Below are 56,431 nucleotides of genomic sequence, written 5' to 3'. Positions count from 1 at the left end.
ACCCAGCCGCGCGACGCCTGGACCTTCGAGCTCGACCTGCGCCCCTACATGGAACGCTGGTAAGTCCCGCCCCACGAAAGACCCACCCATGAGAGAAGCCGTCATCGTCTCCACCGCGCGCACCGGCATCGGCCGCGCGTTCAAGGGCGCACTCAACCAGATCAAGTCCCCCACGCTCACCGGCCATGTGATCGCGCATGCCGTGGAGCGCGCGGGCATCGCCGGCGACCAGGTCGACGACGTCGTGATCGGCGCCGTGCTGACCGGCGGCACCGCCGGCATGAACCTCGCGCGCCTGGCCGCGCTCGCCGGCGGCCTGCCGGTCTCGGTGGCCGGCCAGACCATCGACCGCCAGTGCGCCTCGGGCCTGATGGCCATCGCCACCGCGGCCAAGCAGATCACCGGCGACGGCATGGACATCGTGGTGGCCGGCGGCCAGGAGAACATCTCCGCGGTGCAGAACGACTACACGCGCTGGGTGGCGGAGACCACCGACCCGGCGCTGATCGCACGCGTGCCGCATGCCTACATGCCGATGCTGCAGACCGCGGAACTCGTGGCCAGCCGCTACGGCATCTCGCGCGAGGACCAGGACGCGTTCGCGGCCCGGTCGCAGCGCCGCACCGCGCAGGCGCAGCGTGAGGGCCGCTTCGATGCCGAGATCGTGCCGATCACCACGCGCATGGCCGTGACCGACAAGCAGAGCGGCGCCGTCAGCCATGTCGAGGTGACGCTGGCGAAGGACGAGGGCAACCGGCCCGAGACCACCGAAGCCAGCCTGGCGGGCCTCAAGGCCGTGCTGCCCGACGGCGTGGTGACGGCCGGCAACGCGAGCCAGCTGTCCGATGGCGCCTCGGCCAGCGTGCTGATGGATGCGAAGCTCGCCGAGCGCCGCGGCCTCGCGCCGCTGGGCTTCTACCGCGGCATGTCGGTGGCCGGCTGCGCACCCGAGGAGATGGGCATCGGCCCGGTGCTGGCCGTGCCCAAGCTGCTGAAGCAGCACGGCCTCAAGGTCGAGGACATCGGCCTGTGGGAACTCAACGAGGCCTTCGCCAGCCAGGCCCTCTACTGCCAGCGGCAGCTCGACATCGACCCCGAGCGGCTCAACGTGAACGGCGGCGGCATCTCCATCGGCCATCCCTACGGCATGACGGGTGCGCGGCTGGTCGGCCATGCGCTGATCGAGGGCCGCCGGCGCGGCGTGCGCTACGTCGTCGTCACCATGTGCATCGGCGGCGGCATGGGCGCCGCGGCACTGTTCGAAGTCGCCTGAGGCGGCACCCGCTTTTCCACAACACCCGACAACGAGGACCTTTCATGAAGACACGCATCACCGAACTCTTCGGCATCCAGCACCCCATCATCCAGGGCGGCATGCACTACGTCGGCTTCGCCGAGCTGGCGGCCGCGGTGTCGAACGCCGGCGGGCTCGGGCTGATCACCGGCCTCACGCAGCGCACGCCCGAGCTGCTGGCCAAGGAGATCGCGCGCTGCCGCGAGATGACCGACAAGCCCTTCGGCGTGAACCTGACCTTCCTGCCGACCTTCTCGGCGCCGCCCTATGCCGAGTACATCGCCGCGATCGCCGAAGGCGGCGTGCGCATCGTCGAGACGGCCGGGCGCAGTCCCGAGGCCTACATGCCCGCGCTCAAGGCCGCGGGCATCAAGGTGATCCACAAGTGCACCTCGGTGCGCCATTCGCTCAAGGCCGAGCAGATCGGCTGCGACGCGGTCAGCGTCGACGGCTTCGAATGCGGCGGCCATCCGGGCGAGGACGACATGCCCAACATGATCCTGCTGCCGCGCGCGGCCGACGAGCTCAAGATCCCCTTCGTGGCCTCGGGCGGCATGGCCGATGCGCGCAGTCTGGTGGCCGCGCTCGCGATGGGCGCCGAAGGCATCAACATGGGCACGCGCTTCGTCGCGACCCAGGAGGCGCCGGTGCACCAGAACGTCAAGGACGCGATCGTGGCGGCGTCCGAACTCGACACCCGTCTGGTCATGCGCTCGCTGCGCAACACCGAACGCGTGCTGAAGAACGCCGGCGTCGACCGCCTGATGGAGATCGAGCGCGAGAAGGGCGACGCGATCAGGATCGAGGACGTCTACGAGCAGGTCGCGGGCGTCTATCCGCGGGTGATGGTCGACGGCGAGATGGACGCCGGCGCCTGGAGCTGCGGCATGGTGGTGGGCCTGATCCACGACATCCCGACCGTGAAGGAACTGATCGACCGCATCATGGCGGATGCCGAAGTGCTGATCCGCCAGCGGCTGCAGCGCATGCTGACGCTGAGCCTGGCGCAGCGCACGGCCGAGATGGCCTGAAGCGATGGGAAAGACGCCGCGGTGCTTGCCTGGCCTGCGTCAGGCCGGGCGCGCCGACCAGGCCAGCAGCAAGGCCATCGCGACGATCAGCAGGCCACCGAGCAGGTTGATGCGGCGCAAGCGCGCCGCATCGAACACCGCGCGCGTGCTGACCGAATGGGCCGCCATCACCCAAGCGACATCGATCAGGATGCCCAGGGCGATCGGCACCAGGGAATAGCCCAGCAAGGTCGGCGTGGAGAGCGTGGCGTCCTGGCCCAGGTAGCCCGGCACGATGGTGCCGAACATGATGAAGGCCTTGGGATTGGTGAGTCCCACGATCATTCCCGCGGTGAGTGATTTGGCGCCTTTCCCGGCGGACGGGTCGCGGCCTGGCGGGGCGGCCGAAGGCCTGGAAAAGATGTACTGCAGGCCGATCAGGAGCAAGGCCGCGGCACCGAGGAGCCGCATGACCGTGAGCAGGTTCGGCGAGCGCAGGACCAGCGCCCCCAGGCCCAGCGAACAGACGATGGCCACGCTGTACATCCCGAGGGCGTTGCCCACCACACCGTGCACGGCCCGCCGGCGGCCCGCGCTCAGCGTCTGCCCGATCAGGAACATGATCGTCGGGCCCGGGATGGCAATCAGGATGGTGCTGGTGATGAGCAGGCCCCACAGGCCTTGCAGCGATGCGACGCTCTGGTGCATGGTTCCCCCTCGATCTAAATCATGTCTTTTTCGGGTCCGGCTTTGAGAAGTCCAAGTGTCGGCTGAACTCTTAGAGCTTCGACGACTTCGTCCGGCGTCATGAGCGGGTAGCACTTGTCCAGATGTTCGTCGAGCACAGGCAGCATGCTGCGTCGCTCCGGCCACCCCAGTGCGGCGGCGCATGCATTGAACGCCGTGTTCCTGTACTGGTCGACATTGGTTTCGGGATCCACATAGTCGTCCATATCCCAGCGTCCGATGAGACTCTCTTGCATGTGGAACTGATGCGTTTCGATGCCGTCGCGGACAACGTGGAACACAGGGTGAATGTAGGCGCTCTTGGATGTGTCGAAGTGATCCGCTGGCAGCGTGAAGTAGTGTGTGGGGAGGGCGCCATCGCCATAGCGATGGAATCCATATTCGAACACCACTTCGAGCTGATTCGGCACGCTGCCCCAGCGTTCCTTGTTGTACTGTCGCGGGAATGGTGGCCAAACGCGCGCCAGCACTTCATGGTCACCCTCCATCTCGAAAGTGACCATGCTTGCGAAATATCCGAACAGTTCGAACAAGGGCATGGTGGTGCTCACCAGTTTCACCAGGAACGCCGACAACTCCTCAAGGGCATGCGAAGGGCTCAGGCGCGAGAACTGTCTTTCGAGCACAGGGCGGAGCGGCTGTGCGTGGTACTTCTCCGCAACAATCTGGCCAAGCGCTAGGATGTTGCAGCGGAATCCATGGACAAAGCCCGAGGCCGCATCGGGATCATTGGTCCGTGTCGGTGCTCCGATGAAGTAAAGACCTGGAACATTGACGGACTCCCATGTCGAATTGAGCAAGCAGTACTTGCCCTTCTCGTCACGCAGCGGCCGCACGGTGTCCATGTCGAAGATGTCGGCCATCGTGTAGTTGAATCCGCTGCAAACGATGATCTCATCGACCATCCCGGTTCGTCGCAGCCACCGCGGCGGTGTCCAGTGCGGGCAGGCCGTGTCATATCGGAGCAGCAGCCGGCCGGCATCCTTGCCGCTCGGAATCCTTGTCACTTCCACGATTCTGTCGCTGACGATGTTGTTGTTCGATTTGAGTTGCATCAGATCGAACACATCGGCCACCTGCGCACGGATGTCGTGAACGTTGTGGCTCTGGCGTGCGAACTTTGGCAGAGACTTGGTGAGAATGCGGGTCTCGGCCGTGATGCCGACAAGAAAATGAGCGATTTCGAAAGCCGAGTTTCCCCGGCCGATGACCGCGACGATCTTGTTCCTGTAGCGCTCGACGGCCAGCACCGGGTCGAAGTCTTCGTACATCGTGCAGGTATCCGAATTCAGCCCCTTCACGTCGGGCAGGAGGGCCTCGCTCTTGCCGGTTCCGCAGAAGATCCGATCGGCCGTCAAGCTCGACTCACCGTTGACCTCAATGACGAAAAGATCGTGGGGACGTGAGATCGCCGTGACGCGGGAATGGGTGCGGATGGAAGAGGCCAGTCCCATGTTCTTTGCCAGATACTGAAGGTACTTCTTATACGTCTTTGCGCATGGCCAGTGCTCTGAACTCCATTCCGTGAAACGTAGCTTGGGATCTTTGCGAGCGTCTTCTTCGCTGATTGAACTCAGCGTGTGCCAGTCATAGCGCATGCGGTACGTGTGGCTCTCGCCAGGGACGTACTTTTTGTTGAGGGAAATCAGCTGCCCACATACCGGCACGCGATCCCATTGACCGCCCACTGCTTCGCTGCCTTCGAGCAGAAGATAGTCGATGCCTGATTTGCTGAACTCCAGCGCCAGATTCAGCCCGGCCGGGCCACCTCCGACAATCAGGTTCGGGTAGTGGTTCTTCATGTCTGTTACTCCCTTAGAAAACGACGCACACGTGAAAGAAATGAGGTTGAGAAGCCTCAAGCGAGCGCTGACATCTGGCAGTCGACACCGGCCTGTACGTTGTCCACGACGGGCTGGCTTTCCGCCAGCGAACCAGATTGCACTGCCGAGGAGGACTTCGATGCCGCCGGAGCGCCTGCCCAGAGAGGAATCAAGGGACGTGGCAGTGCGACAAGAAGACTGGGGCACTTGGCAGGAGGCCGACCGGCCGCGCCTTCAAGAGGGTCGCCCAGGTGCCACGTCTCGACAATGGCGATGTCGGCCTGGTCGAGAAGATCAAAGGCCAAGCCCCTGCGCTGGACAGGTCCCTGTGCTCGCATGGTGGCGACGGCCTCGGGCTTAAGAGGCGCGCGCACTCCCGCAACGCCTGTCGCCAGCTCGTTTGACCTTTTTGCAAGGATCTCCACAAGCGCTTCCTCCCAGAAACTGGGAAGATTTCACCTCGCGAAGACTTGTAGCGCAATCACCAATTTGGTTTAAATCGCCAAGATCGAGGGACGGTCTCCACTGCGAGGGCAGCCTGCGCGTCGTCGGTATAGCAGCACCAGATCGCACGGGGTTACCGCATCACGAGCTGAGGCGCTAGGCGTACAACCCGTCGATCATCCCCGCGTACTTCGACTCGATCACGCGCCGGCGCAGGCGCAGCTGGGGCGTGAGTTCCTCGTCGTGCCCGCCCAGCAGCCGGGGCAGGATGGCGAAGCGATGGATGCGCCGGGCCGCGGGCAGGCCCGCGTTGAGCGCTTCCAACTGCTGCGCGATCAGCTGCTGGATCTCCGGCTGCGCGACCAGCTGCGCATAGTCGGTGTAGGGCACGTGGTGGTCCTGCGCGTACTTGAACACGCGCTCGGGTTCCAGCGCCAGCACGCAGGTGCAATGCGCGCGCCGGGCGCGCACCAGCATCGCATCCGACACATAGGCGTTGGCGCGCAGCAGGCGCTCGAGCTCGTCGGCCACCAGCGTGTCGCCGGGCGCGGCCTCGATGCGCTCGCTGCGCCGGCCGAGGATGCGCAGGCGGCCGTCGGCCTGCACGGTGACGAGGTCGCCGGTGGCGAACCAGCCCTCGGCCGTGGCCTCGCGCCGCTGCAGCGCGCCGGCCGACCAGTAGCCCGCCAGCACGGCCGGCCCCCGGAGCAGGATCTCGCCGTCGGCGGCCAGCCGCACCTCGGTGCGTGGCGCCGGGGGCACGCCCTCGGCCTGCAGCCAGACCATGCCGCAGGCTTCCGCGAGCCCGTAGACCTCGGCCAGCGGCAGGCCCAGCGCGGTGTACCACTGCAGCAGCGGCTCGGACAGCGAGGCGGCGCTCACCAGCGCGAGCCGCGCGCGCGCCAGGCCCAGCGAGGCGCGCACACGCCGCAGCGCGGTACGGCCGATCCAGCCGGGGCGCCGGGCCGCCACGCTGCGGCGGTAGAGCCGCTGGAAGGCGGGGCGGGTGTCGCCCGCGAGGATGTCGGTGCGCGCATGCAGCCGCTCCCAGAAGCGCGGCGGCCCCGAGACCCAGTGCGGTGCGGCTTCGCGCAGATCGTTGAACACCGTGCCCGGGCTTTCGGCGAAGTGCACCAGGCCGCCCGCCACCAGCGGGATGCCGGTGGCCAGCAGCCGCTCGTCGGCCTGCGCCAGCGGCGCGAAGGACAGCGAGTGGTCGCCGGCCTGCGCGCCCAGGCCGGCCTGCAGGGCCTGCACCTGGTGCAGCAGCGCCTGCTGCGTCACGGCCGCGAGCCGCGCGGGCGCGCTGGTGCCCGCGGTGCCGATCAGCGCCGCGACCTGCGCGCCGGTGCCGGCCGCGATGCGGGCCTCGAACAGTGCGGTGTCCGGGTGTCGACGGCCTTGCTGCACCAGCGCGGCATAGGTGCCCACGGCCGGGTCGGCCAGTCCCCGCAGGCCGCGGTCGTCGATCACGCAGATGCGGCGCAGCGCCGGGCAGCGGCCGCGCGCCTGCAGGGCCTTCATCAGCTGCTCGGCGTTCTCCACCAGCAGCACGCGCGTGCCGGCCTCGTGCAGCGCATGCGCGACCTCTTCGTCGGAACTCGAGGGGTAGAGGCCGTGGCTCACGAAACCCATGGCCTGCGCGGCCAGGTCCATGCAGAGCCACTCGGGGCGGTTGTGCGAGAGGATCGACACCACCTCGCCCCGCTGCAGCCCGGCGGCGTCGAGCGCCAGGCCGAGCGCGCGCGCCTCGTCGAAGTAGCAGCCCCAGTCCATGGTGGTCCAGATGCCCAGCCGCTTGTGGCGCAGCGCGGGCTGCGCGGCCCACTGCGTGCAGCGCTGGCGCCACCACTGCGGCAGCGTGGCGACGCCGTGGGGCAGTGCGTGGTCGGCCATGGCGCTCACGCGCTCTTCGCCGGATCGAGCACGCCCGAGCGGCCGATCCACTGGCCCTTGACCACCTGCTCGACCTGGATCCACTCGGGGTCGACGTGGCCGTTGCTGTAGTGCTGCGCATCGTAGGAGGACAGGCCGCGGTACTTCGAGGCCTGCAGCGCCTTCACCAGGCTGTCGGTGCTGAGCGCGCGGCCGGCCGCCTCCACGCCCTGGAAGAACCATGACGCGTAGTCGTAGAAGGCCAGCGAGATGTCCTGCGGCTCGAGCTTGAAGCGCTTGCGGTAGCTGTCGGCCCAGGTCTTCTCGGCGGCCGAGACCTGGTCCGCCGGCGTGATGCGCCAGGTGCCGATGCCGTAGAGCCCCTCGACCGAGGCCTTGCCCAGCGTGGCCGTGAGTTCGGCGCGGCCCGGGCTGGAGGTCAGCACGTTGACATCGGTCCAGCCCAGCTTCTTCACCTCGGCCGCCACCGCGATCGTCTCGCGCGTGGTGGTGGCGGCCACGATCAGGTCGGCGCCCGCAGCCTTCATGCGCGCCACCTGCGAGGAGAAGTCGATGTCGCCGACCTTGTAGCTGGCCTCGGCCACCAGCGTGAGCTTGCGGGCCTGCAGCGCGCTCTTCACGCCCTTGCCCACGAGGTCGCCGAAGGGGCCCTCCTGGTAGATGAAGCCGACCTTCTTGCTGCCCAGGTTCTCCACCGCCCAGCGGATGCCGGCGGCGGTGCTGGTGTCGTAGTGGATGTTGTTGGTGAACAGCAGCGGCGAGTTGCCCGCGGCCTGGCGCACCAGCGCCGAGGCGGCATAGGGCGCGAAGCAGACGATGCCCGCGTCGACCAGCTTCTTGGCCGTGGCCACGGTCGGGCCCGAGCCGAAGGGGCACAGCATCGCGAAGATCTCGTCGCGCCGGATCAGCTTGTCCACCGCGCGCACCGCCTGCGAAGCCTGGCTCGCGTTGTCCTCGATCACGAAGCGGATCTTGCGGCCGTGGATCCCGCCGGCTTCGTTGAGCTCGTCGACGCGCATCTGCAGGCCGTTGCGGATCGGCGGCGCAGCCACCGACACCGGCCCCGAGAGGTCCAGGTGCGTGCCGATCACGATCTCCTTGTCGGAGATGCCGCCGGCGCGCGCGGGCAGCGCGAGGAAGGCCGGTGCGAGCCCGGCCAGGCCCGAGCTCAGGAGGGTTCTGCGTCGAAGGGTCATGGGTGTCTCCAGTGGATGTTGAAAGTGATGCGTCGCGTGCTCGTCGTCAATGCCAGCTCAGGCTGCGCCGCGGCGGGCGCACGCCGCCCGCGGTGCCGTGCGCCACGTGCGCGACCGCGTGGCCGAGGTAGAAGCGCTGGACGTCGTCGCGCGCGCTCAGCTCGGCGCAACGGCCGGCCGCGACCACGCGGCCCAGCTCGACGATGTAGCCGTCGTCGGCCGAGGCCAGCGCGATGGCGGCGTTCTGTTCCACCACCAGCACGGCGGTCTGGGTCTCGGCGCTGATGCGGCGGACGATGCCGAAGATCTCCTTGGTGAACAGCGGCGACAGGCCCAGCGAGGGCTCGTCGAGCAGCAGCAGCCGGGGCTGGGCCATGAAGGCGCGGCCAATGGCCACCATCTGCTGCTCGCCGCCCGATAGCAGGCCGGCGCGCTGCCGGCGGCGCTCGCGCAGCCGCGGGAACCAGTCGTAGACGCGTTCGAGGTCGCGCGCGATGCCCTCGCGCGGACGCCGCGCGAACGCGCCCATGCGCAGGTTCTCCTCCACCGTGAGGAAAGGAAACAGCTGGCGGCCTTCGGGCACCAGCACCACGCCGGCGCGGCAGACCGCGTCGGCGTCGAGGCCATCGATGCGCCGGCCGTCGAAGTGCACGCTGCCGCGCGCCGGGTCGATCACGCCCGCGATGGTGTTGAGCAGCGTGGTCTTGCCCGCGCCGTTGGCGCCCAGCACCGCCACGATGCGGCCGGCCTGGACCTCGAGGCTCACGCCCCGGATGGCGTTGACCGGGCCGTACCAGGTCTCGATGTTGCGCACGGAAAGCAGCATGTCCATGGCTCAGGTCCCCAGGTAGGCCGCGATCACGCGCGGATCGGACTGCACTTCGGCCGGCGTGCCCGTCATCAGCACCTGGCCCTGTTCCATCACGAGCACGCGGTCGGCCACGGCCGAGACCAGCGACATGTCGTGCTCGACCATCACCACCGTGATGCCCAGTTCGTTCTGGATGTCCTCGATCCAGTAGGCGAGTTCGCGCGTTTCCTCCGGGTTGAGGCCGGAGGCCGGCTCGTCGAGCAGCAGCAGCGAAGGCTCGGCCGCGAGCGCGCGGCCGAGCTCGACGATCTTGCGGATGCCGTACGGCAGGCCCGCCACCGGGCTCATGCGGTAGGGCGTGAGCGCGAGGAAGTCGATCACCTGCTCGACGCGCTCGCGGCTCAGGAGTTCGGCGCGCTGCACCGAGGGCAGGTTGAGCATCTGCGAGAACACGTTGCCGTGCGGCGCGCGGTGCCGCCCCAGCAGCAGGTTCTCGAGCACGGTCGCGCCCTCGAACAGCTCGATGTTCTGGAAGGTGCGCGCCACGCCGCGCCGCACGATGTCGTGGCGCGCCACGCGCGTGATGTCCTGGCCGGCCACGCGGATGCGGCCGCTGCTGGCGTCGAACACGCGCGTGACCAGGTTGAAGACCGAGGTCTTGCCCGCGCCGTTGGGGCCGATGATGGCGAACACCTCGCCGCGCTGCACCGAGAAGTGCACGTCGCGCACCGCCTTCACGCCGCCGAAGGACAGGCTCAGGCCGTCGACCTCGAGCAGCGGCTCGGCCGCGGCATCGCGGATCGCGGCCGATTCGGGAATGCTCAGCGCTTTCATGCGCGCTCCGATCGCATGTAGGCCTTGGCGCGCTTGGCGCTGGCGGTGCGCAGGAAGGGGAAGTCGCGGGCCAGCGCGCGGATGCGCATCCAGCGGCCGTTGAGGCCCGTGGGCTCGAGCAGCACGAAGAAGGTCAGCACCGCGCCGTAGACGAAGAGCTCCAGCCCGAACTGGTCGGCGATGCGCGAAGGCAGCGCGCCCTTGAGCAGCGAGATCGCCGAAGGCAGCAGGCCGATCAGCAGCGCACCGAGGATCGCGCCGCGCAGGCTGCCCATGCCGCCGATGAACACCATCAGCACCAGCTGCAGCGACAGCGCCAGGCCGAAGCTCTCGGGCGTGATGAACTGGATCTGGTGCGCCATCAGCGCGCCGGCGATGCCGCTGATGCCGGCCGACAGCACGAAGGCCGTGACCTTGGTGCGCGCCACGTGGATGCCCAGGCCCTGGGCCGCGGCCTCGGAGTCGCGCACGCCCACGAAGGAGCGGCCGATGGACGAGCGCATCAGGTTGAGCAGCCCCAGCAGCACCACCACCAGCACGGCCAGACAGAGGAAGTAGAAGGCGCGCGGCCCGCCCAGGCTGAAGCCGAACAGCAGCGGCTCGGGCACCGCCAGGCCGCTGTGGCCGCCGGTCACGCCCTTCCAGCGGCCGATCACGTGCTCGGTCACGATGGCGAAGGCCAGCGTCACCACCGACAGGTGCAGCCCCGACACGCGGATGGCCGGCAGCCCGATCGCCAGCCCGGCCAGCGCCGCCACGCAGGCGGCGCCCAGCAGCGACAGCGGCAGCGACACGCCGGCCGTGAGCAGCAGCGCATGCACGTAGGCGCCCAGGCCGATGAAGGCCGATTGCCCCAGCGACACCTGGCCGGTGAAGCCGGTGAGCGTCATCAGGCCCAGGCTGGCGATGCAGAGGATGAAGACGAAGGCGACCTCGCCCACGTAGAAGGTCGGCAGCAGCAGCGGGGCCGCGAGCAGCACCGCGGCGAGCGCCAGGTAGGCCAGGCGGCCCGGCAGCGTGGGCAGCAGCCGGCGGCCTTGGCGGTAGTCGGTTTCGTAGCGCATGGCGCTCAGACCCTCCGGCCGTGGGCTTCGCCCAGCAGCCCCTTGGGGAAGAACACCAGCACCGCGATCAGCACCAGGTAGGGCATGACGTCCTTGAAGCCGTCGGGCAGGTAGACGCCCGAGAACTGCTCGATCAGCCCGATCAGCAGGCCGCCGACGATGGCGCCGGGCACGCTGCCGAAGCCGCCCAGCACCAGCGCCGAGAAGGCCTTGAGCATCACGAACCACAGGCTCAGGTCGACCAGCGAGATCGGCGCGAGCAGCAGCCCGCACAGCGCCGCGATGGCGCCCGAGATGGCCCACACCAGCGAGTTGAGCCGCTTCACGCGCACGCCGCTGAGGTAGGCCGCGAGCTGGTTCTGCGAGGCGGCCTGGATCGCCACGCCGAGCGAGGTGCGCGCCATGAAGACGAACAGCAGCGCGGTCACGGCCAGTGCGGCCGCGACGATCACCAGGTTGAGGTCGGCCACCACCGCGCCGCCGAAGCGCGTGGTCTGGCCGGTCCAGGGCGTGTCGTAGGTGCGCGAGTCGGGGCCGAAGACCATGCTCACGCCGCCGCGGATCATGAAGCCGATGCCGATGGTCAGCATCACGCCGGCGAACTGCGGCTGGCCGACGATCACGCGCATGACGCGGGCCTCGAGCAGGTAGGAGAACAGCGCGATGACCAGCACCACCAGCGGCAGCACGGCCCAGAAGGGCAGGCCCACGCCCTCGATCAGCCACCAGCCGAGGAAGGCCGACAGCATCAGGATGTCGCCGTGCGCGAAGTTCAGCACCTCGGTGGCCTTGTAGCCCAGCACCAGGCCGAGCGCGACGAGGCTGTAGATGGCGCCGGTCGACGCACCCTGCAGGCCCAGTTGAAACAACTGCGAAGTGTCCAAAGCGTGTGCACCCTTCTATGAAAAACGGTGGTTAACCAAACGATCGACCGACTATAGATTCGGCCGAAGCGCGCGGTCAACGGCGCGCGTCGCGTATTCGCTAGGGGTATGCCCTAGACGCGGAAGGTGGGGAGGCGGTGTTCCCGCGCGCGGTGTGCGCGCGGGTTTTCTTCGACGCTCCGGGCGATGGCCGGGCCTCGCCGGAAGGGGTCGGGCCCGGCCGGCGTGGGCCTAGAAGCGGTAGCCCAGCTTGACCCAGGCGCTGCGCGGCGTGCCTTCGGTGTAGCCGTTGTAGCCGCCCAGGCCGCTGTCGTAGCGCTTGTTGCCGAGGTTCTCGACGTTGACCGAGGCGCTGAGCTGCCGGCTGAACTCGTAGCGCGCCATCAGGCCGACCAGCGTCAGGCCGCCCTGCGTGGCCCGGCCGAGGCCGTAGTACTCGTCGTAGTAGATGCCGCTCTGGTAGCTCAGGCTGCCGCCCACGGTGAGCCGCTGCCAGTCGCCAGGCAGCCGGTAGCTGGTCGCGATGCGCAGCAGGCGGCGCGGCAAGGAGGTGTTGAGCAGCAGCGCGTCCGCGTCCCGCTTGGCGTGGTACGTGTAGCCGCCCATGAGCTGCCAGCCGCGCGCGAGCTCGCCCGACACGGTGGCCTCGAAGCCCTTGCTGCGCGCGCCCCGCACGGCCCGCGAGGGAATGGTGCCGTCGGGCAGCGGCGCGGCGCCATCGAGGGTCACCGCCAGGTTGTCCTCCTGCGTGCGGAAGACGGCGAAGCCGGTGTTGAGCTTGCCGTCCAGGTGCTCGCCCTTGACGCCCACTTCGACATTGCGGCCACGCCGCGGCGCGAGCACGCTGTTGTTCACGTCCTTGGCGGTGTTGGGCTGGAAGATGTCGGTATAGCTCGCGTAGACCGAGAAGGCCTTGCTCAGGTCGTAGACGACGCCGAAGTAGGGCGTGAACACGCCGTTGGCCCGGTCCTGCGGCGCGCGGGCGGTGCTGGCGACGCCGTCGGTCCATTCGGTCGAGAAGCCCGCATTGCGCCACCAGCTGAGCCGGCCGCCGACGATGACCGACAGGTCGTCGGTCGGCCGCAGGCGGGTCGATCCGTAGAGGCCCCGCTGTTCGGTCTGCTCGCCGAAGCGCAGCACCGGGTAGATGAAGTCCGGCCGCACCGAGGCCGCCAGGTTGCCGAGCGTGATCGCCTCCTGGTCCTGGCTTTGCGGCACCGAGCTGTTGGCGGTCACCGCGTAGGTGTAGCGGTTCAGGTTCAGGCCGAAGCTGGCCTGGTGCGTGCGGCCGAACAGTTCGAAGGGTCCGGTGGCGTGCAGGTCGAAGGACTTGTTGCGGCCCTCCGCCGGGTTGTCGCCACGGTCGAGCACGCCTTCCTGCGTGACCGGATCGAAGGACGAGGGATAGAGCCACAGGTCGCCGCCCGCGCGGTCGCGCCGGTTCTTCACCGTCGCCGCCTCGGCCTTGACGCGCCAGCCATTGGCCAGCCGGTGCTCGAGGTTCAGGAACAGACGGTCGGTGCGCATGTCCCAGTGGCTCCAGGGCGCGCTCGAGTTGAAGGACACCGGCAGGTGCGTGCGCGAGCCGTCGGTGTAGAACAGCGGCGTCTGGCCGAAGTTGGCGCCCTGGATCGCGGTCTTCTGGTATTCATAGCCCAGCGCCACCGTGGTGTCGGGCGATGCATCGATCTCGACGATGCCGTAGAGCAGGTCCTCGCGGCGCTTCTTGTACGCGGTGAAGGTGTCGCCGTCGGAATGCGAGGCCACCACGCGGCCGCGCACCGTGCCCGCCGCGTTGAGCTTGCCGCCGATGTCGGCCTCGGCGCCGTAGCGGTTCCACGAGCCGGCGCCGATCGACACGCTGCCGGCGAACTCCGGGGGCGGTCGCTTGCGCACCAGGTTGATCGAGCCGCCGGGCGTGCCCACGCCATTGAGCAGGCCGGCCGCGCCGCGGACGACCTCGACGCGGTCGTAGATCGCGGTGCCGACCATGCTCGGCTCGCCGGCCACGCTGTTGAAGGCCAGCGTGGGAATGCCGTCGAGCATGGTGCTCAGGTCGAAGCCGCGCGACGAGTAGGTCACGCGCTCGTCGATCCGGTCGGCCACGATGCCGGGCGTCTGCCGCAGCACGTCGTTGAGCGTGACCAGGTGCTGGTCGTCCATCTGCTGGCGCGTGACCACGCTGACCGATTGCGGCGTCTGGCGCAGCGACAGGTCCATGCGCGTGCCGGCACCGGTGATGCGCGTGGTGTAGGCGCCCGTGCCCTCGGTCGTGCCGTCGATGCCGGCCTGCGCCGTCACGTTCACCTGCGGCAGGGTGGCGCGATCGGCCGCCGCGGCCGCGGCGCGCTGGATCGTCACCTGCGAGGCGCCGCTGCGCACCGCGACCAGGCCGCTGCCGCCCAGCATCCGGTCGAGCGCCTGCTGCACCGTGAGGCGGCCCGCGAGCGCGGGCGAGCGCAGGCCGCTCAGCACCTCGCCGGCGGCGAAGACCTGGAGGCCGGTCTGGCGCGAGAGCGCCTGCAGGGCCGAGGCCAGCGGCTGGGCCGGCAGTTCGAGGTCGAACACCGCGGCCGTCAGTTCGGGGGCCTGGGCCGCGGCCGCGCCGTGCCAGCCGGCGAGGGGAAGGCCGAAGGCGGTGGCGAGCGCGGCGTTCAGCAGGCGCTGACGCGGCGAGGAAAAAAGCAGGCGAGGCATGGATCGGGGCTCCGGTAGGGTCGATACAGCCAAGACGTTCGGGCGCGCGAAACGGAGACAGCCCCGTCGTAAGGCGCGTGCGGTGCGCGGGCGCTCAGCGCGGCTTGAGCACCACGCTGCCATCCGTCTGCGGTACGGCGGCCAGCGGCAGGATCGACGGCAAGGCCGCGAGCAGGCCCGCGGACTCGTTGCTGCGGAAGCGGCCCGACAGGCGCATCGCGTCGACGCGTGCGTCGGCCGTGACGATGGGCTGCGCGCGGTAGCTGTTGACCGTCGCCAGTGCCTCGCCCAGCGGCGTGTTCTCGAACACCAGCCAGCCCTCGCGCCAGGCCGCGAGCGCGGCGGTGTCGGCCTGCCGCACCGGTTCGGCGCGGCCCTCGCGGATCTCCAGCAGTTCGCCGCCGCGCAGCTCGATCACGCTGGCTCCGGCCGGTGCGCCCGGTGGCGCATGCAACTGGACGCGCACATGACCACGTTCGACCCCGATGCTGACCGGCCCGCCGCGGTCGCGCACGGTGAAGGCGGTGCCGACCACCTCGATGGTGGCCGCGCGGGTGTGGATCCAGAACGGGCGCTCGCGGTCGTGCGCGACCTCGAAGCGCACCTCGCCGCGCGCCATCGCGACCATTCGGCGCTGGCGGTAGAGCGTCACGTCGAGCTGGCTCTGCGGCGCCAGGTCGAGCCGGCTGCCGGGTGCGCCGTCGAGGCCGTCGGCCAGCATCACGCGCAGCGTCTGCGCGGTGCGCGTGGCATAGGCCGCCGCGAAGACCGGTTGCTGCCAGTACCACTGCACGCCGCGGCCCGCGGCCAGGCCGGCGCCCAGCAGGCCGGCCACCGAGAGCAGCAGCTTGCGTCGCTGCGCCCGCGCCGGGGCGAGCGGAGGGCGAGCGGGTTCGTCGAAGCGCGCGCGCAGGCCATCGGCCATGCCGCCGAGCGCATCCCAGCGCGCGCGGGCCTCCTGGGCCGCCGCCGCATGTTCGGGGGATCGGCCGCACCACCGGTGCAGCGCCAGCCGGGCCTGCTGCGCGGCCTCGCCGGGCGCGATTTCGCTGTCGACGATCAGCGCCAGCGCGCCTTCGATCAGGCGCTCGTCCGGCGCGCGCATCGCCAGGCCGCGGCTCACGGGTGGTCTTCGGCCAGCGTCGCGTCGAAGCCGGCGCGGTGCGACACCACGGCGGGCTCGATCAGCTCCGCGCGCAAGGACGCGAAGACGCGCGAGCAGTCGAGGGTGGCGCGCAGCACATGCTTGGCCACGGCCATCTCGGTGATGCGCAGCCGCTGTGCGATCTCCGCGCGCGAGTGGCCGTAGGCGCGGAACAGCAGGAACACCTCGCGCCGGCGCGGCGGCAGCTGCTCCAGCGTCTGGACCACCCGCGCCAGCACCCGCTGCTGGGCCAGCAGGTATTCGCCCGAAGGCGCTGCGTGGTGGGTGCCGAGCACGGCCTGCGAACGGACCCATTCTTGCGCCACCTTGTGGCGGCGCGCCTCGTCGATGCAGAGGTTGCGGGCCACGCGGAACAGCAGGGCGCGGGGCGATTCGATGGCATCGCCCGCGAGGGTGTCGGCGCTCCCCGCCGGGCCGCGCCGGCCCGTGGCCTGCGCGTACACGCGCTCGAAGCTGGATTGCGCGATGTCCGCCGCATGGTGCGGGTCCCGCAGCTCGCGCGCGAGCTGCCGACGGAGGTCCGCACAGTGGGCAACAAGTTCCTGGACGAGATCGCGCATCCGACCGTCTTCTCGCAAGCGTGGACCCTGCGCCCGGCCGAAGGGCGCCGCGTGATCCGGAGGGGTTGTAAATGGGAATTATTCTTATCAAAGTGTATCACCGGGCCGTGGCGGCCTGGGCCTCGCCGCGGTGCGGCGTGCCTGCGCGGCACCCGGGCCGGGCATACTCGACCCGCCAACAACTTGCCTGAAATCTCTCCGAATGGACAAAGAAGTCGACGCCGCGGTGCTCGCGGTCATCAATGAAAAACGCCTGCTGGGCGACAAGCGCACACCGGTCGAGATCATCGCCAAGATGGGCGTGTTCGACGCGCGCCAGCAAGCCTCCGAATCCGCCTGGCTGGCGACGGGCGACAACGTCATCGCCACCATCTGGGCCGAGTTCGTCAGCGTGGGTGCGGGCGGGCGCTGGTTCTACCTCGAGTCGCTCGACGCGCAGCAGCGCCTGGGCGGCAACGGCGAACGCACCGCGCTGCAGGTGCAGCGTGCCAAGGACCGCTTCAAGCTGCTCAAGCGCTCGCTCGACGCGGGCCAGTCCTTCCGCGCCGTGCTGCAGACCAACCGCGTGGCCATCGCCGACCTGGAAACCGACAAGGCCGCCAAGGTCTCGATGCGCGTGCCGGACGACGAGGAATGGCATGTCGCGAGCTGGGACGCCGACCTCAAGGTCGCGGTGCTGGTGCGCGGCCCGCGCGGCTGGCTGCCCAGCGACGACGAGATGAAGGCCGCCCGCGCGCGCGGCAGCGTGCCGCCGCCGGCACCGGTCGTCACGTCCGGCCCGATGTCGCGGGACGAGGTCCAGGCGGCCGCGATGGCCTACCTGACCAAGCACTTCTCGAGCTATGGCTACAAGGCCGAGGACGTGTCGAGCCAGGGCCTGGGCTACGCGATCGAGGTGTCGGACAAGAAGGGCAACACCCTGCTCAAGCTGGCGGTCAAGGGCACGGCCCGCGGCGTGCCCAGCTTCCAGCTCGACAGCGTGGAACGCGCGGCCGCCAAACGCGGCGACCCGTGGCGGCTGGCGGTGGTGATGGACATCGGCGGCCCCGCCGCCCAGCACAAGATCTACAAGCCCACCGAGATCGACAGCGCGCCGGGCCTCGAGCCTTTGCTGAGCTGAGGTCTACCGCATGCGAAAAAGCCGCTGGCGCCTTGCGGGGCCAGCGGCTTTTTCGTGGGCGAAGCGAATCAGAAGTCGACCAGGCTCACACCGATGCTCAGCACCGTGCGCTTGCGGTTGTAGTCGACCAGCGTGTCGCCGTAGCCGTGGAACAGCTGCGTGTGGAAGCGCAGGTTGCTGGTGACCGGGTTGCCGATGGCCTTGAACCATTCGAGCCGGATCGAGCCGCGGCCGCTGTCGCGCAGGTTGTTGCGCACGGTCATACCGAAGGTGTTGTCGCGGTCGTAGTTCCAGCGGCCGGTGACCTCGGCGCGGCCGATGTAGTCGGCGATGTCCGGGTTGTCGTCGCTGTCGGCGTTTTCCTTCCAGCGCTTCCAGATGCGGGCCGAGACCTGGAAGCGGTCGTCGAGCTCCATGCCGCCCATCAGGTAGGTGCGGTTCCAGCTGCGCGACAGCGGCAGGCTCTGGCCGTTGGACTGGTGCACGATGCCCACGCCCAGGTAGCGCCAGCGCCAGCCGAAAGGCAGCCGGAAGTCGGCCGGGTAGACGTACATCATCTCCGGCTCGTGGTCGGTGCTGCGGAAGGGGCGCGAGATCTCGCCGTTGAACAGCTGCCAGGTCGACTGCTGGGAGTAGGCGAACCAGAGCGAGTCCTTCTTCTGCGGATCGTTCGAGGTCAGCAGGCCCTGGGCCAGCTTGGTGCGCATCGACAGGCCCAGGCGCATCTCGTTGGCCTGGTAGTCCACGGCCGTGCCGGTGTGGTCGGCGGCGGGCGACGTGGGCACGTCGGGCTTGTGCGTGGCAGCGGAGATCGAGACGTTGAGCGGGCGGTAGCCGCGGAAGCCGAAGGTGCCGCAGTCGCTGCCCTCCTCCAGTTCCCAGAAGCGCGAGAAGGTCGAGTACTGGCGGTCGCGGCAGCCCTGCTCGGTGGCCACGGCCACCACGCGCGTGGCGGGGATGCTGGCATCGACCGGCGGCGCGGGCTGCGTGCTGGCGAGCACCGGCGGCGCGCCGGGCACGGCCGCGGCGGGCAGCGTCTGCTGCTGGGCCCAGCGGTCGAAGCAGGCCAGGCGCGCGTCCTTGCTGTCGGCCAGGCGCTGGCACTGCTGCCAAGTCAGCTGGTCGCTGGCGAGCGAGCTGGCGGGCTTGTCGGCCGGCTGCGCATGGGCCGCGCCCACGCCGGCCAGCAAAGCGGCCAGGGCGGCGCCGTGCCAGGTCGTCAGGGGGGACCGATCTTGCGCAGCACGAAGGGCTGCTCGCTGTCGTCGCTTGAATTTCGCCATGTACCTTTGAACTCCTTGCCGCATGAGCCGGCCTGCATTTCGCCCGACCAGACTGCGCTGATGGCGCGGCCGTCCAGGGATTCGTCGAAGACCAGAAAGCCTTCGTCGCCGATGTCGCCCGACAGCTGGGCCGTCTGGGTGCCGCGCGTGATGGTGCCACGCACGCTGCCTTGGTATTCGGGATGTTCGGCCAATCGCACGTCGGCCGGCGCCGCGAGATTTCCGAAACGTGCCTCCCAGCGGCCGTAGAGCGCTTCGGGCGGCAGTTCGCCGGTGTTGGCCGGGCAGGCCTCGGTGGCGTGCGCGGGCGCGCCCAGCAGGCCGGCGAGCGCCACCAGCAGCCACAGCGATGCGATCCGGCGCTTCATCGGTCGGCGGCCGCAGCGGCGGCGGCCGCGGCGGCGTTGTCCTGCACCTTGCGCGCGAACTCGGCGCGCAGCGCCTTGAGCTTCTCGCGCGGGTCTTCCTTGATGGTGGTCTTGTCCAGGCCCATCTCGGCGATGAAGCGGCTGGGCTGGGTGGCGATCATCTCGCGGCCCTTCTTGCGCCGCTTGGTCCAGCTCACGGCCAGCGTGCGCTGCGCGCGCGTGATGCCCACGTACATCAGCCGGCGCTCTTCCTGCAGCCGCTGCAGCGTGTCGTCGCTGACCTTCTGCTGGCGGCCGTCGTCGTCGTCGAGCTTGAAGGGCAGCGTGCCCTCGTTCACGCCGATCAGCAGCACATGCGGCCATTCGAGGCCCTTGGACGCATGCAGCGTCGACAGCGTCACCACGTTCTGGTCCTTCTCGCGCTCGCTGATGGTCGACAGCAGCGAGATGGTCTGCGCCACCTCGAGCAGGTTCTTGCGCTCGCTCTCGACGGTGGCGCCCGAGGTGTCGTCGATCTCGCCGCCGCAGCGCGCGGCCATCCAGTCGCAGAACTCGAGCACGTTGGTCCAGCGCGTGGCGGCCGCGGACTCGCTGTCCTCGCCGTCGTAGAGATGCTGCTCGTAGCCGATCTCCTTGAGCCACTCGGTCATGAAAGCGCGCGCGGCCTCGGCGCCCACGGTGTGGCGCGCCTTGTATTCGAGGTCGTTGATGTAGCGGCCGAACTCGAGCAGGCCCTCGAGCGTGCGCTTGGGGATCACGCTGGGCAGCGAGGAACTGAACAGCGCGCCGAACAGGCTCAGCTTGTACTGGCTCGCGAAGGTGCCCAGCGAGGCCAGCGTGGTGTGGCCGATGCCGCGCTTGGGCGTGGTCACGGCGCGCAGGAAGGCCGGGTCGTCGTCATTGTTGGTCCAGAGCCGGAACCAGCCGCAGAGGTCCTTGATCTCGGCGCGGTCGAAGAAGCTCTGGCCGCCCGAGACCTTGTAGGGGATCTGCGCCTTGCGCAGCGCCTGCTCGAAGACCCGCGCCATGTGGTTGGCGCGGTAGAGGATCGCGAAGTCGCGGAACTCCTTGTGCTGCTCGCCCTGCGTCACCGCGGTGCCGGCGCGCAGGCTCACGATGCGGGCCACGGCGCGCTCGGCCTCGTGGGCCTCGTTGTCGGCGTCGACCACGCGCACCGGCTCGCCTTCACCCAGCTCGCTGAACAGCGTCTTGGGGAACAGCTTGGGGTTGGGGCCGATCACGTTGTTGGCCGCGCGCAGGATCGCGCTGGTGGAGCGGTAGTTCTGCTCCAGCTTGATGACCTTGAGCTTCGGGTAGTCGATCGGCAGCTTGCGCAGGTTGTCCAGCGTGGCGCCGCGCCAGCCGTAGATCGACTGGTCGTCGTCGCCCACGGCCGTGAAGTGGCCCTCGGTGCCGACCAGCGCCTTGAGCACCTCGTACTGCGTGGCGTTGGTGTCCTGGTACTCGTCGACCAGCACATGGCCCAGCGTGTTCTGCCATTTCTCGCGCACCGCCTCGTGCTCGCGCAGCAGCTTGAGCGGCATGCCGATCAGGTCGTCGAAGTCCACGCTCTGGTAGGCCGTGAGCCGCTCTTCGTAGCGCGCCATGATCTGCGCCGTGATGCGCTCGTTGTCGTCGGTGGCGATGGCCTCGGCCTGGGCCGCGTTGAGGCCCATGTTCTTCCACTTGCTGATGGTCCACTGCCAGATGCGCGCGGTCGCGGTGTCGACGCTGCCGCCCGCATCCTTGAGGATCTTGGTGACGTCGTCGCTGTCGAGGATGCTGAAGGCCGGCTTCAGGCCCAGCACCGCGCCGTCCTCGCGCATCATGCGCACGCCCAGCGCATGGAAGGTGCAGACCACCACATGCTTGGCGTCGCGCCCGATCAGCCCCTTGGCGCGCTCGCGCATCTCGGCCGCGGCCTTGTTGGTGAAGGTGATGGCGGCGATGCGCTTGGGCGCCATGCCGGCCTGGATCAGGCGGCCGATCTTGTGCGTGATGACGCGCGTCTTGCCGGAGCCTGCGCCGGCCAGCACGAGGCAGGGACCATGCAGGTAGTTGACGGCTTCCTGCTGGGCGAGATTGAGACCGGAAGACATGCGGGCGTGAGCGGCGACGAGGGCAGGCGCAAAGCGCGCAATGATACTGGCGCGCCGAAAAGCCCGGCCTTGACGGAACGCCTTCCGGCGTGCATGCGGATGGGTGTTCGTCGCACGCGCCAAGGGGCCGCCGCGTGTTAAGACCGCGGCCTCCTTGTGTGCAACACCATGAAAAAAACAAGACATCCGCTCACGATCGTGCTCTGGACCGCGCTGCTGACCGTACTGGCCACGGTGCTGGTGCTGAACTTCATCCCCGGCGAGAAGAAGATCGATCAGCACATCGAACGCGAATACGGCCTGCGCGACCCGCAGTTCCGCCGCGCCATGGGCGTGCTGCTGGGGCCGGCCATCGTGCAGGGCAACCGCTTCGAGGCGCTGCACAACGGCGACCAGATCTTCCCGCCCATGCTGGCCGCCATCCGCGGCGCGCAGCAGAGCATCACCTTCGAGACCTACATCTACTGGTCGGGCGACATCGGCCGGGCCTTCGCCGATGCCCTGGCCGAGCGTGCGCGCGCCGGCGTGCGCGTGCACGTGCTGCTCGACTGGGTGGGCAGCGCGAAGATCGACGAGCGTTTCCTGCAGGAGATGGAGAAGGCCGGCGTCGAGATCCGCAAGTTCCACAAGCCGAGCTGGTACGACATCGCGCGCATGAACAACCGCACCCACCGCAAGCTGCTGGTGGTCGACGGCGCGGTGGGCTTCACCGGCGGCGTGGGCATCGCGCCCGAATGGACCGGCCATGCGCAGGACCCCGAACACTGGCGCGACTCGCATTTCAAGGTCGAGGGGCCGGTGGTGGCGCAGATGCAGGCGGTCTTCATGGACAACTGGGTCAAGGTCTCGGGCCAGGTGATGCACGGCGAGCGCTACTTCCCGGCGCTGCAGGCGCACGATGCGCGCGCGCCGGGCGCGGGCGGCGGGGCGCAGATGTTCAGCAGCTCGCCCTCGGGCGGCAGCGAGAGCATGCACCTGATGTACCTGCTGGCGATCACCGCGGCCGAGCGCTCGATCGAACTCTCCAGCGCCTACTTCGTGCCGGACGCGCTCACGCGCGACGCGCTGGTGGCCGCGGTGCGGCGCGGCGTGCGGGTGCGCATCATCACGCCCGGGCCGATCATCGATGCACAGACCGTGCGCGGCGCATCGCGCGCGGCGTGGGGCCCGCTGCTGGAGGCGGGCGTGCAGATGCACGAGTACCAGCCGACCATGTTCCATTGCAAGGTGCTGGTGGTCGATGACTTCCTGGTCTCCGTCGGCTCGACCAACTTCGACAACCGCTCCTTCCGCCTCAACGACGAGGCCAACCTCAACATCTACGACGAGGCCTTCGCCAGGGCGCAGGTCGCGACCTTCGAGGACGACCTGCGGCAAAGCCGCGCCGTCACGCTGGCACAGTGGCAGGCCCGCCCGCTGCGCGAGAAGGCGATGGAGCACCTGGCGAGCCTGCTGTCGGCGCAGCTTTGACGGCGGCGACAATGCCGCCGTGCTGCCGATCTTCCTCGTCACCTTCCCCTTCTTCGCGCTGATCGCGGCCGGCTATGCGGCCGCGCGGCTGCGCGTGCTGCCGCTCGAGGCGATCCCCGGCCTCAACGTCTTCGTGCTGTATTTCGCGCTGCCCTGCATGCTCTACCGCTTCGGCGCCGGCACGCCGATCGCGCAACTGCTCGACGGCAGCGTGGCGCTGGTCTGGGGGCTGTGTGCGCTGGCGGTGGTGGCGGCCACCGTTTGGCGCACGCGCGGCGCGCGCATCGGCTGGAACGACGCGTCCTTCGGCGCGCTGGTGGCGGCCTTTCCCAACACCGGCTTCATGGGCGTGCCGCTGCTGGCCGCGCTGCTGGGGCCGGGCGTGGCGGGGCCGGTGATCATCACGATCACCTTCGACATGGTGGTCACGTCCTCGCTGTGCATCGCGCTGTCGCGGCTCGACGGCGCCGACGAGCACGGCGCGGCCAAGGCCGTGCGGCAGGCGTTGCGCGGCATGTTCATGAACCCGCTGCCCTGGTCGATCCTGCTGGGCGCGCTGGCCTCGGCGCTGCAGTTCCGGCTGTTCGGGCCGATCGACCGCACGGTCACGATGCTGGCCGACGCCGCCTCGCCGGCCGCGTTGTTCACCATCGGCGCGGTGCTCGCGCGCTCGGCGCTCGCGGCCCGCCGCCAGCCCGCGCTGGGACTGGCGCGCGTCGGCGACGTGCTGCCCGTGGTGCTGGTCAAGCTGCTGCTGCATCCGCTGCTGGTGTGGGCCGTGGCGCGGGTCGCGGTCGCGTGGGGCCTGCCGCTGAGCCAGTCGGCGCTGGTGGCGATCGTGCTCGTGGCCGCGCTGCCGAGCGCCAGCAACGTGTCGATGCTGGCTGAGCGCTTCGGCGCCGACAACGGGCGCATCGCGCGGATCATTCTCTGGACCACCGTGGCGGCCTTCTTCACCTTCCCGCTGGCGGTGGGCTGGTTGAACTGAGCGCTCGCCTCGGGGCTAGTTCGTCAGGACGCCGAGCTGGTAGGGATCCGCTCCCGACAGCAACTCGCACTTGGAAAAGTCGCGTCCCTGCGTGCCATCGCAATAGAAGGTGTTGTAGACGCGGCCGAACAGCGTGGGCGAGGAAGTGAACAGCACGCCGTGGTCGGCGCGCCAGTTCTCGCGCGGGGCGCTGCCGCCGGTTTCCACCAGGGCCGGCGTGGCGGCCGGTGCCGGCGCTGTGAACTCGGCCAGCGTGCGGTGGGTGTCGTCGCCGCGCCAGCGGGTTGCCATCTCCTCGGCCGTGGGCCGGGCGGCGACCGGCAGCAGCAGGCCGTTGATCTGCAGGCCCGAGCCGAAGCGGTGCGACTTGGCGGCGAGGAAGGCGTAGGCGCAGGCCGCCTGGCACTGGCCGCGCACCTCGGTCTGCACGCCGCTGCTGCGGATGGCCGCGGCATAGGCGCCGGCCGCCTCGGCGGTGCCGCCGAAGGCGTCTTCGAACACCACAGTGCGCACCTTGCCCGAGGCCAGCTGTTCGCTGAAGGCGGGCAGCGTCTCGGCATCGAGCTGGCCGATCACGAGCAGGCGGTTGCCCTCGTGCTTGAGCTCGGCGGCGGGGGCCACCGAGGCGGCGGCCAGCAGGCACAACAGCCCGGTCAGGCGAGACAGGGTTCCCAGCAGCGTCATGGCGTCACTCCGGTGCGGGCCCGCGCGGGCCCGTGGGCTACAGCTTGCGCAGCCCGCCCTCGGCGTCAACTGCACTTGCAAAGTATTGCCGATGCCAGGGGGCCGGCGCAGAAAAACTTAGATCTGCTGCGGGTCGACGTCGATCAGCCAGCGGATCACGCCCTTGCCCTCGGGCGTGCGGCGCAGCGCATGCAGCACCGGCTGCCACTGGGCCAGCAGGCGCTGCAAGGCGGCGCGCGAGTGGCTTTCCAGCAGCATCTGGGCACGCTCCACGTTGGCCACGCGCTGGATCGTCAGCGGCACGGCCGGGTAGCGCACCACCTGCGCGCCGCCTTCCAGCGCCTCGGCGGCCGCGCTGGCGGCCTGCAGGAAGGCCTGGGCGGCGGCCTGGGTGCGCGCGTCGGCCCGCAGCAGCGCCTGGAAGGCGAAGGGTGGCATCTGGGCCGCGCTGCGCTGCGCCAGCTCGCCGGCGGCGAAGGCCGGGTAGTCGTGGCGGCGCAGCGCGGCGAACAGCGCGTGGTCGGTGTGATGGGTCTGGAGCCACATCTCGGCGGTGCTGCCCTGCGCCGCCAGGTAGGCCGCATCGCGCCCGGCCCGGCCAGCCGACTGCATCAGCAGGCTGAACAGGCGCTCGGGTGCACGGAAGTCGCTGGAGAACAGCGCGCCGTCGGGGTTCACTGCCGCCACCAGCGTGATGCGGCGGAAGTCGTGGCCCTTGGCGATCATCTGGGTGCCGACCAGCACGTCGACCTCGCCCGCATGCACCGCCGCCAGCTGCGCGGCCAGCGCGCCCTGCTTCTTGGTGCTGTCGGCGTCGATGCGGGCGATGCGCACCGGGCTGCCGTCGGGCCGGGTCACCGCGGCGAACAGCGTGCCCAGGTGCTCCTCCAGCTGCTCGGTGCCGCGGCCGACCGGCGCGATGTCGGGGTTGCCGCAGGCCGGGCAGGCGCGCGGCACGCGCTCGGTGAAGCCGCAGTGGTGGCAGCGCAGCGTGCGGTCGATCTTGTGGAACACGCGGTAGGCGCTGCAGTGCGGGCACTCGCTCTTCCAGTCGCAGTCGCCGCAGGCCAGCACCGGCGCGTAGCCGCGGCGGTTGAGGAACACCATGCTCTGCTCGCCGCGCGCGATGCGCTGGCCGATGGCGTCGAGCAGCACGCCCGAGAGCACCGTCTTCGAGGGCTGCAGCCGCATGTCGACCAGCCGCACCGCGGGCAGCGCGCCGGCGCCGATGCGCGAGGGCATGGCCAGCCGGAGATAGCGCCCGCCCGGGTCGCCGGGCTCGGCCGGGCGGCTCTGGTGCCAGCTCTCGAGCGAGGGCGTGGCCGAACCCAGGATCACCTTGGCGCCCTCGCGGCGGCCGCGCCACACCGCCAGGTCGCGCGCCGAGTAGCGCGCGCCTTCCTGCTGCTTGTAGCTGGGGTCGTGTTCCTCGTCGACCACGATCAGCGCCAGCCCCGGCATCGAGGCGAACACCGCCATGCGCGTGCCCAGCACGATGCGCGCCGTGCCCGCATGGGCCGCCAGCCAGCTGGCCAGGCGCTGCGGATTCGTCATGCCGCTGTGCAGCGAGACCACCGCGCCGGCGCCGAAGCGGGCCTCGAAGCGCTCGCGGAAGCGCGCCTCCAGCTGGGGCGTGAGGTTGATCTCGGGCACCATCACCAGTGCCTGGGCTTCGGGCGCGCGGGCCAGCAGCGTGGCCACGGCCTGCAGGTAGACCTCGGTCTTGCCGCTGCCGGTGCTGCCGAACAGCAGGAAGGGGCCGGGCTCGGCGGCGATGCGCTGCAGCGCATCGGCCTGCTCGGGGCTGACCGGCAGCGCGCCGGCCGCGGCGTCGGCCTCGGGCGTGTCCGCCACTGGGCCGCCCTGGCGTTTGAGCCGGCGCGTGAGCTGCACGCTGCTCAGGTCGCGCAATTGCGGCGGCAGGGCCGACAGTGCGATCTCGCCCAGCGAGCGCTGGTAGTAGCGCGCGGCGAAGGCGACCAGGTCGCGCCAAGCTTCGCCCAGCGGCGCCAGCGCGTCGAGCGCCGCGCCGACCGGCTTGAGTTCCATCGCCGCGTCCGCCTCGCCCATCGGCTGGCTCTGCCAGGCCACGCCCAGCACCTCGCGTCGGCCCAGCGGCACGCGCACCAGGGTGCCTGCCGGCACGGCGGCCGGGGCCACATAGCTCAGCAGATCGCCCAATGCGGCATGCGCGGGCGTGTGGACGGCGACCTGGACTCGCCAATTCATGGGAGGGCTCCGAAAGCGGTGAAAGTTAAAGCGACGTGGAGCAAGGTGCCTTAAGTCGTTGATTTTCTTGCAGTTTGCAATCGATCCAGCGTTTCTGTGGATAACTTTGTTGATATCCAGGCCCGACGCGCCCGCAGCCCTTGAAAATCAAGGCTCTTGCGGAAATGCCCGGAAAAAAAGCAACACGCCAAAGCCATATGAATCAACGACTTAGCGGTGCTATCGCTTTGGGAGCGCGGCTTCCTTGGCTTCGGATAATTTTCCGCACCGCAACACGCGTTTTGTGCATAAGTCAACCGGCGGCTCACTTTGGGCTTGACAAACGGGAAGCGCCACTTTTCCGGTTGCAACCGGATGTAGCCGGCGCCCTGCGTCAGCGGCGCAGCGCGCGGGACTGCGCGTGCACTGCCTGCACCAGCGCCGCCACATGGTCCGGCGGCGTGAACTGGCTGATGCCGTGGCCCAGGTTGAAGATGTGCGTCGGCCCGGTGCTGTCGCGGTCGGTGTGCGGCCGGCCGAAGGCCTGCAGTACTTTCGCCACCTCGGCTTCGATCCGCGCGGGCGGCGCGAACAGCACGTTCGGGTCGATGTTGCCCTGCAGCGCCTTGGCCTGCGGGCCCTCGCCGACCAGCGCGCGCGCCTTGGCCAGGTTCACCGTCCAGTCGACGCCCAGCACCTCGCAGTCGAGCGCGCGCATGGCGTCGAGCCACAGGCCGCCGCCCTTGGTGAACACCAGGCGCGGCACCGGCGTGCCGTCGGCGCCCTCGCGCTTCAACTGCGACAGCACGCGGGCGGTGTAGGCCAGGCTGAATTCCTGGAAGGCGCCGTCGGCCAGCACGCCGCCCCAGCTGTCGAACAGCATCACGGCTTGCGCGCCGGCGTCGATCTGGGCATTGAGATACGCCGCGACGGCGTCGGCATTCACGCTCAGCAGCCGGTGCATCAGGTCGGGGCGGCTGTAGAGCATCGACTTGACCAGCCGGTAGTCGCTCGAGCCCGCGCCCTCGACCATGTAGCAGGCCAGCGTCCAGGGGCTGCCCGAGAAGCCGATCAGCGGCACCCGGCCGTGGAGGGCACGGCGGATCGAGCTGACCGCGTCGAACACGTAGCGCAGCTTCTCCATGTCGGGCACCTCGAGCGCGGCGACGGCCGCCTCGTCGCGCACCGGGCGGGCGAAGCGCGGGCCTTCGCCGGCCTCGAAGGACAGGCCCAGGCCCATCGCGTCGGGCACGGTCAGGATGTCGGAGAAGAGGATCGAGGCGTCGAGCGGGAAGCGCTCCAGCGGCTGCAGCGTGACCTCGGTCGCGTAGTCGACGTTGGTGGCCAGCCCCATGAAGCTGCCGGCGCGGGCACGCGTCGCGACGTACTCCGGCAGGTAGCGGCCGGCCTGGCGCATCAGCCAGACGGGGGTGTGGTCGGTGGCCTGGCGCCAGCAGGCGCGCAGGAAGGTGTCGTTGGTCAGGGGAGCGAAGGCCATCCCCCGATTGTCGAGGAAGTGCGTCCCCGGACTTTTGACTCAGGTCTTGTACTTGATCGAACAGCCGTAAGGCTTGGTCACCGCGGCCGAGATCGGCTGGCCGCCGAAGGCCTCGCGCAGCGCCTGGGTCACGTAGTTGGTGGCGGTCTTGATGTCGTCGGGCCTGGCCGACGGGATGCTGTCGATGCCGCCCGCATACACCAGCGTGCCCTTGGGGTCGATGATGAACAGGTGAGGCGTGGTGCGCGCGCCGTAGGCCTGGCCGATGCTGCCGTCCTCGTCCATCAGCACGGCGGTGGGCGCGGCCGACTGGGTCTTCATCCAGCTGTCGAGCGCGGCCGGCTGCAGGTAGTCGCTGGCGGCGCGCTCGGTGGAGTTGATGGCCAGCCAGACCACGCCCTGGGCCGTGGCGGCCTTCTGCGTGGCCGGCATGTTGCCGCTGCCGTAGTGCTTGCGCACGAAGGGGCAGCCGGGGTTGGTCCATTCGAGCACCACGTACTTGCCGGCGAAATCCGAGAGCTTGTGCTGCGCGCCGTGGGTGTCGACGGCGACGAAATCGGGGGCGGGCTGGCCCACGGCGGGCGCGGCATGGGCCGGGGCGCCGATCAGCAGCGTGCTGCCCAGGGCGACGGCGGCGGCCATCACGGCGCGGCGGGATGCGCGGCTCAGCGCGGCGCCGGCCTGGCGGGCGGCGTGGGCGGAACGCGATGCGGACGATGTCAAAGACGGCATGGTCGGCGGGTCTCCTGTCAGAAAATCAAACAACGGCGACAGCTTAGAACGCTTTTCTCATCGCGATGTGACAAGCCGTAGTGCCCTCAGGAAGGGCCGGGGCTCGCGCCTTCAGAGCCGGTCCAGCGCCGCCCGCACATCGTCCTTGCTCAGGATCTCGGTCAGCACCACCGGCGGCTTGCCCGGCGCCTGCAGCACATAGACCGGCACGCCGCTGCGGCCCAGCGCATTGAGCGCGGCGGTGATCGCCGGGTCCTGCCGCGTCCAGTCGGCGCGCAGCATGGCCACCTGGCGGCGGTCGAACTCGGCCAGCAGCGCGGCGTCGCCGAGCGTGGTCTTCTTGTTGTACTGGCAGGTCACGCACCAGGCGGCGGTGAAGTCGACGAACACCGGCCGACCGGCCGCATGCAGCTCGGCCACCCGGGCGGCCGACCAGGGCTGCCAGCGCTCGCCGTTCGCAGCCGCCAGCGTCGCGGGTTCCAGCGGCCGCACGATGTTGCCGCCGATCGCCACGGCCAGCGCCGCGGTGGAGGCCAGCACCAGGCCGCCCACCACCCAGCGCGTGCGGCCGCGCAGCGTGAGCGACCACACGATGGCCGCCAGGCAGACCAGCAGCCCCAGCAGCGCGCCCGCGCCGTCGATGCCGCTCTGCTGCCCCAGCACCCAGACCAGCCAGGCCACGGTGGCGAACATCGGGAAGGCCATCACGCGGCGCAGCGTGTCCATCCAGGGGCCGGGCCGCGGCAGCAGGCGCGCCACCGCGGGCACGAAGCCGGCCACCAGGTAGGGCAGCGCCAGGCCCAGGCCCAGCGCGCCGAACAGCATCAGCGCCTGCGGCGCCGGCAGCGCGATCGCGATGCCCAGCGAGGCGCCCATGAAGGGCGCGGTGCAGGGCGAGGCGATCACCACCGCCAGGATGCCGGAGAGGAAATCGTTGGCGATCGGGTGCTTGACCTGGGCCGCGCACAGCGAGCGCGGGGCCAGCAGGCCGAACTCGAACACGCCCGCGAGGTTGAGGCCGATCAGCGTGAACAGCGCCGCCAGCGCCGCCACCACGGCCGGCGACTGCAGCTGGAAGCCCCAGCCCAGCTGCTCGCCGGCCGCGCGCAGGGCGAGCATGGCGGCGCCCAGCGCCAGGAAGGTGACGATCACGCCGGCCGTGTAGGCCAGCCCGGCGCTGCGGTGGCCGCGGCGGTCGCCGGCCTGGTTGGCGAAGGCCAGCACCTTGATCGCCAGCACCGGGAACACACAGGGCATCAGGTTGAGCAGCAGGCCGCCCAGCAAGGCGCCGAGCAGGGCGGCGAAGAAGCCGGTGCTGGAGGTTTGAACGGGCGCTGTGACGGGTGCCGCCGCATTGGCCGCCAGCGCGGCCTGCAGCGCGGGCGAGACCTGGGCCGGCGCGGCCACCGTGGCCCAGGTGCCGGTCACCGGCGCCTCGGCGCGCCAGGCGAAGGGCGCGCCGGCCACGCGGTCGGCCTCGGCCAGCGCCACCACCACCGGCATTACCGTCGGGCTGGCGCTGCGGTGCTCGGCCAGGGGCAGCGTGGCGGTCCAGCGCTCGCCCTGCCAGGCCTGGGTCCAGTCGCGGCCGGACACGGCGGCGGTGTGGATCACCTCGCCGGTTTCGGGGAAGAATTCGAGCGTCTTGCCGCGTGCCGCGGCCGGCAGGCCGTCGAGGCGCACGCGGATCGTCTGGTCGACCACCTCGATCGCGCCCTTCTGCGGCAGCGCTGCGGGCTGGGCCGCGAAGGCGGCGTCGAAATCGGCCTTGTGCAGCGCCGTCGAACCCTGGGCCGGCAGCCGCAGCGCGAACTCGCCTTCCTCGGGGATGCATTCCTTGCGGCAGACCAGCCACGAGGCCTTGAGCTTGACGTCGACCCCGGCCGCGCCGGTCAGCCCGGCCGCGGCCGTGAAGCCGGGCGCGACCGTGAGCGGCACCGGCAGCAGCACCGTGTTCTCGTAGCCGTAGTTGGCCAGATTGCCGATCGGGATCTTCTTCGGCACCGGCCAGGCGATGTCGCCCGCGGCCAGGCCGGCCGGCAGCGTCCATTGCAGTTCGGTCGGCAGGCCGGAGTCGCCGGCGTTCTTCCAGTAGGTGTGCCACTCGGGCTGGTGCGCGATCTGCAGGCCCAGCCAGACCGTGGCGCCCGGGCCCACGCCGTCGGGCGCGTGGGCCACCAGTTCGGCCCGCACGTGCGGGGTGGTGACGACCGAGGAGACGCGGGGCGAGAGCTGCGCGGCGACGGGCAGGGCGGCCGCCAATGCGAGCGCGGCCAGGGAGAAACGGGACAGAAAGGATCGGAGCATGCCGGCAGTCGGAGCGGAAGACGGGGAGATGGTTCCTGGCCAGGCCGTGTCGTTGCCAGGCGTCGTCAAGGGCCGATGGTAGCGGTGGCACCGGTTTCAGGCCGGCCCACGCCAGAAAGCGCCCACAGCCGACAGGCGGGAATGGCGGGCGCACGCATGCTCGCGCCCGTTCCGGGCCCGTGTTGCGGCCCTGTGTCGACCAAGGAGCCCTCGAATGAACCGAACCGCCCGCCTCTGCATGATCCCCCTCGCCGCGGCGCTGATGGCGGCCTGCGGCGAAACCGCCCGCCTGCCCTTCGAGGCGGGCGTCGGCCCGACGCCGCAGCTGCCGGCGCCCAACAAGACCTTCATTCCCACGCTCAAGATCGCCGAGGCGGTGGGCTGGACCGACGCGGCCGGCCCGACCGCGCCGGCCGGCTTCACCGTGACCGCGCTGGCGCGCCAGCTCGACCATCCGCGCTGGGTCTACACGCTGCCCAACGGCGACGTGCTGGTGGCCGAGAGCAACAAGCCGCCCAAGGAGCCGGGCGCGCCCGAGGCCAAGAAAGGCCCGATCGGCATGGTCAAGGACTTCGTGCAGGGCAAGGTCATGAAGCGCGCCGGCGCCGAGGTGCCCAGCGCCAACCGCATCACGCTGCTGCGCGACACCGATGGCGACGGCGTGGCCGAGACGCGCAGCGTGTTCATCCAGGGGCTGCAGTCGCCCTACGGCATGGCGCTGGTCGGCAACGAGCTGTTCATCGCCAACGCCAACGCGCTGGTCAAGGTGCCCTACACCGAAGGCCAGACCGCCGCGGCCGGCGCGCCGGTCAAGGTGACCGACCTGCCGGCCGGCATCAACCACCACTGGACCAAGAACGTGATCGCCAGCCCCGACGGCAGCAAGCTCTACGTGACCGTCGGCTCCAACAGCAACATCGGCGAGAACGGGCTGGCGGCCGAGGAGGGCCGGGCCGCGGTCTGGGAGGTGGACACGAAGAGCGGCGAGAAGCGGCTGTTCGCCAGCGGCCTGCGCAACCCCAACGGCCTGGCCTGGGAGCCCGACACCAACGTGCTGTTCACCGTGGTCAACGAGCGCGACGAGATCGGCAGCGACCTGGTGCCCGACTACCTGACCTCGGTCAAGGACGGCGCCTTCTACGGCTGGCCCTGGAGCTACTTCGGCGGCAACGTCGACATCCGCGTGCAGCCGCAGCAGCCCGACCGCGTGGCCAAGGCCATCGCGCCCGACTACGCACTGGGCACCCATGTCGCGCCGCTGGGCCTGACCTTCTCCCATGCGCGCGGCATGCCGGCCGAATTCGCCACCGGCGTGTTCATCGGCGAGCACGGCTCCTGGAACCGCAACCCGCCCGCGGGCTACAAGGTGGTCTTCGTGCCCTTCATCGGCGGCAAGCCCACCGGACAGCCGGTGGACTTCCTGACCGGCTTCCTGTCGGCCGAGGGCAAGGCGCAGGGCCGTCCGGTCGGCGTGGCGCTCGACAAGGGCGGTGCGCTGTTGGTGGCCGACGACGTGGGCAACGTGGTCTGGCGCGTGGCGAAGTCGCGCTAGAAACCCTGCAGCACCACCTTGCCCTGCGCCGTGCCGCTCTCGATCAGCGCATGGGCGCGGCGCAGGTTGGCCGCGTTGATGGGCCCGAAGCTCGCGTTGGCCGTGGTGCGGATGCGGCCAGCGTCGACCAGGGTCGCGAGTTCGGCCAGGATCTGGCCCTGCTCGGCCATGTCGGGCGTCTGGAAGCGCGCCCGGGCGAACATCATTTCCCAGTGCAGCGACAGCGACTTGGTCTTGAGCGGCATCGCATCGAGCACCGGCATGTCGTCGATCACGCCGATCTTGCCCTGGGGCTTGAGGCTTTCGATGATCTGCGCGTAGTGCTGCGCGGTCTGCGTGAGGGCCGCCACCATGTCCACCTCGCCGAAGCCGCCGGCCTGCAGTTCGGCGGCCAGCGGTTTCGTGTGGTCGATCACCGCGTGCGCGCCCAGGCCGAGGCACCAGGCGCGCGTCTCGGCGCGTGAGGCGGTGGCGATCACCCGCAGTTGCGTGAGCTGGCGGGCCAGTTGGATCAGGATCGAGCCCACGCCGCCCGCGCCGCCCACCACCAGCAGCGTCTTGCCCGCGCCGCCGCCCTGCGGCACGCCCAGCCGGTCGAACAGCAGCTCCCAGGCGGTGATCGCGGTCAGCGGCAGCGCGGCGGCCTGCGCGTCGTCGAGGCTCTGCGGCGACTTGGCCGCGATGCGCTCGTCGACCACGTGCAGCTCGGAATTGGCGCCGGGGCGGGTGATGGTGCCCGCGTAGTAGACGCGGTCGCCGGCCCGGAAGCCGGTCACGTCGCTGCCGACGGCCTCGACCGTGCCGGCCGCGTCCCAGCCGAGCACCCGGGCCTGGCCGGCCTCCGGCGCCATGTTCTTGCGCACCTTGGTGTCGACCGGGTTGACCGAGATCGCGTTCACCCGCACCAGCAGGTCGCGCGGACCGGCCACGGGCGCGGGCAGTTCGATGTCCTGCAGCGCGGCGGGATCGTCGATCGGGAGGGACTGGTAGTAGCCGATGGCTTTCATGACGGGAGACCTTTGAGGATGATGGCCTCACTTTAGAAGCCATCGATTCATTTGATAAGCTGCCTCAAGAAACTATGAGTTTCAAATGAAGATTGAAAATCTCTCCGACCTGCGGGTGCTGGTCCAGACCGCCCAGGCCGGCAGCCTGAGCGGCGCGGCGCGCGCGCTGGGCATCACGCCGGCGGCGGCCAGCGCCACGCTCAAGCGGCTCGAGGCGCAGCTGGGCGCGCGCCTGTTCGAGCGCTCCACCCGCGCGCTGCGGCTCACGCCCCAGGGCCAGACCCTGCTCGACTACGCCAGCCGCGCGCTCGACCTGCTGGCCGAAGGCGAATCGCTGGTGACGGCCGAGGGCGGCGCGCTGGTCGGCCGGCTGCGCGTGGCCGCGCCCTCCGACCTCACGCGCAGCACGCTGCTGCCCTGGCTCGACGAATTCCTCGACGCCCATCCCGGCGTGCAGCTGGACCTGTCGGTGGGCGACCGGCCGCTCGACGTGATGCGCGACGAGGTCGACGTGGCGCTGCGCTACGGCCCGCTGGCCGACTCGCGGCTGGTGGCGCGCCTGCTCACCATGAGCCGGCCGCTGCTATGGGCCTCGCCCGAGTACCTGCGCCGCCATCCCGCGCCGCGGGTGCCGCAGGACCTGCTGCAGCACAACTGCCTGACCTTCCACCGCGGTGGCCGGCACCATCGCCTCTGGCGCTTTGCCAGGCAGGGCCAGTGGACGCAGGTGCGGGTCGACGGCGACCGCGTGGTCGACGACGCCTCGCTCTCGCGCCAGTGGGCGCTGGCCGGGCGCGGCATCACCTTCAAGTCCGAACTCGACGTGCTGCAGGACGCGGCCGCCGGCACGCTGGTGCGGCTGCTGCCCGACTGGGACACCGAGCCCTACCCGCTGCATGCACTGATGCCCAGCGGGCGTTTCGTGCCGGCCAGGGTGCGCGCGCTGGTGGACTTTCTCGCGGCCCGCTGCGCGGCGCTCCGTGTGCGCGAAAATCAGGGGCACCCGACCGCCCCATGAAAACGCGCAAAACCCTCACCTCCTCCACGCCCTTCATCCGGGTCTCCGACAGCGGCGTCCACGGCCTGGGCGCCTTCGCGACCCGCGACCTGCCGGCGCAGTCGGTGCTCGGCCTCTACGAAGGCCGGCGCTACACGCCGGCGCAGATCGCGACCAAGGCCTGGAACGACCAGCTGACCTACCTGTTCCGGCTGTCCAACGACGAGACCATCGACGGCGCCAAGGGCGGCAACGCGACCCGCCATCTCAACCATTCCTGCGACCCGAACTGCGAGGCGGTCGAGGTGCACGACGAGACCGGCGAGCTGGTGCTGCAGTTCCAGACCCTGGTAGCGGTCGAGGCCGGCGACGAGCTGTTCATCGACTACAGCCTCACGGCCGAGGAGGGCTCGCCCGCCAGCGACTACCGCTGCCATTGCGGCGCCGCCGACTGCCGCGGCACCATGCTGGCGCCGGTGGCCACCGACGCGGAGGAAGAGAACTTCGATTCCTTCGGCTTCTCGCTGGAACCACGCGCCGCCTAAGATCGCGCGCATGACCGCTCCCGCTCCTTCCGCCGCGCCGCGCCGCTTCTGGGCCCAACTCACGACGCGCGATTTCGCCGCGCTCGACCCGGCCGCCACGGTCGCGGTGCTGCCCCTGGGCGCGACCGAGCAGCACGGGCCGCACCTGCCGCTGGGCGTGGACTCGGTGCTGGCCGACGGCATCGTGGCCGCCGCGCTGCCGCTGCTGCCGGCCACGCTGCCGGCGCTGTTCCTGCCCACGCAGCACATCGGCCTGAGTCCCGAGCATGCGAACTTCCCGGGCACGCTCACCTTGTCGTCCGAGACGTTGATCCGCCTGTGGCGCGAGATCGGCGCCGGCGTGGCGCGCGCGGGCGTGCGCAAGCTGGTGCTGTTCAACGCGCACGGCGGCCACACGGGGGCGATGGACATCGCCGCGCGCGAGCTGCGCGCCGCGCACGGCCTGATCGTCTACAGCGTGAGCTGGTTCAACCTGCCGCTGGGCGAGGCCGGCGCGCAGTTCAGCGCCGAGGAGCACCGCTTCGGCGTGCACGCGGGCGAGATCGAGACCGCGATGATGCTGGCGCTGGCGCCCGACCAGGTCGTGATGGGTGCGGCGCAGGATTTCGATTCGACCTCGCGCCAGCGCGCCGACGCCTACCCGATCCTGGGCAACGGCCGCAGCGCCAAGCTGGGCTGGGCGATGGAGGATTACAACGCGCACGGCGCCGCGGGCAACGCGGCCGCGGCCACCGCGCCGCGCGGCCAGGCGGTGGTCGATGCGGCGGCGCGCGCGCTGGCGCAGCTGCTGGCCGAGGTGTCGCGGCTGCCGCTCTCGGTGATCGGCACGCCCGCGCCCTGAGGGCTCAGCCCGCGATGGCGGGCCCGGCCGGTGCGTCCTGTTCGATGCGGACCGAGCCGTCGGGCCGTTCGCAGGTGCCGATCAGCAGGCCGCTCGCGATCGCCTGCGCGCGCAGCGCGTCGATCAGCTCGTCGCGTCCCGGCGTCTCCGAGAACTCGGGCAGCGCGGCGAGCGCATAGAGCTGGAAGGCATAGCGGTGCAGGCCGTGGCCCGGCGGCGGGTCGGGCGGCAGCCAGGCCGCCTGCAGGTAGGAGTTGCGGCCCACGTGCAGGCCGGTGCCAGGCTGGCCCGCGCTCGGCAGCGCGGCCTCGGCCAGCGCGCCGTCGCCGGTCGGCAGCCCCACCACGATCGCATGCACCAGCGGCTGCGGCGTGGGCGAATCGGCGTCCTCCACCAGCAGCACGCAGCAGGCCGCGCCCGCCGGCACGCCGGTCCATTGCAGCGGTGGCGACAGGCCTTCGCCCTCGGGCGCATCGGCGGTGTAGCGCGCGGGCAGCGGGGCATGGTCGGCGAAGGCCAGGCTGCTCAGCGTGATGGCCGCCATGCCCTCGCGCAGGCCCAGCGTGTTGAAGACGATCGCGTCCAGCCCGGCGCGCACGCCGTGCAGCGCATGGCCGATCACATCGGGAAGTTTTTCGAGCATTCGTGCGGTATAGCGCGTCGGCGCCCACATCCGTGTAGGACGCCGCAGGACAGCCAAGCGCAGCGGCTGTCGGCAGAATGCAAGCACCCCGCGCGTGCTGCGCCTTCCCTTCTCTTCCACAGGCTCACGTGCCCATCACTTCCCCTTCCCCCGCCTCCGTGGCCCCGGCCTCCCAGAACCGCGCCGGCACCGGCATCGCCGGCCTCGACAACGTGCTCGGCGGCGGCCTGCCGCGCGGCCATCTCTACCTGGTGGAGGGCACGCCCGGTGCCGGCAAGACCACGCTGGGCCTGCAGTTCCTGCTCGAGGGGCGGCGCAACGGCGAGAAAGGGCTTTACGTGACGCTGTCGGAGACCGCGTCGGAGCTGCACACGGTGGCCGACTCGCACGGCTGGTCGCTCGACGGCATCGAACTGTTCGAGCTGGTCAACGAGGAAGGCCTGAGCCCCTCGGCCGAGCAGTCGATCCTCTACCCCTCGGAGGTCGAGCTGGGCGAGACCACGCGCGACGTGATGGCGGCGGTCGAGCGGCTGTCGCCCACGCGGCTGATCTTCGACAGCCTGTCCGAGATGCGGCTGCTGGCGCAGGACCCGCTGCGCTATCGCCGGCAGATCCTGGCGCTCAAGCATTTCTTCGCCTCGCGCGAATGCACCGTGCTGCTGCTCGACGACATGAGCTCGCAGGGCGGCGACCTGCAGCTGCACAGCATCGCGCACGGCGTGCTGGCGCTCGACCAGGCCACCGGCGACTACGGCCCGGTGCGGCGCCACCTGCGCATCGTGAAGATGCGCGGCGTGCGCTACCGCGGCGGCGAGCACGACGTGAACCTCGACACCGGCGGCCTGCAGGTCTACCCGCGGCTGATCGCATCGGAGCACTCGGCCGACTTCGAGGTGTCCAACGCGCCGACCGGCACGCCCGCGCTCGATGCGCTGCTGGGCAACGGCCTGGCACGCGGCAGCAACACGCTGTTCATGGGCCCGTCGGGCGTGGGCAAGACCACCACCGCGATGTCGGCCGTGGTGGCCGCACTGCGTCGCGGCGAGAAGGCCTCTTACTACCTGTTCGACGAAGGCAAGGGCACGCTGCTGCGCCGCTGTGCCGCGCTGGGCCTGCCGCTGGAACCCTTCATCGAGAGCGGCCAGCTCGAGCTGCAGCCGCTCGACCCGGCCGACATGTCGCCCGGCCAGTTCTCGAACATGGTGCGCACGGCGGTGCAGGTGCGCGGCTCCGGCGTCGTGGTCATCGACAGCCTCAATGCCTACCTGCAGGCGATGCCGGGCGCCAAGTTCCTGCTGCTGCAGATGCACGAGCTGCTGAGCTTCCTCAACCAGCAGGGCACCGTCACGCTGCTGGTGCTGGGCCAGCACGGCATCATCGGCGACGTGCGCAGCGACCTCGACCTGAGCTACCTGTCGGATGCGATCGTGCTGTTCCGCTTCTTCGAGGCCCGCGGCCAGCTGCTCAAGGCGGTGTCGGTGGTCAAGAGCCGGACCAACCAGCACGAACTCAGCATCCGCGAGTTCCGACTGGGCCGCGGCGGCGTCGAGGTCGGACCGGCGCTGACCGATTTCGAGGGCGTGCTGGGCGGCGTGCCCGCCTACCGGGGAGCGATCCCGCTGCTGGGCGATCCACCGGCGCCGCTGGTCGCCAGGTCCTGACATGGAGCGACGGGTCCTGATCCACGCGCCGCGCGGACGCGATGCGGCGGTGGTGCAGCGGGTGCTGCAGGAGATCAACCTGGTGGCAGTGATCTGCGACTCGGCCGAGGCCATGGTGGCCGATCTCGACGTGGGCGCGGCCGCAGCCATCCTCACCGAGGAGTCGCTGGTGCAACTGCCCGAGGCGCCGTTGCGTGCCTGGCTCATGGGCCAGCCCAGCTGGTCCGACTTTCCCTTCATCGTGCTGGCCTCGCGCGACGCGGGCGGGCGTTCGCGCCAGGCGCTGGCGCTGCTGCAGACGCTGGGCAATGCCTTCGTGCTCGAGCGGCCGGTCCACACCGAGACCCTGGCGCGCGCCGCCGACGCGGCGGTGCGGGCGCGTCGGCGCCAGTACGCGACCCGGCTGCACCTGCGCCAGCTGGAAGACACGCGCGCCGAGGTCGAGCGGCTCAATGCCGAACTCGAGGCGCGCATCGCCGCCCGCACGCGCGAGCTGGCCGGCGCCAACGACCGGCTGATGGCCGAGATCGCCGAGCGCGAACGCGCGCAGGCGGCGCTGATCCAGGTCCAGAAGATGGAGGCCATCGGCCGCCTCACGGGCGGCATCGCGCACGACTTCAACAACCTGCTGCACGTGGTCAACATGAACCTCGACCTGGTGGCGCGCGTGGCCAAGGACGAGAAGGTGCTGGGCATCGCGGCGCGCGCCAAGGGCGCGGTCGGGCGCGGCGCCAAGCTCACCGGCCAGCTGCTGTCCTTCGCGCGCAACCAGTCGCTGCTGCCGCGGCTCACCGACGTCAACGCGCTGCTCGAGGGCATGCGCGAACTGGTGGTGGTGTCGGTTGGGCCCGCCATCCAGGTCGAGATGGCGGTGTGCGAACAGCCGGCCTGGGCCATGCTCGACGCCAACCAGCTCGAGATGGCGGTGCTCAACCTGGCGGTCAACGCGCGCGATGCCATGCCCGCGGGCGGCACGCTGTCGATCAGCACGCAGCTCGCCGAAGGCACGGGCGGCGAACTGCCCGCCGGCTCGTACGTCACGGTGGCGGTGCGCGACACCGGTGTGGGCATCGCGCCGCAGCTGCTGACCAAGGTCTTCGATCCCTTCTTCACCACCAAGCCGGTCGGCAGCGGCACCGGCCTCGGGCTGAGCCAGGTCTACGGCTTCGCGCGCCAGTCGGGCGGCCAGGCCGTGCTGCGCAGCGAGGAAGGCCAGGGCACGGTGGTCGAGATGAGCTTTCCAGCCTCGCGCGAAGGCGCCGAGTCGCCCGTTGCGGACAAGCTGTTGCCGCAGCAGAGCGCGACCCGGCGCCAGAAGGTGCTGGTGGTCGAGGACGACGCCGAGGTGCGGCGCGTGCTGGTCGAGAGCCTGTCGATGCTGGGCTACGTGGTGAGCGAGGCGGCCGAGGGCGGCAGCGGCCTGGCAGCCCTCGCCTCGGCCCCGCACGACCTGCTGGTGGTCGACTATGCGATGCCGGGACTCAACGGCGCCGAGGTCATCGCCAAGGCACGCGAGATGGTGGGCGACATCCCGGTCATCCTGGTGACCGGCTACGCCGACATGGCGCAGGTCGGCCGGGTGCTGGGCACCCAGTCGGTGCTGATCAAGCCCTTCGACATCGCGACGCTCGCGAGCGCGGTGTCGAAGGCGCTGCCGGTGGCCGCGCCGCTATCATGAGACCGCGTTGCCGCGTACAGGCGCGAACGCCGGTCTTCTCCTTTCGTTTTTCACTTCAAGGACAACTTCCATGAGCATCGTCTGGACCATTCTGATCGGCTTCGTGGCAGGGCTCGTGGCGCGCGCGCTCAAGCCGGGTGACGACTCCGCCGGCTTCATCGTCACCACGCTGATCGGCATCGCCGGCTCGCTGGCCGCGACCTACCTGGGCCAGGCCATGGGCTGGTACACGGCGGGCCAGGGCGCAGGCTTCATCGCATCGGTGGTGGGGGCGATCGTGCTGTTGTTCGTCTGGGGCATGATCAAGAAAAGGTAGCCCACCCCCGAAGCGCCTTCGGCGCTTCCCCCTCAAGGGGGCGATACCAGCGGCCCGGCGAAGCCGGTTCCGCGGTATCCCTGGAAAGGGAATCGTGCGGACGGTGGGTGGCCCCTCTCCGTGAACCATGAAGCGCCCGCACTATCACGTCTACGTCGTCGCGCTCGATGACCGGGTGTGGAACGTCGCGCGTTTCCGGCGCGCGAATCCGGGTTATGTGCTGGGCAGGCCCTTCGTCTATGTGGGCATGACCGGGCTCGACCCGGACCTGCGCTTCGACAAGCACAAGGCGGGCATCCAGGCCAATCGCTTCGTGCAGGACCACGGCCTGCACCTGCTGCCCGCGCTCTACGAACGCTACAACCCGATGCGCTATGCCGAGGCGCAGGCGCTCGAGGTCGAACTCGGCATCCGGCTGCGCGCGCTGGGCTACGGGGTCTGGCAGGCCTAGAAGCACGGGCTGCCGCGGGAGACGCGGCGCCGTTCATGCGTGCGCGTCATGAAAGTGCCATGAGGACGTCACGCGCGATCGACACCATCGCGCTCCTGTTTCGGTTGCCCTTTGTTGCAAAGGCGGCCGGATGGTTCCCTTGGTGTCTTCATTTTTTCCATGACCTCCTCATCACCGAATCCGTCTCGCGCGGCGTCCCTGCTCGTCGCCGCCGCCGCGCTGTCCCTGCTCGCCGCCTGCGGCGGCAGCAACAACACACCGGTCGCCGTGGCCCCGCCGACCACCACGCCCACCCCGCCGGAAGTGAAGCCGCCGCAGCCACCGGTGCCCGGCACCGGCGTGCAGATCGCGTTCATGCCCGACATCCATTTCCACGACGTCTACGCGACCTTCAAGGACGGCTCCTTCAAGGGCATTCCGAACAAGAAGTCCGGCCGCAACGCGACCATCCGCCTGATGCAGGCGCAGATGACCTCGACCCGCCTATTCAACGAGAACTACTTCGCCTTCATCGCCGCGCTCGACGATGCGGTGGCGCGCGGCGTCAAGCTGATCGCGCTGCCCGGCGACTTCTCGGACGACGGCCAGCCGGTCCACATGCGCGGCCTGAAGAAGGTGCTCGACGAGTACGCGGCCAAGTACGACCTGCAGTTCTTCGCCGCACCCGGCAACCACGACCCGAACCGGCCTTTCGAGCGCCCGGGCGGCAAGGACGACTACATGGGCCCGGACCTCAGCGGCCGCGCCGGCTACCCGCAGGCCATCTACAGCCGCGGTGCCAAAGACTGCAACAACTACAGCGGTGACTGGACGCGCACGTCCAACTACACCTACTGCACCGAGGAAGTGAAGGAACTGGGCTACCAGGGCATCGTCGAGGCGCTCGACCAGCACGGCTTCATGCCCAAGGCCAACTACAAGTACTTCGAGACCCCGTACAGCACCTACAAGTACGCCAACTACACGCTCGACCAGGCCAAGGCCCAGGCCGTGTGGAGCAAGCGCGAATACGAGATCTGCGCCCAGGGCGCGGGCGGCACGTACAAGAAGGACGGCTACACGCTGTGCCACACCGTGCCCGACACCAGCTACCTGGTCGAGCCGGTCGACGGCGTCTGGCTGGTGGGCATCGACGCCAACGTCTACGTGCCGACCGGCACCGGCGCGAACGACTTCAACGGTTCGGGCGACGCGGGCTACAACAAGATGCTCACGCACAAGCCGCACGTGATCGCCTGGCTCAAGGACGTGGTCGCGCGCGGCAAGGCGCAGGGCAAGCAGGTCATCGCCTTCAGCCACTTCCCGATGAGCGAGTTCTTCAACGGCGCCTCCGACGACATCGTCGCGCTGCTGGGCGCGGGCAAGATGCAGATGGTGCGCCGCCCGGTCGAGGACACGACCAAGGCCCTGGCCGACACCGGCCTGCAGGTGCACGTCGGCGGCCACATGCACTTCAACGACACGGCGATCCGCAAGTACGACGACGGCCATGGCCTGGTCAACATCCAGGCGCCCTCGATGGCCGCCTATGTGCCGGCCTACAAGATCCTGACGCTCAAGGACTCCGAGCACATCGACGTGCAGACCGTGCGCATGGACAAGGTGCCGCGTTTCGACGAACTGTTCGAGCACTACCAGGACGAGCACAGCTACTTCACCGACTACCCCTTCATGATCCCGGGCGGCGGCGAGCTGTGGAACAAGTCCATCCTCGACGCCAAGACCTACGGCGACTTCAGCACGCGCTACATGTCGGAACTGGTGCGCCTGCGCCTGCTCAAGGACGACTGGCGCTGCGAGATGCGCGAACTGGTGAAAAGCCCGCTGTACGGCGCCGACCTGCTGGTGCTGTCGCAGCTCAAGACCCAGGTCACGCTCAAGCAGCTGGGCAACACCGGTAACCACGGCCTGTTCAGCAACGCCTTCTTCTCCTGCCTGTCGGATGCAGGCGGCGACGGTTCGGCCAGCGCCCAGTACGCCAAGGACTATGCCGCGGCCGAGACCAAGGCGCGTGCACTGGCCAACGCGGCCGGCCTGCGGCTGGAAGACTTCAACCAGTGGAAGGCCCTGGACCTGGCCGGCGACTTCGTGCGCCTGGCCAATGCCGGCGACCTGGCGTTCACCGACATCCCGGTCGAGCGCGCCAAGCAATACAAGGTGATCGCCGAAGCGCTGGAAGGCACCAACGCCACGCTCAAGTTCAACGGCGACCAGGTGCGCAACGACAACGAGGTCGGTGCCCTGTTCCAGGCGCGCTTCAAGCCGCTGATGGCGATCCTGCTCAAGCTGGCCCGCGGCGCGCCGACCCAGCACTTCGTGATCGATTTGAAGAACAACACGCTGACCGACATGACCACGGCCCCGATGCCGTTCTGAGAACGCCTTGATGATGAACAACGATCTCCACAACAACGACGCCAGCGCCGTGACTTCTTCCGAAGAAAAGGGCGGCCTGCGTCGCCGCAGCCTGCTCAGCGGCATGACCACCTTCTCGCTGGTGGGCGCGAGCGGCGCCCTGCTCGCCGCCTGCGGTGGTGGCGGCAGCGATGCCGCTGCGCCCGCGCCCCCGGCGCCGCCCGCGCCCGCACCGGCCCCACCGCCGCCGGCCCCGGCGCCCGAACCCGAAGTCACCGCGCCCACGCTGACCGGCCGCGCCATTCTTCCGGCCAACAGCTTCGTCGCCGGCCCGACCTCGGGCCAGTACATCTCGGGCGGCGACCTGGACCGCGCGAAGAACGTCTACGGCTTCACGCTGCCCTTCGCCGACAAGCAGCCGATGCAGGGCTTCTCGGCCCTGGTGCCCGGCCCGGTGCCCGGCGTGTTCTACGTGATGCAGGACAACGGCTTCGGCGGCAAGGCCGCGTCGCCCGATGCGCTGCTGCACATCTACGCGGTGCGCTTCGACTGGACCCAGGGCAAGGTGCTGCCGGCCCACTTCCAGACCGGCGCCGCGCTGGCCTCGTTCACGCCGGACAGCTTCGTGCGCATGAGCGATCCGCAGCGCCGGCTCGGCTACCCGATCGTGGCCGACCTCGCGACCTACCCCGGCCTGTCGGTGTCGCCCGCGAACCAGACGCTGCCGGTGGACCCGCGCATCACGGCCAGCCGCCTCTTGACCGGCTACGACCTCGACCCCGAGTCGCTGCAGTTCGACGCCGATGGCAACTTCTGGATCGGCGACGAGTTCGGTCCCTTCCTGGTCAAGTTCGACAAGCAGGGCCGCGTGCTGTCGCGCGAGGTGCAGATCCCCAACCTGCGCAAGCTGGGCAGCAACCCGCTGGTGCAGACCTCGAACAACCCGTACATCCAGTCCAACACCGGCGTGGCCAACCTGGGCGGCTCGGGCGGCCTGGAGAGCATGGCGATCAACAAGAGCCGCACCAAGCTCTATGCGATGTTCGAGAAGGAGGTCTACGGCGACAACCCGCAGCGCCGCGTGATCAACGTGTTCGACCTGCGCACGCAGAACTTCGATCCGCAGGTTTTCTCGTACCGCGTGAGCACGATCCAGAAGATCAACGGCGACGGCAACCTCGAGACCGAGACCTGCAGCGTCAACGACATGGTCGCGATCAACGACCACGAGTTCCTGGTGATGGAGAAGGACGGCGGCGCGGGCGACGTGCGCACCGGCAAGTTCGCCGCCTCGGGCACCTGGCGCAACGCGGCGCGCTTCAAGCGCGTCTACAAGGTCGATATCGCGGTGGTCGACACCGACGGCTTCCTGGTCAAGGAAGAGATCGTCGACCTGATGGCGCTCAAGGACCCGAAGGGCATCGGCGGCGCCGACACCATCGACGGCGTGTTCACCTTCCCGATGGAATGCGTGGAAGTCGTGACCATCGTCGATGCGCAGACGCTGCTGTTCTGCAACGACAACAACTACCCCGGCGGCTCGCCGTCGCGCATCACGACCGAGCCCGACGCCAACGAGTTCATCCGGGTGCGGCTGCCCAAGCCCCTGGCCATTGGCTGAAGGCCGGGGCTCAGAACATGTGAAGGAACCGTCGCGAGCGCCCCGAGCCTGTATCGAGGAGCGGAGCCGCACGCCCGTGCGGTGAGCACCGCAGATGCGGGATCGGGGTGCGCAGCAGGTTCATTCGCATGTTCTAGGCGGACGTGATCCAGTCCTCATACGCGGGGCCGTCGAGATGCGGCAGCGTGTTGAAGGTCAGGAGCATGTGCCGCTTGGGCGTGAAGACGAACTCGGTCAGCGCGGTGTTGCGGATGCGCAGGTTGAGTTCGATGGTCGTCTCCGGCGAGGTGCCCAGCACATGGCCGACGGCGGTGCTGATCGGCCCGCCGCTGGACACCGCCAGCACGCGCGCGCCGTGGTGGCGGTCGCGCACATGGTCCAGCGCCGTGGTCACGCCGGCCAGGAAGTCCACATAGCTGGGCATGCCGACCGGCGCGCTGCGGCCGTTCATCCAGCCCGCGAGGCCGTCGCGCAGCAGCCTGAAGTGGTGGCGGTACAGCTCCGGCGTGTCGGGCTTCTGCAGCGGCTCGGGATGCACGGTCGCGATCACCGCGTGGCTGTCGTATTCGTTGAGGCCTGGCCATTCGAGCGGCACCGTGCCCGCGTCCAACCCCAGCCCTTCGGCGATGCCTTCCCAGGTCTGCCGATGGCGCTTGAGCGTACCGATGATCACGGCATCGAACTGCATGCCGCGTTCGCGCCAGTATTCGCCCAGCCGCACGGCCTGGCGGCGGCCGAGTGCGCTCAGTTGGTCGTAGTCGGCCTCGCCGAAGCTGGCCTGTCCGTGTCGGACGAGATAGAGGGTGCCCATGGCCGCATTCTGGCCGGGCCGTGGCGCGCTGTCGGTCCCGGCGGCGACGCTCAGCCGCCCGCGAGCACGCGCGCGTAGACCTCGGCGTCGACGTTGCCACCGCTCACCGCGATGCCCACGGTCTTCCCTTGCCAGCGTTCGCGCTGCTGCATCGCCGCGGCCAGCGCCGCCGCGCCCGCGCCTTCGGCCACGTTGTGCGTGTCGGTGAACAGCCAGCGCATCGCCTGCGCCACTTCGTCGTCGCTGACCGCCACCACGTCCTCGGCCTCGGCCGCCAGCACTGCCAGCGATTCGGGCACCGGCGTGCGGCAGGCCATGCCGTCGGCCAGCAGCGTGCTGACCGGCGCTTCGAGCGGCCGGACCGCGCGGAAGGAGTCGCGGTAGGCGGTCGCGTGCGCCGACACCACGCCGATGAGTTTGGTCGCCACGCCGCAATGGCGGCGCGCGGCCGCGGCGCCGGCGAAGCCCGAGCCCAGGCCGATCGGGATGAACAGCACCGCGGGCACGTCGCCGGCCTGCTTCAGCGCCTCGAAGAATTCCACCCAGCCGGTGGCCACGCCGCGCACCAGGTCGCGCGCGAAGGAGGGCACGCGGTGCAGGCCTTCGGTGACGGCGAGCCGGGCCGCGTGTTCGCTCGCGGCCTGGAAGTCGTCGCCGTGCTCGACCAGCTGCACGCCCAGCGCGCGCATCGCGGCGTTCTTCTCGACCGAGTTGCCGTGCGGCACCACGATGGTCGCGGCCAGTCCGTGGCGGGCTGCGGCGAAGCCGATCGACTGGCCATGGTTGCCGCGGGTCGCGCTCACCACGTGGCGCACCGCGGGCTGGGTGCGCGCCAGCGCCTCCATGTAGGTCAGGCCGCCGCGCACCTTGAAGGCGCCCAGCGGCGTGTGGTTCTCGTGCTTGGCCCAGACACGGCAGCCCAGGCGCGCGCCGAGCAGCGGCCACGCGTACTGCGGCGTGGCCGGCATCGCGGCATAGACGGTGCGTTGCGCGGCTTCGATCTCTTCGCGGCTGAAGTTCATGGCGTGGCCTTGCGTCCGTCGAAGGCGATGCGCACCGCCAGCGCGGCGAGCACGCTGCCCATCACGTAGCGCTGCGCGCGCAGCCAGCCCTCGCTGCGCGAGAGCACGGCGGTGATCGATGCGGCGCCCAACACCAGCAGCAGGTTGACCGCGCCGCTCACGCCGATCTGCACCGCGCCCAGCGTCGCGCTCTGCCACAGCACCGAGCCGCGCTCGGGGTGGATGAACTGCGGGAAGAAGGACAGGTAGAACATCGCGACCTTGGGGTTCAGCACGTTGGTCAAAAAGCCCATGCGGAACAGCTTGGCCGGCGGATCGATGGGCAGCGCGCGCGCGGCGAAGGGCGCGTGGCCGCCCGGCTTGACCGCCTGCCAGGCCAGCCACAGCAGGTAGGCCGCGCCCACGAGCCGCACCGCGTCGAAGGCGAAGGGTACGGCGTGCAGCAGGGCGGTGAGCCCCAGCGCCGCGGCCACCAGGTGCACCAGGAAGCCGACCAGCACGCCGGCCAGCGAGACCATGCCGGCCGCACGTCCCTGGCACAGCGCGCGCGACACGCAATAGATCATGTTGGGCCCGGGCGTGAGCACCAGCAGCAGCGCGGCCAGTGCAAACCAGGCGAGTTCGGGGAGGGTCAGCATGTTCAGAGGCCTTTGGATTCGAGTTGGATGCGACCGCGCGGCGTCTGCAGCGTGGCGATGAGGTTGGGCGGGCCGGGCTGCACGTCGAAGGCGGCCAGGCCCAGCGCGAGGTGCGCGGCGCGCAGCACTTCGGGCCGCGGATGGGTGGCGGCCAGCGCGAGCAGCGTGACGCCGGCGTCGGGCATGGTGTCGGCCGGGTGCACCGGCCCCCACTGGATCACCGTGGGCAGCGTGCCGTAGAACAGGCGCTGGCCGTCGTCGCGCACGCTGATCTTCCAGTCGAGCCGGCCGGCCGGCGTGTCGCGCGAGGCCTCGACCAGCGGGCCGCGGTCGATCGGCACCGGGCCGGCCGCGAGCGCGTGCAGGCTGGCGGCCGCATCGGGCACGCGCGCCACGAAGTGCACCAGCTGCGGCCCGTGCTGCGCGAGCCCGGCCTGCAGCGCCGCATCGTCGAGGTCGAACCAGCGGTGCAGGCCCGCGCCGCGCGTGGGCTGCTTGGTCGCATCGATCGCGATGATCTCGAGGTAGGCCTGCGGGAAGGCCGGCGTGGCCACCGAGACCAGCCGGTTGTGCGTGCCCATCAGCGGATGCGCGCCGCCCGGCCCGGGCACCACGCCCAGCGTGGCCTCGCACCAGCGCACGCCCTCGTCGAGCGTGCGGGCGGCGATCACCAGGTGGTCGATGCGGGCGGCCATGGCGCGCTCAGAGTTCGACCTGGCCGTCGATGCAGGTCACGACGTCGCCGCCGACCCAGACCACGCCCTCGGCGTCGCGCGCGATGTGCACCCGGCCGTCGCGGCCCAGGCACTGGCCCTGGCCGGCGATGTACTGCTCGGGCATGTGGCCGTCGGCGATCAGCCACTGGGCGGCGCTGGCGTTGAAGCTGCCGGTGACCGGGTCTTCCTCGACGCCGATCGGGGCCGCGAAGGCGCGCACTTCCAGCGCCACCGGCAAAGGCGCGGCGCGTCCGGCGAAGGCCCGCGCCTCGCGGTTCGAGCGGCCGATGAGCGCGGGCGTGTCGGGCACCGCCACCACGCCGACCTTCTGACCCAGCTCCTTGAGCGCGCGGTGGTCGGGCTCGAGCGCGAGCACGGTGTCGACGTTCTCCAGCAGCAGGCCCATCCAGACCGGGCCGTTGTCGAGCATCTGCGCGCTGCGGATCTGCGAGGGCTTGAGGCCCAGCGCGCCGGCCACGCGGGCCAGCACGCTGGGGCTGGGCGCGCTGCGTCGCAGCGGGGGCGCGGCGAAGGCCAGTCGCTCGCCCTCGCGGCGGATCGGCACCAGGCCGACCGCGCTCTGCTGCACGACCTGCTTGGCCGACTTCGGCTTGCCACCCGCGCGCAGCCAGGCATGGCAGCTGCCCAGCGTGGGATGGCCGGCGAAGGGCAGCTCGCTGCCGGGCGTGAAGATGCGCACGCGGTAGTCGGCGCCGGGGTCGGTCGGCGGCAGCAGGAAGGTGGTCTCCGACAGGTTGGTCCACTGCGCGAAGCGCTGCATCTGGGCCTCGTCGAGGTCGGTGCCGTCGAGCACCACCGCGAGCGGGTTGCCGCGGTAGGGCACGGCCGTGAACACGTCGACTTGCTGGAAGGAGCGATGTTTCATAGGACTTGAATCAGGTGGCAAGAGCCCGCCGCCGGGCCGCCCCAAGGCGGGCTGCGGCCCCCTCGGGGGGCAGCGAGTACACGAAGTGACGGAGCGTGGGGGTCATTTCATTCCAGGGCGAGGTCGAGCACGCCGCGCGCGGCCGAGCGGCTCTTCAATTCGGCGAACCAGCGCTCCACGTTCGGCCAGGCCGGGCGCGTGTACTCGGTGGGCGGCAGGCCGAACCAGCGGTGCGCTTCGCAGCCCAGCGGGATGTCGGCCATGCCGAAGGCGTCGCCGCCCATGAAGGCATGCGTCGCGAGGTGTGCGTCGAGCAGCGCGAACAGGGGCTCGGTGGCGCGCACCGAACGCTCGATGACGGCGGCGTCGCGTTCGGCGGCCGGCGTGCGGATCCATTGCTTGAAGGCGCCGCCGCTGGCCGGGTTGAGCGCGGTCTGCTGCCAGTCCATCCAGCGTTCGGCGTCGAAGCGCGCGGGCAGGTCGTCGGGGTAGAGCGTGCCGGGCGCGTGGCGGGCGCAGAGGTAGCGCACGATCACGTTGGATTCCCACAGCACCACGCGTGCCTCGCCCTCGCCGTCGTCGATGGAGGGCACCATGCCGTTGGGATTGAGCGCCAGGTAGTCGGGCGTGTGCACCACGCCGAACTTGCCACCGGCCTCGGTGCGCTGGAAATCGAGCCCGAGCTCCTGCGCGCACCAGACCACCTTGCGCACGTTGATGGAACTGATCCGGCCCCAGATGTTGAGCATTTCTTTCTTTCTTTCTCTTGTGGTTGTTGTGAGAGGGTGCGTATCGTCTCAGCGCGGCACCGGGCGGTCCAGCATCAGCAGGCGCAGCGCCAGGCCGAGCATGGCCACCGCCAGCAGCCGGTGCTGCAGGCGTGCGGCGCCTGGCCGGCGCTGCAGCCAGCGACCCACCTGGCCACTGAAGGCGCCGAGCAGCGTGTTGAAGGCCAGCGCCGCCAGCGAGAGCACGCCGCCCAGCAGCACCAGCTGCAGCGTGACGTGGCCGCGCGCCGGGTCGACGAACTGCGGCAAAAACAGCATGAAGAACAGCAGCGCCTTGGGATTCACCAGGTTGTTGAGCCAGGCCTGCCGCACGATCCGCGCGAAGGGGGCGGGCGCAGCCGTGCCGAGCGCAGCCGCCCCGCCGTCGCGCCAGGCCTTCACCGCGAGCCAGAGCAGGTACAGCGCACCCGCATAGCGCAGCAGGTCGAAGGCCGGTGCCCAGGCCGCGACCAGCGCGGTGATGCCGGTGGCGGCGCACAGCGTGTGCACCAAGTCCGCCGCCGAGATGCCGATCGCCGCCGCGAATCCGCCGCGCGGCCCCTGTGCCACGCCATGGGCCAGCACGAAAGCCATGTTCGGCCCGGGCGACAGGAACAGCGCCAGCACGGCGAGCAGGAACAGCCCCAGGGTGGCGAGGTCGATCATGGTGCTCGCGGCGCGCCCCGGGTCGTGCGGCTCAGGTCGCGGCCAGCTCGCGCTGCACCTGGGCGGCGGCGTTGTGGGCCAGCTGTTCGCGCAGCGTCGCGGCCAGCGCAGCGATGGCGGTGTCGATCTCCTCGACGCTGGCGGTCACGAAGGACAGGCGCAGCGTGCGCGGATCGCCCTTGCCGTCGGCATAGAAGGGCGCGCCGGGCACGAAGGCCACGCCGCGCGCCACCGCCTTGGGCAGCAGCGCCACGGTGTCGATGCCCTCGGGCAGGCGGGCCCACATGAACATGCCGCCGATGGGCGCGTTGAAGCTCACGTCCAGGCCCTTCATCTCGCGCGTGAGCGCCGCGGCCATCGCATCGCGCTGGCGCTTGTAGAGCGCGCGGATGGTCGGCACGTGGCGGTCGAGGAAGCCGTCCTTCATGACCTCCATCACCATGCGCTGGGTGAAGATCGGCGTGTGCAGGTCCACCGCCTGCTTGGCCTGCAGCAGCTTCGGGTAGATGGCCTTGGGCGCGACCAGGAAGCCCAGGCGCAGGCCCGGCGCCAGCACCTTGGAGAACGAGCCCAGGTAGATGCAGCCCTCGGGGTTGCGCGCGGTCAGCGGCAGCGGCGGCGCTTCGTCGAACCAGAGTTCGCCGTAGGGGTTGTCTTCGACGATGGGCAGGTTGGCCGCGGCGGCAGCAGCCGAGACGGCGGCGCGGCGCGCCTCGGTCATGGTGCGGCCGGTCGGGTTCTGGAAGTTGGGCAGCAGGTAGATGAAGCGCGAATCCTTGGCCTTGGCGACCAGGTCCTCGACGATCACGCCTTCGGCGTCGCTCGCCACGCTCACCGGCGTGGGTTCCATCGGCGAGAAGGCCTGCAGCGCGCCGAGGTAGGTCGGGGTCTCGACCAGCACGCGGCTGCCCGGGTCGATCAGCACCTTGGCGATCAGGTCCAGGCCCTGCTGCGAGCCGGTGGTGATCAGCACCTGCGCCGGGTCGACGTTCCAGGGCAGCATGTCGGCCACGGCCTGGCGCAGCGGGCCGTAGCCTTCGCTCGCGGCGTACTGCAGCGAGGCCGGGCCGTCGTTGGCCAGCACCTCGGCGCAGGCGGCGGCGAAGGCCGTGATCGGGAAGGTCTTGGGCGAAGGCAGGCCGCCGGCCAGGCTGATGATCCCGGGCTGGTCGGTCACCTTGAGGATCTCGCGCAGCACCGAGGGATTCATCTTCTCGGCGCGGGCGGCCATCTTCCATGTCGTCATGATTTTTCCTAGAGAGAGTGTGCGTGGGTGCGCGGCATCATCGCGCGCCCTGTGAAAGTTTCTTGCCGATCAGCACGGTCGCGACCACGGCCAGCGCGAAGCCGAGCGTGACCACGTCCAGCGGCTCGCCCAGCAGCGGCACGGCGGCGAGGATCGAGAGGAAGGGCTGCAGCAATTGTGTCTGGCTCACGCGCAACGCGCCACCCATGGCCAGGCCGCGGTACCAGGCGAAAAAGCCCATCCACATCGAGAACACGCCGACGTAGACCAGGCCGGCCCAGGCCGACACGGCCACCGGCTGCTGCGGCCAGGTCAGCAGCGCGCCCGGCAGGGTGAGCGGCAGCGCCATCACGCAGACCCAGCAGATCACCCGCTCGGCCCCGAGGGACGGCGTGACCTGCGCGCCGTAGATGTAGCCGAAGGAGGCCGCGAAGACCGCGCCGACCAGCAGCAGGTCGGCCCATTCGAAGCCGAAGCCGTGGCCCTGCTGGTAGGCGCGCAGCAGCGAGAAGGCGACCACCAGCAGGCTGCCCACCACCGCGCAGACCCAGAAGCCCAGCCGCGCGCGCTGGTGCAGCACCCAGGCCGCCACGGCCGCGGTCACCAGCGGCAGCAGCGCCGTCACCACCGCCGCATGGCTGGCCGTGACCACGCGCAGCGCATAGCCCAGCAGCAGCGGATAGCCGATCGCGTTGCCCAGCAGCGCCATGCACAGCGGCTTCCATTGGTGGCGCTGCGGCCGCGGTGCGCGCGTGGCGACCAGCACCACGATCGACAGCCCGCCCGCCAGCGCGGCGCGGCCGAAGGTCACGAACCAGGGCGAGAGCTGCGGCGCGGCCTGCGTGCCGGTGGCCAGCCGCGTCATCGGCAGCGTGATGGCGAAGATCAGCACGCCGAGCACGCCCAGCCACATGCCCAGCGTCTCGCGGCGCATGCCGAAGGCCGTCTTTTCCTGTGCCAGCGTACTGCTCATATCTTGAGCATCCAGGCGGCGGTGAGCACCAGCACGGCGGCCATCGCACGGTTGAACCACAGCAGCCGGGCGCCCCGGGCCAGCCAGTCGCGCAGCAGCGCGCCGACCAGCGCATAGGTGAAGTTGCTCGCGAAGGCGAACACCAGCATCACAGGCGCCACGATCGCGAAGCGCCGCGCCGCATCGGGCTGGCCCGCGATCCAGCCGGCCACCAAGGTGAGTGCCAGCAGCCAGGCCTTGATGTTGAGGAACTGCAGCATCACGCCCTGGCCGAAGCCGACCTGCAGCTGCGCATCGCCGGCCTTGCCCAGCGTGGCGCTGCCGCTGAGTTTGAAGGCCAGCCACAGCAGGTAGCCGATGCCCAGGGCCTTGATCACGAAGCGCAGCGCCGGCGCCGCCACCACCAGCGCGCCGATGCCCGCGGCGCACAGCGCAAGCAGCAGGCTCCAGCCCACCGGCACGGCCAGCACGAAGCGCATGGCGCGCGGCAGGCCGCCGTTGGCGGCGAGGGCGGTGGAGAGCGTGGTGTTGGGCCCGGGCGAGAAACTCATCGCCGTGGCCAACACCAGCAGCGCAGTGAATTCTTGCCAGTTCATGACACACACTCTAGACTGATGACCATTACAGTACCGATACAGTTGGGTGGACAAAAATGTAGGCTGTATCGGTCAGCTGCTCGACACAGAACCCGCCATGCTGACACGAACCGCAACCCAATCGCTGACCGGCCAACTGGCCGACCGCTTCGCCGAACGCATCCGCACCCGGCTGCTGCCGCCCGGCACGCGGCTGCCCTCGGTGCGCGAGTGCGCGCGCCAGCAGGGCGTGAGCCCGCACACCGTGGTGGCGGCCTACGACCAGCTGCTGGCGCAGGGGCTGGTCGAGGCGCGGCGCCAGCGCGGCTTCTTCGTGCGCGACGCGGCGCCGGCGCCGGCGCCGCGCCCGGCACGCGCCGGCACGCAGGCGCCGGCGGTACCGGCCGATGCCAGTTCGCTGATCCGCGGCATGTTCCACAGCCACAGCGACAAGCCGCAGCCCGGCATGGGCGTGTTCCCGCCCGACTGGATGGATTCGAGCTTCATGCCGACCTCGCTGCGGCGCCTCACCGGCACGCGCGCGCTGCAGGAGATCTCGCTGCAGTACGGCGAACCGGCCGGCGACGGCGCCTTGCGGCACAGCCTGTCGCAGAAGCTCATGGGCATCAACATCCCGGCCGGGCCGGAGCAGATCGTGACCACCGTCGGCGCCACCCATGCGCTGGACATCGTGAGCCGGGCGCTGCTGCGCGCCGGCGATCCGGTGATGGTCGAGGAGCCGGGCTGGGCCATCGAGTTCGCTCGGCTGGAGGCGCTGGGCATGCGCATCCTGCCGGTGCCGCGCCGCGCCGACGGGCCCGACCTGGCGGTGATGGCGCAGTACTGCGAGACGCACAAGCCCAAGCTCTTCGTCAGCGTGAGCGTGCTGCACAACCCGACCGGCTACAGCCTCACGCCCGGCAGCGCGCACCGGGTGCTGCAGCTGGCCAACCAGCACGATTTCCACATCGTCGAGGACGACACCTACAGCCACCTCGCGCCCGAGCACGCCACGCGGCTGTGCGCGCTCGACGGGCTGCAGCGCACCATCTACGTGAGCGGCTTCGCCAAGATCCTGGCGCCCAACTGGCGCATCGGCTTTTTGGCCGCGCCGCCCGCGCTGTTCGGCCGGCTGCTCGAGACCAAGCTGCTGACCACGCTCACCACGCCCGCGCTGTTCGAGCGCGCGCTGGCCTGGTGCATCGACCAGGGGCAGCTGCGCCGGCATGCCGACCGCGTGCGGCTGCGGCTCGACGGCGCGCGGGCGCGCACGGTGAAGCTGGCGCTGACGCACGGCTGCACCTTCGTCTCGGAACCCGCGGGCCTGTTCGGCTGGGTCGACACCGGCGTCGACACCGATGCGCTGACCCAGCGCATGCTCGACGAGGGCTACCTGCTCGCGCCGGGCTCGCTGTTCCATGCGCGCCGGCCGCCGAGCACGCTGATGCGCATCAACTTCGCGACCGCGCAGGACGCGACCTTCTGGAAGGTGTTCGCGCGCGTGCGCGGTTGATCACAGCAAGGCGTCGGGCGCCAGCGGGCCGAAGAGCTTGAGCAGCAGGCGCAGGCCGGCGCTGGTGTCGGGCTCGGTGCGCGCGTCCTGCAGCTTGCTGCCTTCGGGCGCGCGCCAGACCAGGCCGCCTTCGGCCTGTTCGACGCGCCAGGCGCCCTTGCGCATCGCGGTCTCGATCTGGACGACCGCCTGGCGCGACAGCGCGTCGCTGCGGATCAGCAGCGCGATCTCGGTGTTCTGCAGCTGCGAGCGCAGGTCGAGGTTCATCGAACCGACCACCAGCAGCCGGCCGTCCATCACCAGCACCTTGGAGTGCAGCATCGAACGCGATTCGCCGGTCGCGCTGGCGCCGGAGGAGCCGGAACCGAAGGCGCTGCCCAGGCCGGCCTGCTCGCTGCGCAATTCGTAGAGCTCGACGCCCATCGCCAGCAGTTCCTCGCGGTGCCGCGCATAGCCCACGTGGGCCACCGGCGCATCGTTGGAGGCCAGCGAGTTGGTGAGCACGCGCACCCGCACGCCGCGCGCGCGCGCCGCGGCGAAGGCCTGCTTCATGTCCGCGCCCGGCACGAAGTAGGGCGAGATGATCGTGAGGTCGCTGCGGGCCTGGCCGATCAGTTGCAGCAGGCCCGAGACCACGGTCTCGCTGCCGGCGGTGAGGTCCGAGACGGTCTCGAGCGCGGCCGCGCGCCCGGTGGCGCCGGCGGCATCGCGCGGCTGCGTCACCACCAGGCCGGGCGCCTTGGCGCTGGGCGCGTCGTTCGGGCCGTCCGCCTCGGCGGCGATCTTGGCCGGCTTGTCGGCCATCACCACCGCGGGGGCCCAGACGAAGGCGGCGCTGCGCAGGTCCAGCGGCTTCTCGTCCCAGGCCGCGGCGCGCTGCGCATCGGTCGGGCCGGCATCGGCGGGGCGTGGCTCGCCGTCGGGCGGCTGGGGCGCACCGCTCGGGTCCTGCGCCTGGTCGCGATCGCGCTGTTTGGCGTCGGCGGCCCGCACGTCGTCGCGGATCTTCAGCAGTTCCTCGCGGTCGACCAGCGACTGCACCGGGTAGGCGCGCTCGTCGTTCCAATAGGTGTCGAAGCTGTGCGAGAGGTCCTGCACGATCGGGCCGGCGGCCAGCACGTCGAGGTCGACGAAGTTGCTGGTCTCGGCGATGCCGAAGTAGGCGTCGCCAAGGTTGCGCCCGCCCGTCACGCCCATCACGTTGTCGGCCAGGAAGAGCTTGTTGTGCATGCGCTGCTGCACCCGGTCGAAGTCGCTGATCGCGTTGACCATTCGGCCGATGGTGGAGCCGCGCGCGCCGGCCAGCGGATTGAACATGCGCATCTCGATGCCGGGTTCGAAGGCCAGCCGCATCACCAGCGCATTGCGGCCGGTGCTGTGGAAATCGTCGAGCAGCACCCGCACCCGCACGCCGCGCCGCGCGGCCGCGACCACGCCGCGCAACAGCCGGCCGGTGCTGGCGTCGGCATGGATCGCGTAGTACTGGAGGTCGAGCGTCTTCTGCGCCGCCTCGATCAGCGCGAGCCGGCTGCCGTAGGCGGCCTGCGGGCCGTCGAGCAGCAGGAAGCCCGATTCGAAGCGGCCCTTGGCCGCCTCGCGCCGCTGCTGCACCAGGACCGCGAGCGGCGTGTCGCCGGGCGAGGCCAGCGCGGTCGACACCGGCCGGTCGACGTTCTGCGGCAGCTGGGCACAGCCCGCGGCCAGCAGGAGGGGAAGCAGCAAGGCCAGGCATCCGGAGCGAAGGCGGGATGCAAAAGCGCGGGACGAAG

49 protein-coding genes (2 of these 49 running past the window's edge) are annotated in these 56,431 nt (G+C 70.2%); 17 read left to right on the top strand and 32 right to left on the bottom strand.

Annotated elements, in window-relative coordinates; genetic code table 11:
- The 3 genes in view from A9977_RS24935 to A9977_RS24925 are tightly spaced (at most 44 nt apart) and all read left to right on the top strand, a layout consistent with a single transcriptional unit that may run on beyond the window.
- Positions 1-63, top strand: the 3' end of a protein-coding gene (locus A9977_RS24935) for an SDR family oxidoreductase (RefSeq protein ID WP_183027526.1). It extends 675 nt beyond the left edge of the window; 63 of the gene's 738 nt are visible here — the last part of the coding sequence; its start codon lies beyond the left edge, outside the window; its stop codon occupies positions 61-63.
- A 25-nt stretch (positions 64-88) separates the two neighbouring features.
- A complete protein-coding gene (locus tag A9977_RS24930) occupies positions 89-1,273 on the top strand; it encodes an acetyl-CoA C-acyltransferase (RefSeq protein WP_183027525.1) in 1,185 nt (394 codons plus the stop codon).
- 44 nt (positions 1,274-1,317) lie between these two features.
- Positions 1,318-2,325 carry a nitronate monooxygenase family protein gene (locus A9977_RS24925; protein ID WP_183027524.1) on the top strand — a complete coding sequence of 336 codons (1,008 nt, stop codon included), beginning with the start codon at positions 1,318-1,320 and terminating at the stop codon, positions 2,323-2,325.
- A 39-nt stretch (positions 2,326-2,364) separates the two neighbouring features.
- On the opposite strand, the gene A9977_RS24920 is transcribed toward A9977_RS24925, so the two are convergent.
- The 11 genes from A9977_RS24920 to A9977_RS24870 form a co-directional block, all read right to left on the bottom strand.
- Positions 2,365-3,012 carry a LysE family translocator gene (locus tag A9977_RS24920; RefSeq protein ID WP_183027523.1) on the bottom strand — a complete coding sequence of 216 codons (648 nt, stop codon included), beginning with the start codon at positions 3,010-3,012 and terminating at the stop codon, positions 2,365-2,367.
- Positions 3,013-3,026: 14 nt separating this feature from the next.
- On the bottom strand, positions 3,027-4,853 hold the full coding sequence (locus A9977_RS24915) for an NAD(P)-binding domain-containing protein (RefSeq protein WP_183027522.1): 1,827 nt from the start codon (positions 4,851-4,853) through the stop codon (positions 3,027-3,029).
- A gap of 621 nt (positions 4,854-5,474) precedes the next feature.
- Positions 5,475-7,214: a long-chain fatty acid--CoA ligase gene (locus A9977_RS24910; RefSeq protein WP_183027521.1), complete on the bottom strand. Its 1,740-nt coding sequence runs from the start codon at positions 7,212-7,214 to the stop codon at positions 5,475-5,477.
- A gap of 5 nt (positions 7,215-7,219) precedes the next feature.
- Positions 7,220-8,410, bottom strand: coding sequence for an ABC transporter substrate-binding protein (locus A9977_RS24905; RefSeq protein WP_183027520.1), 1,191 nt, complete (start codon positions 8,408-8,410; stop codon positions 7,220-7,222).
- Between the two features lie 46 nt (positions 8,411-8,456).
- Entirely contained in the window at positions 8,457-9,242 is a 786-nt protein-coding gene (locus tag A9977_RS24900; protein ID WP_183027519.1) for an ABC transporter ATP-binding protein, read from the bottom strand.
- A gap of 3 nt (positions 9,243-9,245) precedes the next feature.
- Positions 9,246-10,055 carry an ABC transporter ATP-binding protein gene (locus A9977_RS24895; protein WP_183027518.1) on the bottom strand — a complete coding sequence of 270 codons (810 nt, stop codon included), beginning with the start codon at positions 10,053-10,055 and terminating at the stop codon, positions 9,246-9,248.
- The gene (locus A9977_RS24890; RefSeq protein WP_183027517.1) at positions 10,052-11,119 is read right to left on the bottom strand and encodes a branched-chain amino acid ABC transporter permease; all 1,068 of its coding nucleotides are present in this window, start codon (positions 11,117-11,119) and stop codon (positions 10,052-10,054) included. Before A9977_RS24890 ends, A9977_RS24895 begins: the two co-directional genes overlap by 4 nt.
- Positions 11,120-11,124: 5 nt before the next feature.
- Positions 11,125-12,003: a branched-chain amino acid ABC transporter permease gene (locus tag A9977_RS24885; RefSeq protein ID WP_183027516.1), complete on the bottom strand. Its 879-nt coding sequence runs from the start codon at positions 12,001-12,003 to the stop codon at positions 11,125-11,127.
- Between the two features lie 231 nt (positions 12,004-12,234).
- On the bottom strand, positions 12,235-14,700 hold the full coding sequence (locus A9977_RS24880; protein WP_183027515.1) for a TonB-dependent receptor: 2,466 nt from the start codon (positions 14,698-14,700) through the stop codon (positions 12,235-12,237).
- Between the two features lie 94 nt (positions 14,701-14,794).
- A complete protein-coding gene (locus tag A9977_RS24875; protein ID WP_286555603.1) occupies positions 14,795-15,823 on the bottom strand; it encodes a FecR family protein in 1,029 nt (342 codons plus the stop codon).
- Positions 15,820-16,425, bottom strand: a complete 606-nt coding sequence (locus A9977_RS24870) for an RNA polymerase sigma factor (protein ID WP_183027514.1) — start codon at positions 16,423-16,425, stop codon at positions 15,820-15,822. Before A9977_RS24870 ends, A9977_RS24875 begins: the two co-directional genes overlap by 4 nt.
- Positions 16,426-16,627: 202 nt before the next feature.
- Between A9977_RS24870 and A9977_RS24865 the strand changes: the two genes are divergently transcribed.
- Positions 16,628-17,545 (top strand): protein NO VEIN domain-containing protein, encoded by a 918-nt coding sequence (locus tag A9977_RS24865; RefSeq protein WP_183027513.1) that lies wholly within the window; start codon positions 16,628-16,630, stop codon positions 17,543-17,545.
- A 68-nt stretch (positions 17,546-17,613) separates the two neighbouring features.
- Here A9977_RS24865 and A9977_RS24860 read toward each other — a convergent pair whose 3' ends face one another.
- From A9977_RS24860 to A9977_RS24850, 3 genes are read right to left on the bottom strand one after another with little or no spacing between them, the layout of a single operon-like run.
- Positions 17,614-18,828 carry a phospholipase A gene (locus A9977_RS24860; protein WP_183027512.1) on the bottom strand — a complete coding sequence of 405 codons (1,215 nt, stop codon included), beginning with the start codon at positions 18,826-18,828 and terminating at the stop codon, positions 17,614-17,616.
- On the bottom strand, positions 18,765-19,196 hold the full coding sequence (locus A9977_RS24855; protein WP_183027511.1) for a hypothetical protein: 432 nt from the start codon (positions 19,194-19,196) through the stop codon (positions 18,765-18,767). Before A9977_RS24855 ends, A9977_RS24860 begins: the two co-directional genes overlap by 64 nt.
- Positions 19,193-21,295: an ATP-dependent helicase gene (locus A9977_RS24850; protein WP_183027510.1), complete on the bottom strand. Its 2,103-nt coding sequence runs from the start codon at positions 21,293-21,295 to the stop codon at positions 19,193-19,195. Before A9977_RS24850 ends, A9977_RS24855 begins: the two co-directional genes overlap by 4 nt.
- Before the next feature lie 168 nt (positions 21,296-21,463).
- Between A9977_RS24850 and A9977_RS24845 the strand changes: the two genes are divergently transcribed.
- Both A9977_RS24845 and A9977_RS24840 read left to right on the top strand, forming a co-directional pair.
- On the top strand, positions 21,464-22,765 hold the full coding sequence (locus A9977_RS24845) for a phosphatidylserine/phosphatidylglycerophosphate/cardiolipin synthase family protein (protein ID WP_183027509.1): 1,302 nt from the start codon (positions 21,464-21,466) through the stop codon (positions 22,763-22,765).
- A 19-nt stretch (positions 22,766-22,784) separates the two neighbouring features.
- Complete coding sequence (locus A9977_RS24840; RefSeq protein WP_183027508.1) at positions 22,785-23,753, top strand: AEC family transporter; 969 nt, start codon at positions 22,785-22,787, stop codon at positions 23,751-23,753.
- Between the two features lie 15 nt (positions 23,754-23,768).
- On the opposite strand, the gene A9977_RS24835 is transcribed toward A9977_RS24840, so the two are convergent.
- The 5 genes from A9977_RS24835 to A9977_RS24815 form a co-directional block, all read right to left on the bottom strand.
- Complete coding sequence (locus A9977_RS24835; protein WP_259652129.1) at positions 23,769-24,437, bottom strand: hypothetical protein; 669 nt, start codon at positions 24,435-24,437, stop codon at positions 23,769-23,771.
- A 117-nt stretch (positions 24,438-24,554) separates the two neighbouring features.
- Positions 24,555-26,666 (bottom strand): primosomal protein N', encoded by a 2,112-nt coding sequence (priA, locus tag A9977_RS24830; protein ID WP_183027507.1) that lies wholly within the window; start codon positions 26,664-26,666, stop codon positions 24,555-24,557.
- Between the two features lie 373 nt (positions 26,667-27,039).
- Positions 27,040-28,143 (bottom strand): uroporphyrinogen decarboxylase, encoded by a 1,104-nt coding sequence (gene hemE / locus A9977_RS24825; RefSeq protein ID WP_183027506.1) that lies wholly within the window; start codon positions 28,141-28,143, stop codon positions 27,040-27,042.
- A 39-nt stretch (positions 28,144-28,182) separates the two neighbouring features.
- A complete protein-coding gene (locus A9977_RS24820; RefSeq protein WP_183027505.1) occupies positions 28,183-28,875 on the bottom strand; it encodes a thioredoxin family protein in 693 nt (230 codons plus the stop codon).
- A gap of 111 nt (positions 28,876-28,986) precedes the next feature.
- Positions 28,987-31,182: a protein-disulfide reductase DsbD gene (locus A9977_RS24815; protein WP_183027504.1), complete on the bottom strand. Its 2,196-nt coding sequence runs from the start codon at positions 31,180-31,182 to the stop codon at positions 28,987-28,989.
- Between the two features lie 214 nt (positions 31,183-31,396).
- Here A9977_RS24815 and A9977_RS24810 point away from each other — a divergent pair, with 214 nt between their 5' ends.
- On the top strand, positions 31,397-32,734 hold the full coding sequence (locus tag A9977_RS24810) for a sorbosone dehydrogenase family protein (protein WP_183027503.1): 1,338 nt from the start codon (positions 31,397-31,399) through the stop codon (positions 32,732-32,734).
- On the opposite strand, the gene A9977_RS24805 is transcribed toward A9977_RS24810, so the two are convergent.
- Positions 32,731-33,741 (bottom strand): zinc-binding alcohol dehydrogenase family protein, encoded by a 1,011-nt coding sequence (locus A9977_RS24805; protein ID WP_183027502.1) that lies wholly within the window; start codon positions 33,739-33,741, stop codon positions 32,731-32,733. The genes A9977_RS24810 and A9977_RS24805 overlap by 4 nt on opposite strands.
- 85 nt (positions 33,742-33,826) lie before the next feature.
- Here A9977_RS24805 and A9977_RS24800 point away from each other — a divergent pair, with 85 nt between their 5' ends.
- Genes A9977_RS24800 through A9977_RS24790 form a run of 3 tightly spaced genes read left to right on the top strand, consistent with a single transcriptional unit; the run spans position 33,827 to position 36,124 of the window.
- Positions 33,827-34,759, top strand: a complete 933-nt coding sequence (locus A9977_RS24800) for a LysR family transcriptional regulator (RefSeq protein ID WP_183027501.1) — start codon at positions 33,827-33,829, stop codon at positions 34,757-34,759.
- On the top strand, positions 34,756-35,283 hold the full coding sequence (locus A9977_RS24795) for an SET domain-containing protein (RefSeq protein ID WP_183027500.1): 528 nt from the start codon (positions 34,756-34,758) through the stop codon (positions 35,281-35,283). The genes A9977_RS24800 and A9977_RS24795 overlap by 4 nt, the downstream gene beginning before the upstream one ends.
- Before the next feature lie 10 nt (positions 35,284-35,293).
- Positions 35,294-36,124, top strand: a complete 831-nt coding sequence (locus tag A9977_RS24790) for a creatininase family protein (RefSeq protein WP_183027499.1) — start codon at positions 35,294-35,296, stop codon at positions 36,122-36,124.
- Positions 36,125-36,128: 4 nt separating this feature from the next.
- Here A9977_RS24790 and A9977_RS24785 read toward each other — a convergent pair whose 3' ends face one another.
- Positions 36,129-36,767 carry a YbhB/YbcL family Raf kinase inhibitor-like protein gene (locus tag A9977_RS24785; RefSeq protein WP_183027498.1) on the bottom strand — a complete coding sequence of 213 codons (639 nt, stop codon included), beginning with the start codon at positions 36,765-36,767 and terminating at the stop codon, positions 36,129-36,131.
- Positions 36,768-36,925: 158 nt separating this feature from the next.
- Here A9977_RS24785 and A9977_RS24780 point away from each other — a divergent pair, with 158 nt between their 5' ends.
- The 6 genes from A9977_RS24780 (at position 36,926) to A9977_RS24755 (ending at position 44,849) form a co-directional block, all read left to right on the top strand.
- The gene (locus A9977_RS24780) at positions 36,926-38,428 is read left to right on the top strand and encodes an ATPase domain-containing protein (RefSeq protein WP_310936188.1); all 1,503 of its coding nucleotides are present in this window, start codon (positions 36,926-36,928) and stop codon (positions 38,426-38,428) included.
- Between the two features lies 1 nt (position 38,429).
- Positions 38,430-40,106 (top strand): ATP-binding protein, encoded by a 1,677-nt coding sequence (locus A9977_RS24775; RefSeq protein ID WP_183027496.1) that lies wholly within the window; start codon positions 38,430-38,432, stop codon positions 40,104-40,106.
- Between the two features lie 70 nt (positions 40,107-40,176).
- Positions 40,177-40,422: a GlsB/YeaQ/YmgE family stress response membrane protein gene (locus A9977_RS24770; RefSeq protein ID WP_183027495.1), complete on the top strand. Its 246-nt coding sequence runs from the start codon at positions 40,177-40,179 to the stop codon at positions 40,420-40,422.
- A 127-nt stretch (positions 40,423-40,549) separates the two neighbouring features.
- Positions 40,550-40,873, top strand: coding sequence for a hypothetical protein (locus A9977_RS24765; protein WP_183027494.1), 324 nt, complete (start codon positions 40,550-40,552; stop codon positions 40,871-40,873).
- A gap of 159 nt (positions 40,874-41,032) precedes the next feature.
- The gene (locus tag A9977_RS24760; RefSeq protein WP_183027493.1) at positions 41,033-43,249 is read left to right on the top strand and encodes a metallophosphoesterase; all 2,217 of its coding nucleotides are present in this window, start codon (positions 41,033-41,035) and stop codon (positions 43,247-43,249) included.
- Positions 43,250-43,262: 13 nt separating this feature from the next.
- Entirely contained in the window at positions 43,263-44,849 is a 1,587-nt protein-coding gene (locus A9977_RS24755; RefSeq protein WP_183027492.1) for an esterase-like activity of phytase family protein, read from the top strand.
- 133 nt (positions 44,850-44,982) lie between these two features.
- Here the strand turns inward: A9977_RS24755 and A9977_RS24750 are convergent, their stop codons facing one another.
- The 10 genes from A9977_RS24750 to A9977_RS24705 all read right to left on the bottom strand — a co-directional run bounded on the left by A9977_RS24750 (position 44,983) and on the right by A9977_RS24705 (position 53,170).
- Positions 44,983-45,660, bottom strand: a complete 678-nt coding sequence (locus A9977_RS24750; protein ID WP_183027491.1) for a histidine phosphatase family protein — start codon at positions 45,658-45,660, stop codon at positions 44,983-44,985.
- A gap of 50 nt (positions 45,661-45,710) precedes the next feature.
- Positions 45,711-46,682: a threonine dehydratase gene (locus tag A9977_RS24745; RefSeq protein WP_183027490.1), complete on the bottom strand. Its 972-nt coding sequence runs from the start codon at positions 46,680-46,682 to the stop codon at positions 45,711-45,713.
- Positions 46,679-47,320, bottom strand: coding sequence for a LysE family translocator (locus A9977_RS24740; protein ID WP_183027489.1), 642 nt, complete (start codon positions 47,318-47,320; stop codon positions 46,679-46,681). The genes A9977_RS24745 and A9977_RS24740 overlap by 4 nt, the downstream gene beginning before the upstream one ends.
- A 2-nt stretch (positions 47,321-47,322) precedes the next feature.
- A complete protein-coding gene (locus A9977_RS24735) occupies positions 47,323-48,015 on the bottom strand; it encodes a VOC family protein (protein WP_183027488.1) in 693 nt (230 codons plus the stop codon).
- Positions 48,016-48,022: 7 nt separating this feature from the next.
- Positions 48,023-48,922: a PhzF family phenazine biosynthesis protein gene (locus tag A9977_RS24730; protein WP_183027487.1), complete on the bottom strand. Its 900-nt coding sequence runs from the start codon at positions 48,920-48,922 to the stop codon at positions 48,023-48,025.
- A gap of 107 nt (positions 48,923-49,029) precedes the next feature.
- Complete coding sequence (locus tag A9977_RS24725; RefSeq protein WP_183027486.1) at positions 49,030-49,671, bottom strand: glutathione S-transferase family protein; 642 nt, start codon at positions 49,669-49,671, stop codon at positions 49,030-49,032.
- 48 nt (positions 49,672-49,719) lie between these two features.
- Positions 49,720-50,355, bottom strand: coding sequence for a LysE family translocator (locus tag A9977_RS24720; RefSeq protein ID WP_183027485.1), 636 nt, complete (start codon positions 50,353-50,355; stop codon positions 49,720-49,722).
- 31 nt (positions 50,356-50,386) lie between these two features.
- Positions 50,387-51,601 carry a PLP-dependent aminotransferase family protein gene (locus A9977_RS24715; RefSeq protein ID WP_183027484.1) on the bottom strand — a complete coding sequence of 405 codons (1,215 nt, stop codon included), beginning with the start codon at positions 51,599-51,601 and terminating at the stop codon, positions 50,387-50,389.
- A 37-nt stretch (positions 51,602-51,638) separates the two neighbouring features.
- On the bottom strand, positions 51,639-52,574 hold the full coding sequence (locus A9977_RS24710; protein ID WP_259652128.1) for a DMT family transporter: 936 nt from the start codon (positions 52,572-52,574) through the stop codon (positions 51,639-51,641).
- Entirely contained in the window at positions 52,571-53,170 is a 600-nt protein-coding gene (locus A9977_RS24705; RefSeq protein ID WP_183027483.1) for a LysE family translocator, read from the bottom strand. The genes A9977_RS24710 and A9977_RS24705 overlap by 4 nt, the downstream gene beginning before the upstream one ends.
- Before the next feature lie 97 nt (positions 53,171-53,267).
- Between A9977_RS24705 and A9977_RS24700 the strand changes: the two genes are divergently transcribed.
- Positions 53,268-54,662 (top strand): PLP-dependent aminotransferase family protein, encoded by a 1,395-nt coding sequence (locus A9977_RS24700; RefSeq protein WP_183027482.1) that lies wholly within the window; start codon positions 53,268-53,270, stop codon positions 54,660-54,662.
- Here A9977_RS24700 and A9977_RS24695 read toward each other — a convergent pair whose 3' ends face one another.
- Positions 54,663-56,431 carry the 3' portion of a phospholipase D family protein gene (locus tag A9977_RS24695; protein WP_183027481.1) on the bottom strand. 4 nt of this gene lie beyond the right edge of the window, so only the last 1,769 of its 1,773 coding nucleotides appear in the window; its start codon lies beyond the right edge, outside the window; it ends in the stop codon at positions 54,663-54,665.

It is taken from the genome of Variovorax sp. UMC13, from assembly GCF_014170375.1.
In the GTDB taxonomy this organism is placed as follows: domain Bacteria; phylum Pseudomonadota; class Gammaproteobacteria; order Burkholderiales; family Burkholderiaceae_C; genus Variovorax.
Note: the sequence above shows the minus strand (reverse complement) of the source record. Positions and strands in the feature narration are given on the sequence as shown.

Excerpts from the sequence above, each read along its gene's own strand:
- A9977_RS24755 (WP_183027492.1), top strand. The coding sequence starts at position 43,263 with ATGAACAACGATCTCCACAACAACGACGCCAGCGCCGTGACTTCTTCC.
- A9977_RS24730 (WP_183027487.1), bottom strand. The coding sequence starts at position 48,922 with ATGAAACATCGCTCCTTCCAGCAAGTCGACGTGTTCACGGCCGTGCCC.
- A9977_RS24855 (WP_183027511.1), bottom strand. The coding sequence starts at position 19,196 with ATGAAGCGCCGGATCGCATCGCTGTGGCTGCTGGTGGCGCTCGCCGGC.
- A9977_RS24910 (WP_183027521.1), bottom strand. The coding sequence starts at position 7,214 with ATGGCCGACCACGCACTGCCCCACGGCGTCGCCACGCTGCCGCAGTGG.
- hemE (WP_183027506.1), bottom strand. The coding sequence starts at position 28,143 with ATGGCCTTCGCTCCCCTGACCAACGACACCTTCCTGCGCGCCTGCTGG.
- A9977_RS24775 (WP_183027496.1), top strand. The coding sequence starts at position 38,430 with ATGGAGCGACGGGTCCTGATCCACGCGCCGCGCGGACGCGATGCGGCG.
- A9977_RS24870 (WP_183027514.1), bottom strand. The coding sequence starts at position 16,425 with ATGCGCGATCTCGTCCAGGAACTTGTTGCCCACTGTGCGGACCTCCGT.
- A9977_RS24750 (WP_183027491.1), bottom strand. The coding sequence starts at position 45,660 with ATGGGCACCCTCTATCTCGTCCGACACGGACAGGCCAGCTTCGGCGAG.
- A9977_RS24785 (WP_183027498.1), bottom strand. The coding sequence starts at position 36,767 with ATGCTCGAAAAACTTCCCGATGTGATCGGCCATGCGCTGCACGGCGTG.
- A9977_RS24865 (WP_183027513.1), top strand. The coding sequence starts at position 16,628 with ATGGACAAAGAAGTCGACGCCGCGGTGCTCGCGGTCATCAATGAAAAA.
- A9977_RS24880 (WP_183027515.1), bottom strand. The coding sequence starts at position 14,700 with ATGCCTCGCCTGCTTTTTTCCTCGCCGCGTCAGCGCCTGCTGAACGCC.
- A9977_RS24720 (WP_183027485.1), bottom strand. The coding sequence starts at position 50,355 with ATGATCGACCTCGCCACCCTGGGGCTGTTCCTGCTCGCCGTGCTGGCG.
- A9977_RS24815 (WP_183027504.1), bottom strand. The coding sequence starts at position 31,182 with ATGCTCCGATCCTTTCTGTCCCGTTTCTCCCTGGCCGCGCTCGCATTG.
- A9977_RS24835 (WP_259652129.1), bottom strand. The coding sequence starts at position 24,437 with ATGACGCTGCTGGGAACCCTGTCTCGCCTGACCGGGCTGTTGTGCCTG.
- A9977_RS24890 (WP_183027517.1), bottom strand. The coding sequence starts at position 11,119 with ATGCGCTACGAAACCGACTACCGCCAAGGCCGCCGGCTGCTGCCCACG.
- A9977_RS24745 (WP_183027490.1), bottom strand. The coding sequence starts at position 46,682 with ATGAACTTCAGCCGCGAAGAGATCGAAGCCGCGCAACGCACCGTCTAT.
- A9977_RS24850 (WP_183027510.1), bottom strand. The coding sequence starts at position 21,295 with ATGTCTTCCGGTCTCAATCTCGCCCAGCAGGAAGCCGTCAACTACCTG.
- A9977_RS24800 (WP_183027501.1), top strand. The coding sequence starts at position 33,827 with ATGAAGATTGAAAATCTCTCCGACCTGCGGGTGCTGGTCCAGACCGCC.
- A9977_RS24705 (WP_183027483.1), bottom strand. The coding sequence starts at position 53,170 with ATGAACTGGCAAGAATTCACTGCGCTGCTGGTGTTGGCCACGGCGATG.
- A9977_RS24795 (WP_183027500.1), top strand. The coding sequence starts at position 34,756 with ATGAAAACGCGCAAAACCCTCACCTCCTCCACGCCCTTCATCCGGGTC.
- A9977_RS24930 (WP_183027525.1), top strand. The coding sequence starts at position 89 with ATGAGAGAAGCCGTCATCGTCTCCACCGCGCGCACCGGCATCGGCCGC.
- A9977_RS24900 (WP_183027519.1), bottom strand. The coding sequence starts at position 9,242 with ATGGACATGCTGCTTTCCGTGCGCAACATCGAGACCTGGTACGGCCCG.
- A9977_RS24920 (WP_183027523.1), bottom strand. The coding sequence starts at position 3,012 with ATGCACCAGAGCGTCGCATCGCTGCAAGGCCTGTGGGGCCTGCTCATC.
- A9977_RS24915 (WP_183027522.1), bottom strand. The coding sequence starts at position 4,853 with ATGAAGAACCACTACCCGAACCTGATTGTCGGAGGTGGCCCGGCCGGG.
- A9977_RS24860 (WP_183027512.1), bottom strand. The coding sequence starts at position 18,828 with ATGGCGAAATTCAAGCGACGACAGCGAGCAGCCCTTCGTGCTGCGCAA.
- priA (WP_183027507.1), bottom strand. The coding sequence starts at position 26,666 with ATGAATTGGCGAGTCCAGGTCGCCGTCCACACGCCCGCGCATGCCGCA.
- A9977_RS24905 (WP_183027520.1), bottom strand. The coding sequence starts at position 8,410 with ATGACCCTTCGACGCAGAACCCTCCTGAGCTCGGGCCTGGCCGGGCTC.
- A9977_RS24810 (WP_183027503.1), top strand. The coding sequence starts at position 31,397 with ATGAACCGAACCGCCCGCCTCTGCATGATCCCCCTCGCCGCGGCGCTG.
- A9977_RS24740 (WP_183027489.1), bottom strand. The coding sequence starts at position 47,320 with ATGCTGACCCTCCCCGAACTCGCCTGGTTTGCACTGGCCGCGCTGCTG.
- A9977_RS24710 (WP_259652128.1), bottom strand. The coding sequence starts at position 52,574 with ATGAGCAGTACGCTGGCACAGGAAAAGACGGCCTTCGGCATGCGCCGC.
- A9977_RS24925 (WP_183027524.1), top strand. The coding sequence starts at position 1,318 with ATGAAGACACGCATCACCGAACTCTTCGGCATCCAGCACCCCATCATC.
- A9977_RS24760 (WP_183027493.1), top strand. The coding sequence starts at position 41,033 with ATGACCTCCTCATCACCGAATCCGTCTCGCGCGGCGTCCCTGCTCGTC.
- A9977_RS24895 (WP_183027518.1), bottom strand. The coding sequence starts at position 10,055 with ATGAAAGCGCTGAGCATTCCCGAATCGGCCGCGATCCGCGATGCCGCG.
- A9977_RS24845 (WP_183027509.1), top strand. The coding sequence starts at position 21,464 with ATGAAAAAAACAAGACATCCGCTCACGATCGTGCTCTGGACCGCGCTG.
- A9977_RS24770 (WP_183027495.1), top strand. The coding sequence starts at position 40,177 with ATGAGCATCGTCTGGACCATTCTGATCGGCTTCGTGGCAGGGCTCGTG.
- A9977_RS24805 (WP_183027502.1), bottom strand. The coding sequence starts at position 33,741 with ATGAAAGCCATCGGCTACTACCAGTCCCTCCCGATCGACGATCCCGCC.
- A9977_RS24700 (WP_183027482.1), top strand. The coding sequence starts at position 53,268 with ATGCTGACACGAACCGCAACCCAATCGCTGACCGGCCAACTGGCCGAC.
- A9977_RS24820 (WP_183027505.1), bottom strand. The coding sequence starts at position 28,875 with ATGCCGTCTTTGACATCGTCCGCATCGCGTTCCGCCCACGCCGCCCGC.
- A9977_RS24735 (WP_183027488.1), bottom strand. The coding sequence starts at position 48,015 with ATGGCCGCCCGCATCGACCACCTGGTGATCGCCGCCCGCACGCTCGAC.
- A9977_RS24715 (WP_183027484.1), bottom strand. The coding sequence starts at position 51,601 with ATGACGACATGGAAGATGGCCGCCCGCGCCGAGAAGATGAATCCCTCG.
- A9977_RS24790 (WP_183027499.1), top strand. The coding sequence starts at position 35,294 with ATGACCGCTCCCGCTCCTTCCGCCGCGCCGCGCCGCTTCTGGGCCCAA.
- A9977_RS24765 (WP_183027494.1), top strand. The coding sequence starts at position 40,550 with ATGAAGCGCCCGCACTATCACGTCTACGTCGTCGCGCTCGATGACCGG.
- A9977_RS24725 (WP_183027486.1), bottom strand. The coding sequence starts at position 49,671 with ATGCTCAACATCTGGGGCCGGATCAGTTCCATCAACGTGCGCAAGGTG.